This is a genomic window from Moritella sp. F3 (assembly GCF_015082335.1).
In the GTDB taxonomy this organism is placed as follows: domain Bacteria; phylum Pseudomonadota; class Gammaproteobacteria; order Enterobacterales; family Moritellaceae; genus Moritella.
Genome location: NZ_BLRL01000001.1, coordinates 346,029 through 403,699 on the forward strand (window position 1 = coordinate 346,029; position 57,671 = coordinate 403,699).

46 protein-coding genes (2 of these 46 cut by a window edge) are annotated in these 57,671 nt (G+C 40.5%); 15 read left to right on the top strand and 31 right to left on the bottom strand.

Going from position 1 to position 57,671, the window contains the following annotated elements; all coding sequences use genetic code 11:
- On the bottom strand, nucleotides 1-925 hold the 5' portion of the coding sequence (gene chrA / locus JFU56_RS01540; RefSeq protein ID WP_198435524.1) for a chromate efflux transporter. It extends 227 nt beyond the left edge of the window; the window shows 925 of its 1,152 coding nt (coding positions 1-925); its start codon is at nucleotides 923-925; its stop codon lies beyond the left edge, outside the window.
- A gap of 436 nt (nucleotides 926-1,361) precedes the next feature.
- On the opposite strand from chrA, the gene JFU56_RS01545 reads away from it, so the two are divergent.
- A complete protein-coding gene (locus tag JFU56_RS01545) occupies nucleotides 1,362-3,860 on the top strand; it encodes a VolA/Pla-1 family phospholipase (RefSeq protein ID WP_198435525.1) in 2,499 nt (832 codons plus the stop codon).
- 84 nt (nucleotides 3,861-3,944) lie between these two features.
- Here the strand turns inward: JFU56_RS01545 and JFU56_RS01550 are convergent, their stop codons facing one another.
- The gene (locus JFU56_RS01550; protein ID WP_242065794.1) at nucleotides 3,945-4,442 is read right to left on the bottom strand and encodes an AAA family ATPase; all 498 of its coding nucleotides are present in this window, start codon (nucleotides 4,440-4,442) and stop codon (nucleotides 3,945-3,947) included.
- 243 nt (nucleotides 4,443-4,685) lie between these two features.
- On the opposite strand from JFU56_RS01550, the gene JFU56_RS01555 reads away from it, so the two are divergent.
- Nucleotides 4,686-5,585 carry a hypothetical protein gene (locus JFU56_RS01555; RefSeq protein WP_198435526.1) on the top strand — a complete coding sequence of 300 codons (900 nt, stop codon included), beginning with the start codon at nucleotides 4,686-4,688 and terminating at the stop codon, nucleotides 5,583-5,585.
- A 74-nt stretch (nucleotides 5,586-5,659) separates the two neighbouring features.
- Here the strand turns inward: JFU56_RS01555 and JFU56_RS01560 are convergent, their stop codons facing one another.
- From JFU56_RS01560 to JFU56_RS01585, 6 genes are all read right to left on the bottom strand, one after another.
- Nucleotides 5,660-6,541 (bottom strand): RNA polymerase sigma factor RpoD/SigA, encoded by an 882-nt coding sequence (locus tag JFU56_RS01560; RefSeq protein ID WP_198435527.1) that lies wholly within the window; start codon nucleotides 6,539-6,541, stop codon nucleotides 5,660-5,662.
- A gap of 298 nt (nucleotides 6,542-6,839) precedes the next feature.
- On the bottom strand, nucleotides 6,840-8,054 hold the full coding sequence (locus JFU56_RS01565) for an NnrS family protein (RefSeq protein ID WP_198435528.1): 1,215 nt from the start codon (nucleotides 8,052-8,054) through the stop codon (nucleotides 6,840-6,842).
- A 150-nt stretch (nucleotides 8,055-8,204) separates the two neighbouring features.
- Nucleotides 8,205-8,441: a FeoC-like transcriptional regulator gene (locus JFU56_RS01570; RefSeq protein ID WP_198435529.1), complete on the bottom strand. Its 237-nt coding sequence runs from the start codon at nucleotides 8,439-8,441 to the stop codon at nucleotides 8,205-8,207.
- Entirely contained in the window at nucleotides 8,404-10,716 is a 2,313-nt protein-coding gene (gene feoB, locus JFU56_RS01575; protein ID WP_198435530.1) for a Fe(2+) transporter permease subunit FeoB, read from the bottom strand. Before feoB ends, JFU56_RS01570 begins: the two co-directional genes overlap by 38 nt.
- Nucleotides 10,716-10,943, bottom strand: a complete 228-nt coding sequence (locus tag JFU56_RS01580; protein ID WP_198435531.1) for a FeoA family protein — start codon at nucleotides 10,941-10,943, stop codon at nucleotides 10,716-10,718. Before JFU56_RS01580 ends, feoB begins: the two co-directional genes overlap by 1 nt.
- A gap of 319 nt (nucleotides 10,944-11,262) precedes the next feature.
- Complete coding sequence (locus JFU56_RS01585) at nucleotides 11,263-13,095, bottom strand: ABC transporter ATP-binding protein (protein ID WP_198435532.1); 1,833 nt, start codon at nucleotides 13,093-13,095, stop codon at nucleotides 11,263-11,265.
- 299 nt (nucleotides 13,096-13,394) lie between these two features.
- Between JFU56_RS01585 and JFU56_RS01590 the strand changes: the two genes are divergently transcribed.
- A complete protein-coding gene (locus JFU56_RS01590) occupies nucleotides 13,395-14,639 on the top strand; it encodes an aromatic amino acid transport family protein (RefSeq protein ID WP_198435533.1) in 1,245 nt (414 codons plus the stop codon).
- Between the two features lie 121 nt (nucleotides 14,640-14,760).
- Here JFU56_RS01590 and JFU56_RS01595 read toward each other — a convergent pair whose 3' ends face one another.
- Genes JFU56_RS01595 through JFU56_RS01605 form a run of 3 tightly spaced genes read right to left on the bottom strand, consistent with a single transcriptional unit; the run spans nucleotide 14,761 to nucleotide 17,885 of the window.
- The gene (locus JFU56_RS01595; RefSeq protein ID WP_198435534.1) at nucleotides 14,761-15,081 is read right to left on the bottom strand and encodes a YdbL family protein; all 321 of its coding nucleotides are present in this window, start codon (nucleotides 15,079-15,081) and stop codon (nucleotides 14,761-14,763) included.
- 17 nt (nucleotides 15,082-15,098) lie between these two features.
- The gene (locus JFU56_RS01600; RefSeq protein ID WP_017219822.1) at nucleotides 15,099-15,281 is read right to left on the bottom strand and encodes a YnbE family lipoprotein; all 183 of its coding nucleotides are present in this window, start codon (nucleotides 15,279-15,281) and stop codon (nucleotides 15,099-15,101) included.
- 9 nt (nucleotides 15,282-15,290) lie between these two features.
- Nucleotides 15,291-17,885 (bottom strand): YdbH domain-containing protein, encoded by a 2,595-nt coding sequence (locus JFU56_RS01605; RefSeq protein WP_198435535.1) that lies wholly within the window; start codon nucleotides 17,883-17,885, stop codon nucleotides 15,291-15,293.
- Nucleotides 17,886-18,133: 248 nt separating this feature from the next.
- Between JFU56_RS01605 and JFU56_RS23175 the strand changes: the two genes are divergently transcribed.
- Nucleotides 18,134-18,640, top strand: coding sequence for a type II secretion system protein (locus JFU56_RS23175; protein WP_198435536.1), 507 nt, complete (start codon nucleotides 18,134-18,136; stop codon nucleotides 18,638-18,640).
- Nucleotides 18,641-18,675: 35 nt separating this feature from the next.
- Nucleotides 18,676-18,927, top strand: coding sequence for a hypothetical protein (locus JFU56_RS01615; RefSeq protein WP_019441056.1), 252 nt, complete (start codon nucleotides 18,676-18,678; stop codon nucleotides 18,925-18,927).
- A gap of 23 nt (nucleotides 18,928-18,950) precedes the next feature.
- Here the strand turns inward: JFU56_RS01615 and JFU56_RS01620 are convergent, their stop codons facing one another.
- Nucleotides 18,951-19,478 (bottom strand): M48 family metallopeptidase, encoded by a 528-nt coding sequence (locus tag JFU56_RS01620; RefSeq protein WP_198435537.1) that lies wholly within the window; start codon nucleotides 19,476-19,478, stop codon nucleotides 18,951-18,953.
- A gap of 159 nt (nucleotides 19,479-19,637) precedes the next feature.
- On the opposite strand from JFU56_RS01620, the gene JFU56_RS01625 reads away from it, so the two are divergent.
- Nucleotides 19,638-19,982 carry a YajD family HNH nuclease gene (locus JFU56_RS01625; RefSeq protein ID WP_019441058.1) on the top strand — a complete coding sequence of 115 codons (345 nt, stop codon included), beginning with the start codon at nucleotides 19,638-19,640 and terminating at the stop codon, nucleotides 19,980-19,982.
- A 132-nt stretch (nucleotides 19,983-20,114) separates the two neighbouring features.
- On the opposite strand, the gene JFU56_RS01630 is transcribed toward JFU56_RS01625, so the two are convergent.
- Nucleotides 20,115-21,434, bottom strand: a complete 1,320-nt coding sequence (locus JFU56_RS01630; protein WP_198435538.1) for a BamA/TamA family outer membrane protein — start codon at nucleotides 21,432-21,434, stop codon at nucleotides 20,115-20,117.
- A gap of 296 nt (nucleotides 21,435-21,730) precedes the next feature.
- Between JFU56_RS01630 and JFU56_RS01635 the strand changes: the two genes are divergently transcribed.
- The gene (locus JFU56_RS01635; RefSeq protein ID WP_198435539.1) at nucleotides 21,731-22,555 is read left to right on the top strand and encodes a DUF547 domain-containing protein; all 825 of its coding nucleotides are present in this window, start codon (nucleotides 21,731-21,733) and stop codon (nucleotides 22,553-22,555) included.
- Nucleotides 22,556-22,597: 42 nt separating this feature from the next.
- Here JFU56_RS01635 and JFU56_RS01640 read toward each other — a convergent pair whose 3' ends face one another.
- The 3 genes from JFU56_RS01640 to hisA all read right to left on the bottom strand — a co-directional run bounded on the left by JFU56_RS01640 (nucleotide 22,598) and on the right by hisA (nucleotide 25,472).
- The gene (locus tag JFU56_RS01640) at nucleotides 22,598-23,140 is read right to left on the bottom strand and encodes a type II secretion system protein (RefSeq protein ID WP_198435835.1); all 543 of its coding nucleotides are present in this window, start codon (nucleotides 23,138-23,140) and stop codon (nucleotides 22,598-22,600) included.
- A gap of 77 nt (nucleotides 23,141-23,217) precedes the next feature.
- On the bottom strand, nucleotides 23,218-24,483 hold the full coding sequence (locus JFU56_RS01645; RefSeq protein WP_198435540.1) for a DUF3391 domain-containing protein: 1,266 nt from the start codon (nucleotides 24,481-24,483) through the stop codon (nucleotides 23,218-23,220).
- Between the two features lie 230 nt (nucleotides 24,484-24,713).
- Nucleotides 24,714-25,472, bottom strand: a complete 759-nt coding sequence (hisA, locus tag JFU56_RS01650) for a phosphoribosylformimino-5-aminoimidazole carboxamide ribotide isomerase (RefSeq protein ID WP_198435541.1) — start codon at nucleotides 25,470-25,472, stop codon at nucleotides 24,714-24,716.
- A 372-nt stretch (nucleotides 25,473-25,844) separates the two neighbouring features.
- Between hisA and JFU56_RS01655 the strand changes: the two genes are divergently transcribed.
- Together JFU56_RS01655 and JFU56_RS23180 are read left to right on the top strand one after the other, a co-directional pair.
- Nucleotides 25,845-28,760, top strand: a complete 2,916-nt coding sequence (locus JFU56_RS01655) for an HD domain-containing phosphohydrolase (RefSeq protein ID WP_198435542.1) — start codon at nucleotides 25,845-25,847, stop codon at nucleotides 28,758-28,760.
- Between the two features lie 121 nt (nucleotides 28,761-28,881).
- Nucleotides 28,882-29,388: a prepilin-type N-terminal cleavage/methylation domain-containing protein gene (locus JFU56_RS23180; RefSeq protein WP_198435543.1), complete on the top strand. Its 507-nt coding sequence runs from the start codon at nucleotides 28,882-28,884 to the stop codon at nucleotides 29,386-29,388.
- Between the two features lie 419 nt (nucleotides 29,389-29,807).
- Here JFU56_RS23180 and JFU56_RS01665 read toward each other — a convergent pair whose 3' ends face one another.
- From JFU56_RS01665 to JFU56_RS01685, 5 genes are read right to left on the bottom strand one after another with little or no spacing between them, the layout of a single operon-like run.
- Nucleotides 29,808-33,389 carry a methylmalonyl-CoA mutase family protein gene (locus JFU56_RS01665; RefSeq protein WP_198435544.1) on the bottom strand — a complete coding sequence of 1,194 codons (3,582 nt, stop codon included), beginning with the start codon at nucleotides 33,387-33,389 and terminating at the stop codon, nucleotides 29,808-29,810.
- 57 nt (nucleotides 33,390-33,446) lie between these two features.
- The gene (locus tag JFU56_RS01670; protein WP_198435545.1) at nucleotides 33,447-34,622 is read right to left on the bottom strand and encodes a dihydrolipoamide acetyltransferase family protein; all 1,176 of its coding nucleotides are present in this window, start codon (nucleotides 34,620-34,622) and stop codon (nucleotides 33,447-33,449) included.
- Nucleotides 34,622-35,599, bottom strand: coding sequence for an alpha-ketoacid dehydrogenase subunit beta (locus JFU56_RS01675; RefSeq protein WP_198435546.1), 978 nt, complete (start codon nucleotides 35,597-35,599; stop codon nucleotides 34,622-34,624). Before JFU56_RS01675 ends, JFU56_RS01670 begins: the two co-directional genes overlap by 1 nt.
- Nucleotides 35,596-36,702 (bottom strand): pyruvate dehydrogenase (acetyl-transferring) E1 component subunit alpha, encoded by a 1,107-nt coding sequence (gene pdhA, locus JFU56_RS01680; protein WP_198435547.1) that lies wholly within the window; start codon nucleotides 36,700-36,702, stop codon nucleotides 35,596-35,598. The genes JFU56_RS01675 and pdhA overlap by 4 nt, the downstream gene beginning before the upstream one ends.
- Complete coding sequence (locus JFU56_RS01685) at nucleotides 36,689-37,804, bottom strand: amino acid dehydrogenase (protein WP_198435548.1); 1,116 nt, start codon at nucleotides 37,802-37,804, stop codon at nucleotides 36,689-36,691. The genes pdhA and JFU56_RS01685 overlap by 14 nt, the downstream gene beginning before the upstream one ends.
- Before the next feature lie 610 nt (nucleotides 37,805-38,414).
- Here JFU56_RS01685 and JFU56_RS01690 point away from each other — a divergent pair.
- Nucleotides 38,415-39,749: a sodium-dependent transporter gene (locus JFU56_RS01690; protein WP_198435549.1), complete on the top strand. Its 1,335-nt coding sequence runs from the start codon at nucleotides 38,415-38,417 to the stop codon at nucleotides 39,747-39,749.
- A 145-nt stretch (nucleotides 39,750-39,894) separates the two neighbouring features.
- On the opposite strand, the gene JFU56_RS01695 is transcribed toward JFU56_RS01690, so the two are convergent.
- The 9 genes from JFU56_RS01695 to JFU56_RS01735 all read right to left on the bottom strand — a co-directional run bounded on the left by JFU56_RS01695 (nucleotide 39,895) and on the right by JFU56_RS01735 (nucleotide 48,999).
- Nucleotides 39,895-40,284 carry a CBS domain-containing protein gene (locus tag JFU56_RS01695; protein WP_198435550.1) on the bottom strand — a complete coding sequence of 130 codons (390 nt, stop codon included), beginning with the start codon at nucleotides 40,282-40,284 and terminating at the stop codon, nucleotides 39,895-39,897.
- A complete protein-coding gene (locus tag JFU56_RS01700; protein ID WP_198435551.1) occupies nucleotides 40,281-40,631 on the bottom strand; it encodes a P-II family nitrogen regulator in 351 nt (116 codons plus the stop codon). The genes JFU56_RS01695 and JFU56_RS01700 overlap by 4 nt, the downstream gene beginning before the upstream one ends.
- Before the next feature lie 86 nt (nucleotides 40,632-40,717).
- The gene (locus JFU56_RS01705) at nucleotides 40,718-41,527 is read right to left on the bottom strand and encodes a DUF1538 domain-containing protein (RefSeq protein WP_198435552.1); all 810 of its coding nucleotides are present in this window, start codon (nucleotides 41,525-41,527) and stop codon (nucleotides 40,718-40,720) included.
- Nucleotides 41,524-42,264 carry a DUF1538 domain-containing protein gene (locus JFU56_RS01710; protein ID WP_198435553.1) on the bottom strand — a complete coding sequence of 247 codons (741 nt, stop codon included), beginning with the start codon at nucleotides 42,262-42,264 and terminating at the stop codon, nucleotides 41,524-41,526. Before JFU56_RS01710 ends, JFU56_RS01705 begins: the two co-directional genes overlap by 4 nt.
- 214 nt (nucleotides 42,265-42,478) lie before the next feature.
- The gene (locus tag JFU56_RS01715; RefSeq protein ID WP_198435554.1) at nucleotides 42,479-44,131 is read right to left on the bottom strand and encodes an AMP-binding protein; all 1,653 of its coding nucleotides are present in this window, start codon (nucleotides 44,129-44,131) and stop codon (nucleotides 42,479-42,481) included.
- A gap of 30 nt (nucleotides 44,132-44,161) precedes the next feature.
- On the bottom strand, nucleotides 44,162-45,148 hold the full coding sequence (locus tag JFU56_RS01720) for an acyltransferase (protein WP_198435555.1): 987 nt from the start codon (nucleotides 45,146-45,148) through the stop codon (nucleotides 44,162-44,164).
- A 319-nt stretch (nucleotides 45,149-45,467) separates the two neighbouring features.
- Nucleotides 45,468-47,711, bottom strand: coding sequence for a TonB-dependent receptor domain-containing protein (locus JFU56_RS01725; protein ID WP_198435556.1), 2,244 nt, complete (start codon nucleotides 47,709-47,711; stop codon nucleotides 45,468-45,470).
- A gap of 245 nt (nucleotides 47,712-47,956) precedes the next feature.
- On the bottom strand, nucleotides 47,957-48,478 hold the full coding sequence (locus JFU56_RS01730; protein ID WP_198435557.1) for a hypothetical protein: 522 nt from the start codon (nucleotides 48,476-48,478) through the stop codon (nucleotides 47,957-47,959).
- A gap of 101 nt (nucleotides 48,479-48,579) precedes the next feature.
- Entirely contained in the window at nucleotides 48,580-48,999 is a 420-nt protein-coding gene (locus tag JFU56_RS01735; RefSeq protein WP_198435558.1) for a DUF3568 family protein, read from the bottom strand.
- Nucleotides 49,000-49,235: 236 nt separating this feature from the next.
- Here JFU56_RS01735 and JFU56_RS01740 point away from each other — a divergent pair, with 236 nt between their 5' ends.
- Nucleotides 49,236-50,153: a bile acid:sodium symporter family protein gene (locus JFU56_RS01740; protein WP_198435559.1), complete on the top strand. Its 918-nt coding sequence runs from the start codon at nucleotides 49,236-49,238 to the stop codon at nucleotides 50,151-50,153.
- A 131-nt stretch (nucleotides 50,154-50,284) separates the two neighbouring features.
- Here JFU56_RS01740 and JFU56_RS01745 read toward each other — a convergent pair whose 3' ends face one another.
- A complete protein-coding gene (locus tag JFU56_RS01745) occupies nucleotides 50,285-51,493 on the bottom strand; it encodes a NupC/NupG family nucleoside CNT transporter (RefSeq protein ID WP_198435560.1) in 1,209 nt (402 codons plus the stop codon).
- Between the two features lie 641 nt (nucleotides 51,494-52,134).
- Between JFU56_RS01745 and JFU56_RS01750 the strand changes: the two genes are divergently transcribed.
- The 4 genes from JFU56_RS01750 to JFU56_RS01765 form a co-directional block, all read left to right on the top strand.
- Nucleotides 52,135-53,307, top strand: a complete 1,173-nt coding sequence (locus JFU56_RS01750) for an isovaleryl-CoA dehydrogenase (protein WP_198435561.1) — start codon at nucleotides 52,135-52,137, stop codon at nucleotides 53,305-53,307.
- A 5-nt stretch (nucleotides 53,308-53,312) separates the two neighbouring features.
- On the top strand, nucleotides 53,313-54,920 hold the full coding sequence (locus tag JFU56_RS01755) for a carboxyl transferase domain-containing protein (protein ID WP_198435562.1): 1,608 nt from the start codon (nucleotides 53,313-53,315) through the stop codon (nucleotides 54,918-54,920).
- A 105-nt stretch (nucleotides 54,921-55,025) separates the two neighbouring features.
- Nucleotides 55,026-55,841 (top strand): enoyl-CoA hydratase-related protein, encoded by an 816-nt coding sequence (locus JFU56_RS01760; protein ID WP_198435563.1) that lies wholly within the window; start codon nucleotides 55,026-55,028, stop codon nucleotides 55,839-55,841.
- Between the two features lie 24 nt (nucleotides 55,842-55,865).
- On the top strand, nucleotides 55,866-57,671 hold the 5' portion of the coding sequence (locus JFU56_RS01765) for an acetyl/propionyl/methylcrotonyl-CoA carboxylase subunit alpha (protein WP_198435564.1). The gene runs 318 nt beyond the window's last position; only the first 1,806 of its 2,124 coding nucleotides appear in the window; its start codon is at nucleotides 55,866-55,868; the stop codon falls past the right edge of the window.

A 57,671-nucleotide genomic window follows, 5' to 3' on the forward strand; every position in this document is an offset into this window, starting at 1 on the left:
ACTCCCAAGCACCATGGAAACCTAATACCAGTAAGAAACCAGGCAAAAAGATAGCAACTGTGGCAATTAGCGCACCCATTAATGGTGAATTAACTAATAAATCAGCACCTAAGAATGCAGACAATGAGAACATTGGACCTGGAACAGCCTGCGCCGCAGCATAACCCATTAAGAAACGGTCAGTATCAATCGCGTCACCTAAAGCTTGTTGCAACATAGGTAATACCACATGACCACCACCAAACACTAAGCTGCCCGACTGGAAGAAGTCAGCAAAGATAGTTAACCATGCAGGTGAATTAGTTAATAGCGGTAGACCAGCAAACAATACGGCGAAAATAGCGAGCGGTAAGTAATTAACGCCACCTTTGACAGCCGCAACAGAAGTTGTTTCAGCTGGTTTTTTAAGTTGCATACCCACAATTGCCGCAGCAATCAACACCAGCATTTGTGTTAATAAACTAGGCACAAGTAATAGAACAGCGGCAGTTACAACACAAATTGTGACTGTCGTACGTTCTTTACAAAAACCTTTGTACATATTCAGCGTTGCATCTGCAACGACCACAACCGCTAACAATTTCAGTCCATGGGTAATACTCACTAACCATGCTGCATCTTGTGTTGCGTCTGTTGTTGCTAAGATATAGAGCAATAATACCGAAGGGAATGTGAACGCAATAAAGGCAGTGAAACCACCGATAACACCCGCACGACGTAAACCGATTGCAAAACCGATCTGACTTGAACCTGGACCAGGTAAAAATTGGCTTAACGAAATTAATCTTGCATAGCTTTCGCTATCTATCCACTTTAGTTTTTGAACGAATGTTTTCTCGAAATAACCAATATGTGCAGCTGGGCCACCAAAACTGATCCACCCCAATGTAAAAAACTGCCAAAATACTTCAAATACTTGCTTCATTACTTTGCCTTTCCTAGCTGTTATGCGATACCAATTTCGCGCCCTTATTGTATTTCAGTTTTATGACAGTTATATGACAAAATCGAGATAATTAACGTTATATCAAGCGTCTGACATCGATAAATATACCACCACGGTTACGATTCATACCAACTCACTTTATACATCAACGTTCACTCTCAAAAATAAGATTATCACAGTATAAAACAGAACCGAACATCACATAAATTTTAATCCCAAGCCTTTATATGACAAAGTGTTATGAATTGTAAATAAATGAAAACATCCTTTCAATTCATAATCATATAGAAGAGCATACCACCAAGGTGGTAGCACCTAAGCAGTCGATTGTTTACTTACTATTACAAATAAAAAAATATAACACTTCGTTAACGCTGAAGAGTTAATTTTCTACATTCAAAAATCGGGATTATAAATGACAAATAAAACAATGCTGGCGATTACGATAGCAAGCGTACTTGGATTAACAGCCTGCGGAAATGATAAAACAGATCTAAGCAATAATACCGATAGCATCATTAAAGATTCCCTTAATCGTCAATCAAGTATCGCGTTTGATTTAATCTCTGCGGAAAAAACGGTATCAACACCCACTTATTTATTCATGGATAGCTCAGATGGCACGCTAAATATGCCTCTCAGTATTGGCGATGATCCCGCCGACCACAGTGATCCAGCGGTAGCGATGAGCAACACAGATGGTTGGAGCCCAACGCAGCCTTTCATCATTCAACTTAGTCTACCGACAGACATTACCCTCACAACAGATACAACGTTATTAGAGTCAGCCATTAAAATTGCCAAGGTTAAAGTATCAAGCGCGAAAATATTTACTATCCAAGACCCATCTGTAGATATATTAACGGCGGGTGTCGATTATGAGGTGATTTCAAACGGTACATCATTAACCGTATTACCGCTTAACGGTAGCCTAGAACACGGCAGTGACTATATCTATGCGATCACAGATACACTCGTCGATAGCACTGGTGATAAACTCGGCATGTCAAAGAGCTATGCGTCATTGAAAAATACTCAAATAGCTCAAGTTGGCACCGCTTTAGAAGTGCCACAAAAAATAGTTTGGCAAGCTGAAACCTTACTGGATTTTTACGGCATAGCCGATTATGAAAACATTATTTACTCAAGTTGGTTTACGACCTCTTCTGCTGGTGAAACGCTTTATTTTACAAAGTTGGCGACAGCCTTAACCCTAGAATCAATAAATAAACAAGGATCTGCAAATAAAATATGGCCTTTAGAAGAAGATTCACTTCTACCTAACACCGCGAATCCAAACAATATAGATCTGACAGGTTTATACAATCCAATGATAACTGCGTTAACGCCAGAGTCGATTGCATCTATGATGTTAAAGTCAACGGGGGTTAATATTATAGATTCAAACACTGAGGCCCAATTAAATAACCAAATTACAATTCACACAGGCTCGATTAAACTACCTTCTTTTCTTGAACGTGAGCTCGTCGATGATAAATGGAAAACAACACCCTGGCAAAGTGCGACGCCAAGCCTTGCTATTATTTCAGGTGTATTAGATTCAGGATCTGAGGCAGAAAAATTAGAGCTCGGTAGACAGCTAGATGTAGCAGGAGTTGACCTTGAAAATATGTCGGATCATGCCGAACAGCTAAAACTTGTTGGCAAATCATTCATGCTTAATGGAAAACAACTTGATAGCGAACGTTTAATCACTAAATACAGTCCATTGCCACAAGTGAAAGACGTTGAAGACGTTAATTTCTTATTAATTACCCCCACATTAGATAAATATGGAAACCCTGTTACAGCTGAAAATAAATTGCCAGTGGTTATCTATCAACACGGTATTACTTCTATTAAAGAGAATATCTTAGCCTCTGCCGACGCACTAACGAAGGGCTATGCAATACTGGCCATTGACTTACCACTGCATGGCGAGCGTGCGCTTGATGATGAAATTGTAACAACTCCTGCAACTGCAGATGTATTCTTGAACTTTGAATATCTCTCTGTTGGTCGCGATAACATGCGCCAAGCCGTAGCTGACCTACTCGGTTTACGTGCAGGTATAGCGATGATAGGTTCAGCGCAAGAGAGCAACTCATCAAACATAGAAAACACTGCATTTGACCTTCTTGATACAAAACATGTCAGTTTCTTCGGACATTCACTTGGCGCCATAACAGGCATTAGCTTGCAAGCAACAATTGATCGCCCTATCTTAGGCAATAATATGCGAGGTAATGATAGCTTCGCCATTGATAAAGCAGTATTTGCCAACCCTGGCGGTAGCATTCCATACTTGCTGCTCAATTCCGCAGTCTTTGGGGGGACGCTTAAACATAGCTTAATGATGGGAGCAAGTACTGATTACCAAGCCTTTGCACGTAGGTCATGTCGTATTATCGAAATGGGCTGTTTTAACAAATTCTACAAGAAGGCGGCAGATACGCCAGGAGCTCAAGCTACAATCGACAAGACATTCAAAAGCTTTGCAATTGCAGCTCAAACAGTGCTTGAAACAGTTGATCCATTTGCGCTGGCACGAAATATCGATGCGTTGACACCAATTTACCTCGCTCAAGTTAAAGGTGATATGGTCATCCCCAATATTGTAACGACTAACACAGGGGAAAGCACAGACAATAAAAATGCAGCGCCTTTCTCACCTATTGCAGGTACAACGCCACTAATCAAGCAACTGGGGCTAGATAATATTAGCATCGATAATACTACAATCAAAAAAGTGGCGTTAGTTAACATCGGCGAGCATAGCTCGGCAATTGCCTATAACAAGACGACACTAGGTGCAGATCAAATTGCTACAGATGAATTACAAAGCCAGATATCAAGCTTCTTAGCTGGTGACGGTACAATGGTGACAATTGAAAATAATACCCTACTTGATTAATCAAATAATCAAATGAGTACGTTCTCATAGCAAACCAGGATTTAATAATAAGCCTTGGTTTGTTATGACTCCTATTTAAAGCCCTTAGCTTGGAATATAGCGCCTTTCATCTGGGTGAGGTTCATAACTCAGCGCCATTCTCGCAACAATATCGGTAGGCACATTATGCGTGCTAGTGAATTCTCCACGGCAATGAATGATATACGGGGTGACGTCATAATTCAGTGCAATGTCTAACAGCGCTTTTAATTCCCACATACGAATACTGGTATTACTAACAATCACAGATTTTCCTTGGCCTAACGCCTCTTTTATATTGCGCTGACAAGACTCATGCGCATTTTTTATTTTACGCGCATCATAACAATACTCGCCCTGGCTATTAATGAAGTAATGGTCAGCCTCGCAGTGCACGGCATCAGGAATAGATTGCATATAGTGTTGCGCCAGAGTCGATTTACCCGACCCGGGAATACCGCGGATAATAAGCAAGCAAGGAAAAGTAGAAATTAGTGGTAATGATGTGGGCATAAAGGCTTGATAACAACATAAAGGAATTAATTGACTAGTATAAAGCATCATTTTATCCCTGCACAAGATCTGTAAATAAGGTCCTGTAAATAATTTTGATTAATGAAGTCCTTCATCAAACTTTAGAATGAGAACTGTCTTATAAACGTCCATAATTTAGTGATAAAGCCACACTTTTATATTTAATTTTTTTTAAAATGCACCGAACTATTTCAATCCTTTGATATCCAATACATAATCAGTTCCGTAATAATTATTTATTAACCACATCTATTCCAACAAATAAGTGACACCATGAACATTAAATTAATATCAGGCGTAATAATCGCCGGTCTTGCAGCTAGCTATGTTGGCGGTAAGTTTTACATGACAGACCAAATAGCAACTCAAATTGATGCCAAGATCATCGAAATGCAGCCAATGATTGATGTTAAGTATGGCGATTTAAGTGTTGAACCTATCACGCAAAAGATTCAATTACATGATGTGGTACTCAGCCCTGCTGATGGCAGTGAAAGTCCAATCAAGATTAACGAAATCACAGTGAATAACTTTGATACTTCATCAGACTTCCCTGCTGCGTTAGATCTTGCCTTAAACGGAATTTCAATCAGCATTGATGACATTGAACCAGAAACAGCTATGCAGCTACAAGAGCTTGGCTACAAAGATAATATGCTCATCAGCCTAGCGACTAAATATACTTACGTGGATAACGTAATGGATTGGCAGTTTAAGCTCAGCGCAGAAGATATGGGGAAAATCGATTACTCATTAAATATTGCTAATTTCGAGTTTGACCCAAAACAACCAATAACGCTGTTATTCTCTTATCCGAACTATCAGTTAAATTCAGCTGAATTTACTTATACAGATAAGTCGTTTATTGAACGCCTCATTAAACAAGAAGCACAAACAACAGGCACAAGTGTAGAAGAGCTGAAACAACGTATAACGGATAAAATAAATGCAATATTAGCAGCCGATCTTGCCAAAGGTAATAATGAATTAAGTGAAGCTGAACTAAGCGTTACAAAAAATGCGGCAGAATCGTTCATTAAATTTATTAACGACCCGAAAAGTATCACTGTTTCTATTAATCCAGTGCAAGCAGTAACATTGGGCGAGATAACACAGACTCAAAATGATCCACCTAAGTTAATAGCTTTACTTAACATGGCATTTAAAGCTTAAACTGATGTCTTAATCGTATAAATAATCAGTCATGTTAGCGAGTAGCATACTTAACTAACATGACTGTGTTTAACTTAAACACTCGTCGTACAGATAGAATCCGCTTCAAAATCAAAATCTTCTTTTACCAAATCATTCGCACATAACTGCTCTCGCACCTGGCTCAAACCATTACGAATAATCTGTCTGACTCGTTCACGCGAAATATCCATCAACTTAGCTATCGCTTCTAAGCTCATTGGATCTTGGCCTTTAAAACCAAAGCGCAAGCGAATAATATTCTGACTACGAACAGGTAAGTATTCTAATAACGCATCCATGTATTCGTAATAATCACATTTTTCATAGCGGATATCCGGCTGACAATTTGCTTCAGCGGCGACTAAATCTTTTAAGCTCGCAAGTAAATTATCACCACTGATGATCTCTTTATCCAATGAACCTTCATTGAAGTAATGGCCTAAGATATTCAACACTTTCCGCGGTGAAATCTTTAACTCTTGCGAGATCTTGGTGATCCCCTCATTTGTATCGAGATCAAGTCCAAGTTCAGAAGAGGCTTTGAGGATCTGTTTATAAACACGGGTAACATGAATCGGGATCCGGATCGTACGAGAATGGTTCATGATGTACTGCTCGATGTTATTCCTTATCCACCAAACCGCATAGGTTGAAAATCGACAGCCCCTCTCAGGATCAAATTTATCAACTGCATGCATTAACCCTGTATTACCCTCTTGAATAATTTCGTCCCAATCAAGCGAGTAATTTTGATATTTCTTTGCCACCATAAGCACCAATCTAAGGTTAGATTGGATCATCATATCTCGTGCAGCCTTATCTCCATTTGCTGCAGCAATCGCTGTGTCATATTCTTCTTGTTTAGACAGTAACTGACTAAACCGCTGTAGTTCATCAAAATACACGTCAAGTGCGCTGCTGGTTATGTTGCTCATTAATCGTCCCTGTTTATGATATAACATCATAGTAACACGGTATGTGACAGCTTGTTTTGTTTTATTGTAGTGATTATCACTAATTAAAAAATCACAACGAAACAAAACGTTAATCAAAAATGGGCTGGATAAGTTCAGGGGAATGAAATGTGACAGAGATCTCAGGGTGACCATAATAAGGAAGAGCAGCTAGCGCGCCTACTAGCCTGACCTTGTAGCTATTTTGACGACAAAACCGTGAATAACAAGTGACATATACAGCCACTTGTTATTCGTTTATTTAAACGTTTAATCAGTACTAGCCTGGACGACCATCCACTCTTGGTTTGAACAACATTGGCGCATAATGATAAACGAACAAGCCAAACGCGATTAACCAGAATGTAATGCTCACGTTAATAAAAGTAATATAATACTGCATCCAGAAAATCGGGCCAATTACTCGAATTGTTGCGGCAATAAATATACTCAAGAACCCCCCGAACATCGCTTTAGGCTGTTGTAGCATACGGCCAGTATGACCCAATGATACGCGAGATATCATGGCTAAAATTAATCCCCCCATACCGCCAACCGTAATTAGATGCCATAAATGACTCACAAAAGGGACTTGAATAAAGTAACTCATACCGACGGTAAATAATCCTGCCCAGATAAAGAACAGCGAACCATGTATTGACCATAACAGTGGTACACCAAACGTGATCCACGGTTTCCAACGACACCAGCGAATAGCTTGGCTTACACCAGAGAGCAGAAACAGAGTACCAAATACAGCGGCAGGCACAGTAAATAACGGCTGGAGTAATAGCAAGGCCGTAATGATCGCGAGGCTACCCGTTGCTAATTTTTCTAACCAAGGTAATGGTAATACCTTTGTCGTTTTAGTGCCGTTCGCCGTAAACATAGGCACAACACGACCCGCCATTACCGACATTAATACTGCCATCAAGGTAACAGACGCATAAGCCGCTTGGTTAACTGTCATGTTTGCTAAACCTAATTTAGCTAAATGCATTTCAAGGTTCGCAACTGTAAATAGCACTAATATCGGTACAAAAAACAAATTACGGTACTGTTTAATTTTCAGTAATGGTTTAGCCAAGATATAAGCGACAGCTGGTAAAAAGCTCAAATCAATCAGGATAATGACATAGTCATTTAATAGCGTAGGCAACCACATTGGTAACAACAGCGCGGCACGTCCCGCGAGCCAGAGCATGAATAATCCAAGTAAAGGTAACCCAGAAATACCACGCATCCCCGTCCAGTTTTGGATCGCGGTTAACAGAAAACCAGCAACAATAGCGCAGCCAAAACCGAATAGCATTTCATGTATATGCCACCATAGTCCGCCACCATAAGGTTGAAAGCTGATATGACCGGATAACATTGCGCCCCAGAGTAATAAAGCGATGACACTAAACAAAGCGCCAGCTAAGAAGAATGGGCGGAAGCCAAGACGTAACACAGGGAGGATTTTTTGTTCCTCAGCTAAGTCAGTAATTTGCATGGGTTTGACCTTTAAAATAAGAATTAGCTACAGTATATGAGTAAAAATAAGGGCTGTAATTGACAAAAGGCAAATACCCCACTTAATTAGTCAGGTATTTGCCTTTTTATTGATGCGATGGCTTTATTCGTTATTGGCTAGTTAACACATTTAATTGATAACCTTAATTGACAGTTCGCTTTCTGCATTCCAACGATAGCAAACATCACTCTTTAATTGTCCAAGTCGCGGACGTTCACTAATCGTTGTTGATATTTTTCCTTTCGCTATCCACAACGCTAACATCGCATCGATACCATCTTCGCTAATTGCAAATTTTTTAGCCAATTCAGCGCGACTGGTTTTGCCGTTAACAACAAGATGATCTTTCAGGCGCGTTAAAATCATATTGGCCCTTCTCCTCTTGTAGCTTTACTTTATTACCTTGTTTCTTCAATAGTGCAACAACGATCACCATAAGCACACTGAATAACCCTATCCAACCCATGCTTGATGCAGGGTGTGCTGCAAACTCAACAATTTGATAATACATAGCCGCTACAAAGTAGCCTAAGAACATCGTCCAACCAGCAATGAATACAGCAAATGGTCGACCGAATTCACGTACATACGCGCCCATCGCCGCAGCACAAGGCGTATATAGTAGAATAAACAATAAGAATGCAAAGGCTGCTGCGTCAGATCCGAAGCTGTCTTTTAAGTTACCAAAAATAGTCAAGTCGACTTCTTGATCCTCGGCAACAGCGCTCATATCCGTCAAATCACCAACATCAACACCCAGAGGATCTGAATAACTTAACTCCGAAAGATTGGCAGGAATAGATAATACCGCTTCTTTTAAACTCGCTAACAAATCAAATTCGGCATCATCACCTTCCGCACTTGAATACAAGCTATTCAAGGTACCAATCACCGCTTCCTTAGCAAAAATACCCGTGATAATACCCACGGTCGCTTGCCAGTTATCAGCTTGAATACCAATCGGGGCAAGTAAAGGGGTTGCCACTTGTGCAACTTGCGACAGTACCGAACTTTCAGTCTCTTCGTTACCAAAGCTACCGTCTGTACCCAATGAATTAAAGAAGCTTAAAAATGCCACCACTAAGACAATCGTTTTACCGGCACCAAAGACAAAACGTTTTAGTTTTTGCCAAGTAATAATCAGCATATTCTGCATCGTTGGTAATTCGTAATCAGGCATTTCCATGATAAAGCTATCACTGCGACCTGGGTAAAGGCTCCAGCGTAATAATAGCCCCGTGAATACCGCCACTAAAATACCAATAATGTATAAAGCAAAAACAATATTCTGACCATGTTCAGGGAAGAATGCCGCAGAGAATAATGCATAAACAGGTAAACGAGCACCACATGACATAAACGGTGCCATTGCAGCTGATAATCGACGTTCACGTTCATGCTCTAACGTACGCGTCGCCATAATAGCGGGCACATTACAGCCAAAGCCCAATACTAAAGGTACGAATGCTTTACCTGGCAAGCCAATTTTTTGCATTACTTTATCTAGTACAAAAGCCGCTCGCGCCATATAACCAGAGCTTTCCAGTAATGACAGAAACAGATACAAGCAACCAATCACCGGAATGAAGGTCGCAACCGTTTGTATACCACCACCAATACCATTGGCAATAATCGTGACCAGCCAGACTGGTAATACCCCATCGAGCAGATAATGACCACCATCAACTAACACACTGCCAAAGCTGATATCAAAGAAATCAATGAATGCGCCACCAATGTTTATCGAGAACATAAACATTAAATACATCACTGCAAAGAAGAACGGAATGCCGATGTATTTATTCAAGACTACCTGGTCAACTTTATCGCTGAATGAACGGCTTAACTTACCTTCCTGACGACGTACTTTATTACACAGCTGATGTAAAAATGTATAACGTACATTGGCAATATGGAAATCAGTTTCGACTGACTCAGCAACTTTATGCTTAACCTCTGATACCTGAATAAGGATATCTAGGTTTAGTAAGTCATTCACCAAACTGTCATTTTCTAATGCACGAACAGCCAGTGCGCGAGGCGCTACATTATGCTCATAAAAATGAATATCTAATTCGCTGATAGCCGCTTCTATTTCGGTTCCGTAATTCATCGCTAACGGAGTCGTCTTGACACCTTTTTGCACTAACGAATGTAAGTTTTGTTTAAATTCACTGACTTCGTTTTTAGCATTAGCAGACAGTGCTAATACCGGGCAACCAAGCGCCTTTTCTAATTTTTTAATATCTAATACTTGGCGTTGGCGCGCTAACACATCCATCTTGTTTAATACCACAACCATGGGGCGGCCTAACTCACGGAGTTGTAGCGTCATGTATAAACTGCGTTCTAAACAAGAAGCATCGACCACGTTAATGATCAGGTCAGCATCATGATTTAATGCCGCTTTCGAGGCAATCATTTCATCAACGCTGTTCACTTCATTGCTGCTGTCCAACGCATAGATACCGGGTAAATCAGTTAATAAGAAGTCATCACCCGCATGGCCATAACGACCTGTTTTTTTATCGACAGTCACACCAGCCCAGTTACCAACGCGTTGGTTAGCACCGGTTAAGGCATTAAATAAAGTCGTTTTACCACTATTTGGGTTACCAATGGTTAGGATTTGATACAACATTACACGGCCTCAACTTCAATTTGTTGCGCAAGTTGCTTACGAATAGCAACAGAAACACCACGCACAGATATTTGCAAAGGATCACCCATAGGTGCACGACGCATTAATGTTACTTCAGTCTGTGGTAATACACCCATCACCATTAATTTTTTGCGCGTGTCAGCGGGTAAAGCTGACATGTCGGTAATTTTGGCAACGGCACCATCGTTCAATAATGCTAACTTCATATCTGACCCAATCCTAATGATAACTATTATTATTAATATTCTACGCAGGCAGTATAAATAACTATTGATATGAATCAATACGCTATAAATAAAATCGCCAAAAACGCAATAAATTAACTATAAAGTAGTATTTTTATATAACAAGAGGATTTATCAATAAGAGAGGTATAACAAAAGGATATATGCAGCCCACCACTATGATGATTTTGTGAGCTACATATTTTAAGGCTAACAGTTATAAAGTGATTTTATAACTGTTACAGGCATTGCTATAAATTATTATACATAGCGATGCATTACTGTAATAAACTATAAATAACTAGGCGTTCTCACCTATAAAGCCACCGGTTTGGTGCGCCCAAAGTTGCGCATAAATACCCTTTTTCGCCAATAGTTCTTGATGTGAGCCCTGCTCTATCACGCGCCCTTCATCTAAAATAATCAAGCGATCCATCGCAGCAATGGTTGATAAACGATGCGCAATAGCAATCACGGTCTTACCGTCCATCAATTCATTAAGGCTATCTTGAATTGCTGATTCCACTTCAGAGTCTAACGCCGAGGTCGCTTCATCTAATACCAGAATTGGTGCATCTTTTAGCAACACGCGAGAAATAGCGATACGCTGACGCTGGCCACCAGAGAGTTTAACGCCACGCTCACCCACTTGTGCATCATAACCCTTGTTACCAAAGGTATCCGTCAACGTACTAATAAATTCATGCGCGCAAGCTTGTTTTGTCGCTTTCAATAATTGCGCTTCACTCGCGTCTGGGTCACCATACATAATATTATCGCGAATAGTACGATGTAATAACGATGTATCTTGGGTCACCATCCCGATTTGACCACGCAGGCTATCTTGCTGCACAGTACTGATATTTTGGCCATCAATTTTAATGGCACCCGATTCAACATCATGAAAACGCATTAGCAAGTTAACTAATGTCGACTTCCCAGCACCAGACCGCCCGACTAGACCGACTTTTTCACCGGCTTTTATCGTTAGATTTAAGTTATCAATAACACCAGCTGATTCACCGTAGTGGAAACTAATATTATCAAATTCGATTTCACCTGCAGAAACTGTTAATGGTTTCGCATTCGGCTTATCTTCAATCTCAATTGGTTTAGCCAAGGTATTCATGCCGTCAATCACAGTACCCATGTTTTCAAACAGGCCACCGATTTCCCACATGATCCATTTCGACATACTGTTTAGGCGCAGCGCTAAGCTGATCGCAACGGCAATAATACCAACACTTAAACTTGCATCTAACCACAACATGATCGAGATCGCAGCGACACCGAACAACAGCAAGTAATTCAATAGCTCTACGCAGAAAGTAAAACCCGTTACTAGGCGCATTTGTTTATGCACAGTCACCAAGAATTCGTCCATGCCTTCTTCGGCATATACCATTTCGCGGGAATTATGCGAGAACAATTTAACCGTCGTAATGTTGGTATAACTATCAACTAATCGGCCTGTCATCATAGAACGTGCATTCGCTTGTTCTGTCGAAATTTTCTTTAGCTTAGGTACAAAGTACAATTGAATCGCAATAAAGCCAACAAACCACGCCAGCATTGGTAGCATAAGGCGCATGTCAGCTTGGCCAATCATGACTAACATCGCGATGAAGTACACCGAGATATAGACCAGTACATCTAACAGTTTCATCACTGTTTCACGTACTGATAAGGCTGTTTGCATTACCTTAGTCGCAATACGACCAGCAAAGTCACTTTGGAAAAAAGACACACTTTGGCGTAATAAATAACGGTGCGCTAACCAGCGAATAGACATAGGATAATTACCCAGTAGTGTCTGGTGCATAATGAGCGAATGTAGTAACACCAGTAATGGCATTCCCACTAATATCAGTGCACTTAAACCAATTAAATTGGTGCTTTCTTCATTAAGAAAGTTTTGTGGTTCATGGTTTGATAACCAATCGACAAGCTGACCCATAAAGCCAAATAGCGACACTTCTAATATCGCAATCATCGCGCTTAATACAGCCATCGCTAATAAAGGCGACTCAAAACCACGCGTATAGTAACGGCAAAAAGCCACGAGATCTGTCGGCGGCTGTTCGGGTTGGTGTTTCGGGAATGCCGAAGACATTTTTTCAAAAAACTTAAACATAGAGGATTATTATCTGAGCAATTTAAAGACCGCACCATGGTACTACGGAATTGAGAAAGTGCGTAGTCTACATAGCTAGATTAGCAAGCCTAAGGCAGTGGTTTATCTTAAATTAAATCTAAAACAAAGCATGTAAATAATTATTTACACTTTAATTTACACTTTTTACACCAAAAACGTTTCACAAAGCCCTATAAAATAAGTAAACTCGCTCAATCTTAGCTATTTATCTATGCTCAAGGTATTTATCGTAAATATAAGTTTACACTATTTAATGATTATCCGTAATGGAACGTTTTATGACTTCGAATAAGATAGTAGGCAGTACCCTTATTGTTTCTGGCACCGCGCTTGGTGGTGGTATGTTAGCATTACCTCTTGCATCGGCTGGTTTAGGTTTTTATCCTGCAGCATTGTTGATCTTCGTTAACTGGGCTTTAATGACCTATACGGCTTTGTTGATGTTAGAAATTCATCAGCACGCTGAACAAGATGCAACACTTAACTCCCTAGCAAAAAACTTATTGGGTAAACCAGGTCAATATCTAGCGACCTTTGCTTCTTTCTTCTTATTCTATGCGCTTTGCGCAGCATACATCGCGGGTGGTGGCTCACAGCTGACTAACAAGATAAATGATTTCATGAGTTTAGAGTTAACGCCTCAGTTTGGCGCTATACTGCTAACTATCATAGTGGCGACAGTCGTGTCTATCGGAACACATTCAGTGGATCTGGTAAATCGCGTATTATTTAGTGTGAAAATCATTGTTTTAGCCTTAACGCTAAGCCTGTTATTTCCACACGTTGAAGCAATCAACCTATTAGAAATGCCTGTACAGCAAGGTTTACTATTGTCTGCGTTACCGGTGATCTTTACTTCGTTTGGTTTTCACGGCAGCATCCCCTCTATCGTCCGTTATGTTGGTGTTGATATTAAAACGCTGAAGAAAGTGATGATCTGTGGCGCATCTGCACCGTTAGTTATCTACCTTTTATGGCAAGCTGCGACTCAAGGTGTGTTGAGTCAGACAGATTTACTGGCTAATAACTCTTTAACGAGCTTCATTACATCACTGAGTTCTGTATTACAACAACCACAAGTCAGCCAATCTGTGTCTGTATTTGCAGATCTAGCATTAGCAACGTCGTTCTTAGGGGTGAGTTTAGGTTTGTTTGATTTGTTATCAGGCATGATGAAACGCGCTAATAGCACCCTTAACAGCAATGAAAGCAGCTCTACTATGAGCACTGATAGCAACTCACACCGAATGAAAACGGCACTTGTGACCTTCTTACCACCATTAGCTTTTGCCCTGTTTTACCCACAAGGTTTCATTACAGCTTTAGGTTATGCTGCAATTGCATTGGTGATATTAGCAATCTTCTTACCTGTTGCTATGGTAACAAAACAGCGTAAAGCACAAGCAAGCGGCTACCGTGTTGTCGGTGGAAATGTAACGCTAGTACTTGCTAGCTTGATGGGTTGTTTAATCATCGCGTCACAATTTTTACAAATGGCGGATGTGATCCCAGCGGTTGGTTAGAGCACTTAACAAAAACAGTGAATTGGCCATATAAATAAGCCCCGCTATCAATACATGATAGTGGGGCTTATTATTTAGTGCTGATTGTTATTTCAGAGAATTACTTTCGTTAATCTTTTAACTATTTCTTTTTCCACTGACCTGGAGCAGATTCAATAAACTGGCCTTTCTCTGTCATCGACATGGCTTTTTTCGCTGCACGGGCAGAGATAGCGTTCACGGTCACATTATGCTTAGTTGCTAACTCTTGATATTTAGCTTTACGTTTCTCATTTACTTCTTTGATTAACGCGTTTACTTCACCACTTGGCTTTACTGCTCCGAGGTAGCCATTAACTTGTTCGCCAACTAACCCAGCTTGTTTTGCGGATTGTAAATCAATTGCTTGTACCGAAAAAGACATCGCAAATAAAATAATTAAGGTTGAAAAAATTCTTTTCATTGTAAACTCCATTTTGGCTAGAATAACTCGTCATCGCTAAATACATCATCTAGCTCTTTATCAACTTTTACTTTGATTTCATGATCAATTTTTACATTTAAATTGATCACAATCGGTTTATCGGGAACGGCAAGCTGTACTGTTGGCGTACAACCAGCAATAAGTACAAGTAAACTTGCACTAAATAACAGTGCTTTCATATTATATCCTTATGGGTTATTCATTTTATCCAGTGCATCATACATCGAATCATTAATTCTTAAACTACGAAAAAGCTGTAATATATTTTCTTCATGAGAATAATTAAATTCAATCGGACGCTCAACACTTGGGTTACGCCCTTTAATATTAATTACTAACTTAGTATCTCCGCTTGGTTTAAAGTTCACATCACTGTGTAAGCGTTCGTAATGCAGATTTTCTAATAATTCTAACGCATAGCGTAATTGCGGTTGAGTAAGCTTTAGCTGATCGATAGTCACATTATCTTTAATTTGAATAATACCGCCCTGACCTTGCCCTTCGATTATGCCATCGGTTATCGATACCGCAGCTCCTTGCAGGACAAACGGTAAATCCGCCTTTAATAATCCAGTCACTTTCACGCCTGGAACTTGATATAATTCAATAGCCTCTGGTAAAGATAGGTTGCGAACCCGTATCTGACCAACAATATAATCAAAATCAGTAATTAACAATGGTAAAACGGAGACCTGACCTGAGAAAATCTCAGCAGTGGCATTATCAACCGCCACTTGCAACTGTCCATCTACTAGCGACACCAAGCCTGATACCGCTATATTATCAACCACTGGCCCCATATTTACGGCTGCTACATTACTATCAATTATGCACTTAGCCATTAATGAGGCCGCAATATCAGCATCCTTGCTATCCATGTTACAGCGCCAACTGGTTTTCAATTCTGAGGCGGTAATATCCTTAAAATGTGCACTGTCTGCCGTTAATTCACCGCTAAAATTTGCCGTCAAGTAAGGCTCTTTTGCATTTAAGTTCAACCTGTAGTCAAGCTTATTAGTGACGAGCGCAATGAAGTCTAATCCTTTCGGTAAAGGATATACATCGGTAATTAACGATGGGATATTTTGTACTGGTAGCTGCCATTGACCTTCCGCTTTAATTGGCTCGAGACCTAATAAACTCAAGGTATTTTGACTTTTTAGCACTGCATCATCGAGTTGCCAATCTGAGTTCAACACAAGCGTCTTGCTATTAAAGTCGACTTTATGCACGGCCGTTAGCGTCTTTATCTTATAGGTTTGTTGATATTGGTTATCCAGCAAGCTTGTTTCGAAAATGCTAGTAAAGGGTAACACCTTATTATTATTGATATTAATCTTTGTAGGTGTCCGTAATTCAACCGAAATATTGTCACTCGATATGTCGGTATAGTTAAACTGTTGCGCTGTTATCCTTGCTCGCTTAACAAGTAACTCAATCGGTAATGCCTTACTTGTCAGGTTTATTTTTGCATGCCCTTGCACTGCGACTTGTATCGGCATCGGCGCAAGTCCATCAACTACATTAATATATCGACTGTTACCATCAACAGTCATATCCCAGGCACTTTGCAAAAATTGCGGCGTCAGTAGTAGCTTATTCACTTGCAGCGCTAATTTATTTCCCGACATAGATATGGCAGTCGCGAGCTGTTGCGCAGTGACCTGCCAGTTTTTTATGTCGCGTTCTTGCATGTCTGATAATATGCTTAATTGTAAAGCTAACGGTAATTTCGGCGTGATAGTGACAGGCGTTAGTTTACTTTTTAGAAAAGGTTTTGTTTGTAGAGAGGCTTCTGTTTGCTGAAAAGGTTGGCATACGGTGTTTGTCATATTAACCAATGAGCCAAATAAAGCGCAGTTATCTGCAGACACTGTAATAGGATCTATATTAACCAAGTTTAAATCGACTGTATCTGCCAGCCAAGTATTATCCGCTAGTGTTAGTTCGGTGGTTAAGGTTAGGTTTACATTGGTGATTAAGGCTTGCTGCGCTTTCTTTAGCTCCCCATCATTAAGCCAAACAGATACCGCGACACGGTCTATCTTTTCAGGATTAAACGTCAGGTCGAGCTTGAGCGAACCAGATGGTAAGCCGGTAAACCCGGGAAATAGCAGACTTATTATTGGTTTCGTTTGCGCTAAGTCTGCAAGTAATGTACCGCGAACTTGTTTATTACGCCCTTTGCTAGTATTTGCATTACTGTCTTCGTTAATAGCATTATAATTAAATTTTGCCGTGAGTAATTGCTGCTCTTGTAGCCAAACAGAAAAACCAAACTCAGGCTGCGCGTCGTTATAACGATAGACAATATTTTTAACATCAAGGGTATTTAAGTTTAGGCTTGCCCAAGAATGTAATTTTCCCGTAGCAAAATCAGGTAAATTGTCACCTCGAACTGTAATATTGGTAATGTGCAGTTCGGGGACCCAACGAGGCAACGTAGGCATGAGCAGTGCTGTCGTTGTAGTGCTTGATTCAGCGTCAGTGGCTTGCACTTGAGTCGCTTGCTGAAACTGCAAATAATCTATGCTTAAATCTAGGTTAGCCAATGTGATGCTTTCAATAAACCAGGGCTGCTGTAAATCAAACTGCATCATTAAGCCGGTTAACTGCTCGACTTTAACACCGTAGTTGTTAGCAAAATGATTGCTCACTTTAATAATAATGTTTTCACGATAGCTAAAGGCAATGGCGACACTTAACATCATCAATATCGAGAAACCTAAGATCCAACGACTTAGATGAAATGATGCTTTTTTTACTTGCTGCTGTGTCGACATTAAAAAAATAATCCTTATAAATATAACTGTCTATCTAATTTAGTATCCTGAACTACAAGTGTAATCAAATCAAGTTGCTCATTCTGCCAACACAACTGTAAAAACGAAAGTATAATAATAATAGATATATCTATATAAACATACTTATTGATTTGCATTTAGCACCTTATTAATTAAACACAAGCCTTTAACACTATGTCTCATTTAGGTAATATCGCGCCACCCACATACAACCCTAAAGTGTTAGCATGAAGCATCGCGGTTTTACTCTCATCGAATTAGTCATTGTTATCATTGTACTAGGCATATTAGCAGCAACAGCAGTTCCTAAATTTATTAACTTACAAAACGATGCTGAAAAAGCGACATTAAGGGGACTTTCAGCTGGATTTAAAGGAGGGATTTCTATTATTTCTTCTAAACATAGACTTGAAGGTGAACCGGCGGTTATGACTGTAGGTGGTAATTTATTGTCTTTTCAATCTCATGCAACTCCAGATATTATAAATAATCCAGTTGCACACTTTGACGGTGTCTGTGTTTTGATTTGGGACTCTGCCGTAGACGGCATTTTAGCATCTACAAGTGATAGTAATGACAAAGTGCTCACGGCATTAGACTACAATGGTAATTTAGCCACTGTACGCTGCAATTATGCCTATAAAGATGTTGGCTCTATTTTATACAGTCAAGAAACTAACTCTATTTGCGTCCAATATACTGGAGATCCTGAGCCAGAAGCGTGTAAACTATAAATCAACTTCAATTCAGCTTTGATACAATGACTTAAATGGCAAAACCAAATAAGAAAGGCCCAACACAAACCGTTGAGATATTTTGCAGTAAATGTAAAGCACTGCTGTTTAAGTATCGTAAAGGTGGGAAAGGTAGTCTCGTGAAGTGTTTTAAAGAGCGTATCGTCACCGACTATTGCGAAACGCCCTGCACTTGCCCTAAGTGCGAGCAAGTGTTTGCCAGAGATACCTTGGTACGAGGCACCCCAGCCTACAAAATGGTGGGTGGTAAAGTAACAATGAAATAATAACTGAGTAGGCAAAGTTCTGCTTAGTTATAAATCTCACCGCGAAATTCCACTTGCGTTAAATACAAACGCATTTCGAACTCGAGCTGATGATAATCAGGTAACATGTGCTGACAAAGCTTATAGAAGGCTTTGTCGTGGTTTTTCTCTTTCACGTGTGCCAGCTCATGTACTGTGATCATTTGCAGAAATGCTTCAGGGCAACGTCTAAACATATCACTAATACGGATCTCGTTTTTACTCTTTAATTTATTACCCTGCACACGTGAGACAAACGTATGTAAACCCAGCGCATTATTCACCACATGAATTTTAGGATCATAAATGATCTTACTGATCGGTGATGATTTCTTTAAATAATTGTTCTTCAAATCCATCACAAACTCACGCAATTTCTTATCATTGGTTATATCGTGGGTTTGCGGATATTTAGTTAATAAGAACTTACCGAGTGTATCTTGTTCTAACATCTGTTTTACTTGGCTTTTAACTTGATCTGAATAAGCCGTTAGGTATTTAAGTGCAGTTGAATCTATTTTTGAAGTGGACATAAGTAACTAGATGCTGGTAATTTGAATAACGCCTATTTTACCTTATCCTCTGCTAATCTGATAGTCTATTACAGGCTTAAATGACAAGGTTAAATAAGCAGTTGATCAGCGTTCGATATACTTTTACAATAACCTTTTTATAATTATGGATGCACAGTTATGTCATCAGATACTTTAGGTACCAGCGCAGTTTACAAGCGTATGGAACAAGGCTATCGCGAGAAAGCCCTTAAGTTATTCCCATGGATATGTGGCCGTTGTACACGCGAATTTGTTTATTCTAACTTAAGAGAGCTAACGGTTCACCACATGGACCATGATCACAGTAACAACCCGAATGACGGTAGCAACTGGGAATTACTCTGCTTATATTGCCATGACAACGAGCATTCAAAATATACTGAGCACGATCAGTATGCGACAGAAGTTGAAGCTGGCGATAACAACCAAGAGTCAGCGACATACAACCCTTTCGCAGATTTAAAGTCGATGTTCAAAAAGTAACATTACTTTAAATAGTAAATGCTGATGATAACTTGTATATCGTAGATACTAAAAAGCCGTAATTACACTACCTCAAACGGGGTCATAATTACGGCTTTTCTATATCATCACAAGTCTATAAAGACGGCACCACTAGAATGGCTGGTTAACCATAAACCACATTTGTGCTTCTTCTTCACTTTTCGCATAATCAATACGCACGACAACGCCTTCAACGTTAAAGCGTAAGCCTAAGCCAGCCGTCCATTTAAGATCATCATGTAACTCAGCCATATCAAAACTATCAGCTACCTGGCCAGTTTCAACAAATGCACTCCACTGCCACCACGGGAAGCTATAAAACGGTAAGTTATGCAGCGGTTGCCAATGTGGCTTTACGCGGTATTCAGCGCTATATGCGACAGCACTTCGACTGTAGAACTGACCTGATGAATAACCACGTAAGCGGTTGAATCCGCCAAGCTTAATACCGGCGAAAGAAGGTGGACGGTGCATATCTCCGGTCCCACTACCACTTTCCCAAGTAGGGGTGTCAGCAAGATAATAATTAAACGCTAAGACTTGCTCTTTAAACAGCACATTTTCATCAAGCGGCACGAAAGCACTTTGCTCAATTTCCCATGTGGTCCAGCTATTACGCTCGTCATCACCAAAGTCACGGCGCACTGTGAATCGAGTTTGACTACCCGACTCCGTATCACCAACACTGTCGCGATTATCCCAATTAAACTGTAACTCTAAGCCTTGCGCAGCATCAGGTAGATGATCATAATTAGTCACATCACGCTTCTGCTGAAATGGCGTTATGTTAATACTGGTAACGCCAGATTCGAGCGGGTTAAACGTTATATCACCACGCTCCTGCCTTAAACTACGAGCACCGCCATTAGCCCCTAAACCCCAAGGTAATACATATTTAGCATTAACTCGTAACGATGATTCAGTTCCTTCGGCAATGATCTTATTCGTTGCAAGCGGATCGTTTGGCGTTCTTGCAGCAGGAACATAATAAATACCATTACTCAAGTAGCTACTGTAATATTCAGCTGAAAACAACCACTGCTTTAAACCTGGTAAGGCATAATTATTAAGTCCGACAAAACCAATATAACTGTCGTTTTCACTGTATAAACCTAGACCAAATATCGATGCTTGCGGTTGCCCTGCATGCTTAATAATACCGGACACACCAACTGCAGTACCCAATTGTTCTGTTGATATAATAAAAGGCACACCAGCGACTTCAGTATCAAAGTGAGGCATAGCTGTTACTTGCTCTGCATTTGAACTGACAGTAGCATCACTACTTTCAGTACTGTTTCCCGCACTATTTTCCACACTGCTTTCGCTAGTATTCTCAATGTTATTTTTTGTAGTTTCTTCGGCATTCACCGACGTCGGCACCAGTAATGCGCTACATAACAGTGAGGCACAGATATTCTTATAAGACACTAATACTCCAAAGGGATCGTAAATAAAGGCAGTGATCAAGATAGCTCAGGAAGATAGCCCAAAATTATCTATTTGTACACGGTAGTAAGCCACTAAACAGCTACTTCAATCTAATTAATTATTAAACATAATCAATTACAACAAACTCTGATTATTTTATCCTCTTATGTAAATAACTGTATCCTTCACACTATTAATCTATGATTAAGGATAATAATTTAAACTCGTGTTATAGAATAAATACGAGAGTAAATTGAAATGTTCCAGTGATTTTAGATAGAAATACAAGGTTAATAATGAAAACAGTATTTTTAAGTTTATTCATTATACTCACGAGTAGTTTTTACTCGACGGTGAGTATTGCGAAGCCATTATCCTATTGGGATAAAAGTGTTCCCTCAATGGAGCAAGATATTGATCATAGCCAGTGGCAGCAAATTCTAAATCGCTACTTAATCGTTGGTAAGGACGAGACTGCTATTAACTTGTTCAATTACCAAAGTGTCACTAGCGCAGATAAAGTCATCCTTAAACAATACCTTACTCAATTGCAAAGTATCAACCCGTTGTTGCATACCAAATCTCAGCAGCAAGCTTATTGGATCAATTTATATAACGCGCTAACCGTACAGTTGATACTCGATAACTATCCAGTCAAATCGATTACTAAACTCGGTGAACGTTTCTTTTCTTTTGGTCCCTGGGATGACGATGCGGCAAAAGTTAATGGCAAGACTTTAACGCTAAATGATATAGAGCATGAAATACTGCGTCCAATCTGGCAAGACCCACGTATTCATTATGCAGTTAATTGTGCAAGTTATGGCTGTCCTAACTTATCAGCAACAGCCTTTACATCCCAAAATGTAGAGCAACAGTTAACAGCAGGCGCTTATGCTTATATCAATCACCCACGAGGCGTCACAGTTAAAGGCAGTGATTTGGAAGTATCAAGTATCTATGAGTGGTATGCGGAGGACTTTGGCGATAATGAAAAAGCGTTGGTTAAGCATTTACAGCGCTATGCAAATCCAACATTAAAGCAAGCTTTGCTGATGTTTCAACAAAGCCCTGGAGATATAGATTATGAGTATGATTGGCGCTTAAATAAAGCTGAGTGATAAACTTTTAATGAAAAGGATTCATCGTGATGAATCCTGCCGCTATGAAGTATGAGTTGTCACGCGGCCGGTATTAGAATCATAACGGATATATAATTCAAGATTACTTGTTCTTTTATATAAACACACTCCAGCAGGTTCGAGTGCATCAACCATAGGCCCATAAAAAGCAGTGAAATCATCACCATACCCTGTGTCTAGATCTAATGTATTACTACCCGTATTCAAGATCGTATTCCACAATGAGGCACAATCAGCAACATTCCTCGTTTCAATTGTAGTCTCAGAACCAACAAAGCTCTGTGCAGGCCAGCCATCTTCAGTAAAGTCAATTTGCCCTGCAGTCCCCACCCCATAAAGTTGAACATCATTGTTTAACTCTACGACAGTTGAAGAACCCATGATAATCCATTTACTGTGCGCTAGATTAACCGCACTTTGCAATGCTCCACCAGTACCCTCGACAACGGCAATATCGGCGTCATCGGCGAGGTTTAAAAATTTAGGTAATGCGGTTGCAGATAAAACCCCAAGTACAATAATCACAATAACTAATTCAATTAGGGTAAAACCACGTTGATGCATTTTCAAAATTTAAACCTTTCTAACAACTAAACAGCTGCACATTATAGTGCAATAGCTCTAACTTTATAAGTGTTATCTTATCTTTCGCTTTTCGAACTTTCAAAATAATAACTAATACGGCTTCTCGGATTAAGATATTCAAAAATTGCTTCTGGTAATTTATCTGGCTTAATCACAGCAGTAATAGATAATTTACGCTCTTCCAAGTCAATAATCGGCGCTTCAGCTCGGGGGACTTCTGCATCATAAATTAGAATATTAGGATATAGTAATCGATCAGAATTCACTGATATAACCATGCCTATTTGATCATTAGATAAACGAACAACACTCCCTGGAGGATAGATACCGAGTACTTTAACTAATAGTTTTAAATCACTATTGTTATATTTATTTACGTTATTTTTATATAACCAAGATAGTGCGTTAGACGGCACCCTCGCCTTACTGATATCTGCCGGATGACAAAGGGTATCATATTTATTAACCACACTAACAAGTTGCGCAAATGCGTCAATATCATCCCCCGCTAAACCTTTAGGGTAACCGCTACCATCTAATAGTTCATGGTGTTGGGCAATAATGGCTTTCGCTGAATCGGGGAAAGTATCCACTAAATTAACAATATCAAGCCCATACTTAGGGTGTAGGTTCAGAAAATTCTGCTCAGCACTAGTAAGTGGTGTCTTTTTACGTAAAATTTGCGGTGGTATTTTCAACTTACCCATGTCATGAAACAGTGCACCCATACCAATATTTTTTATGACACTAGCATCTAAATTTTTCATTCTAGCCAGTAACATAGCGAGCACGGATACATTTAATGAATGGTAGTAAATGTTTTCATTTTCTTTAGCTTCACTCATCAAATGCAAAACAATATGCTCTTCTTTTAATAACGAATCAACCATATTGCCAATAAGTTGCTCTGCATCCTCAATAGCATTCAATGGTCGACTTGATAGCTTAGTCATCAAAGAGCGAACTTGAGTCATTGCCGATTGAAAGTTTTTTTCAGTTTTGGTTATGCGTCGTCGATGGCTCTTTAATTTTTCAATACCTTGCTGTTTTCTCTCCCATAACTCACGTCTGATTTTCTCAAGATCGATTGTAGGATCAAGCTCGGGTTTAGAGCCTAACTTCTGAACCGGTAACAAGCCATTATCACTGCGTTTTGGATAAACAGTCACGTGTGAAATACCAAGCTTGCGTATAAGCAAGATTTGTTCTTTCGAATCAACTTTAAAATTATTGAACATGAAAGGATGATCACACCAACCCAATGGTAACTTTACGTAATTACCGACTTGGATACGATCAACTGAAACTTTAATACCACTCATAATAAACCATAGACCATTACAGAATGGCCATTTTAGTGGAACAACCTAATATTTTAAAGATGTTTTTATTGGATGGGAACGATAATAATATTTATCATTGATTTTAATCATGCATTACACCGGAATAGTACATGATTAATTGCTGACAGATAGAGGGAAATATAGAGATATAAATAGGTTAGCAGGCGTTATCTAGCAAAGAGACAACTTACCTGCTGTTCGGATAAATACTAATGTGCTAGATTCCAATCAATGCATTGCTGTAGCGTTATTCCACTACCACCAAATATATCCAACGCACTGCCAATCGTTAAATCAACCTTACCACTTGATAACCGATCAACTAAGACCAAATCCTCGATACTGCGCGCGCCACCAGCATAGGTCACAGGTATTGTTGCACATTGACCTAATAAACCAACAAGTTCTTGATCGATACCATTTTGCAGCCCTTCAACGTCAGCAGCATGAATCAGAAATTCAGCACAATGCTCAGAAAGCTGATGTAATGTATCGGCGTTGACAACGGTATCCGTCACGGTTTGCCAACGATTAGTCGCAATGTTCCAACCTTGTGCCGTTTTTCTGCAACTCAGATCTAAAATCAAATGCTCTTTACCGACAGCCGCTTTCAACTGCGCTAATTTATCCCAGCTAAATTCATTACCATCAAACAAGTATGACGTCACAATGACATGGGAAGCCCCAGCCTCTATATATTTAGCTGCATTGGTTAAGTTAACACCACCACCAAACTGCAAACCACCAGGCCATGCTTGTAATGCGTTTAATACTTCAGATTCATTATTTGGGCCTAGCGCAATGACATGACCACCACGTAAGTCGTGTTGACGGTAAATATCGGCGTAATAAGCCGCATCATATTGGCTAATAAAATTAGTTGCAGCACCTTGTTCATTCAAGCTACCACCAACAATTTGCTTTACTTTTCCCTGGTGTAAATCAATACAAGGACGAAACTGAGTCAAAACAACACTCCTCTGTTAAAGACAAAACGATCAATTCCTGATCATTGAACACGCTAAGTATAAAAATATAACTGACAGTATAACCACAATATAAACGTAATGCGGTGATTTTCAGCATTTTAAATAGTTAATGGTACTGTCATAAAGAATTGTTAAATTAGAGTTAAAAATCGAATCAAAACACTTACATTATATGATACCCTCCCATTGGTAACCCATAAGAGTTAGTTGTGACACATAGTTGTGAAAATAGTGTAAAAAGCACTGCTGATTCAGTGACATATTGCACTAGCCTAGCGACATAAAATTCTAGCCTAATGGCTTACAACGTTATTTACCCAAAATATATGTACTACATACTCGGAGCTAGATTTGCAAAAGATTAAATTATCACTGACTAATTATACTGCCATTGCCTTCTCAGTATTTCTATTTATCACGATCAGTATATTAATTTCAATCAGTTATAATCGTATGTCAGAGATGGCTCAAAACTCTGTATCACAACAGTTCCAACGTTATGTCGACGATATCTACACTTCAGTGAGTTATAAATATAGACCCATCACTCAACTTTTTGGTTACCTGAGTACTAGCGCTGATTGGGATCACGAGCAAGCCGCTGATATCAGCTTAATCAAAGCAATAGACCTGACTCGATATCTCGCCAAAGATACCTTAACGAATTCCATTTACATGGGTTTCCCAAATGGCGATCTGTTAGGTGCTCATAAACTCAGTTCTAAAACTAAACAGTACTATTATGATGCACCTGAACACGCTAAATTTGTCATCGAAACACTAACCTATAAGCAAGTAAATTCAAATGAACTGACTCGCGTTTATCTCAGCAACAGTTTTGACATCATTGATACAACAGTAACTAAAAACGATACATTAAATATATCTGAACGGGCTTGGTACAAAATTGGCAAACAGAGTCCAAATCTCGTGCCAACACCAGTATACAAAGATTTAAGAACCAATGAAGATTCGTTGACCTTGGTACAAAGGCACAAGTTTTCCGATGTTGTTATCGCCACCGACCTGAATATTAGAACCATCGTCGATAGTCTAAAAGCCTCTGATTTAAGTGATGATGCTATACGTGTATTATTTGGTGACAAAGGCCAATTTGTTGTTTATCACAATAGCGATAGCCGTTTTTCAAATTTCAATGACACAACGGATGATGTGGGTCTCAATGACTTATTGCAAAGAGATAAAATTAAATCCATCATTAAAAATAATCTGAATAAAAAGAAGCTTTTCACCTTTCATTTCAAAGGTAAAGAATGGCTCGCACAAAGTCATACAATCAATTTTATGCAGAACAACAATGCACGTCTTCTCATTGCAGTGCCTAAAGATAGTATATTAGGCCCATCAAAAAAAATGCTCCATGAAACGATGTTAATACTCGTTTCAGTCGGTTTGTTATTCATTCCATTAAGCTGGTTATTCAGTCGCGTATTAACACGACCTCTACGTACACTCTCAGTGCAAATTAAACAAGTTACTGCGCTGGATGTATCTGAAACAACAACAAAAATATCTCATATTGAAGAAATCGCTGAACTGCAACTCTCTACAGCTAAAATGAGAAAAACACTAGATGATTTTTTACGCTTACTTACTATGCTTTCAAATGAACAAGATATTCATAGCCTATTAGAAAAAACCTGTGATAAGGCCAGCGTAATGCTCGATGCTGATAGTGCTTTTGTATATTTAAAATCTGAAGAGGATGGCAACATTTTAGAGCCCTTTATTTTACATACTCAAGATGCCAAAATTAATGCAGATATAACACAGTGCCCTCGCCTCTCGACACAGTGGCCGTATGAAAAATTAAGAAACAATGTCAATGTGAAGGACATTCAATTTAATCTTATCCATCCAATGCTTAAAACTGCGTTAATTAAAGCAGGAATACACCCAGAAAACAGTAATGTTTATACGTTAACCATTCCTTTGGTCGATCGCAGCGGCAGTATTCTCGGTCTCATTGGTTTTAGTTACGATCAATGCCTTGATGGAGAAGAACTAACGCATGTCATGGGCGTGGCAAAAGCATTATCTGATTTTGTTTCACTCTCTTTTGAAGGCCAGGACTTAATAGCCAAACAAAAAGACTTACTCAATTCATTTATCAAATTAATTGCTGGCGCGATTGATACGAAATCACCTTACACAGGCGCTCACTGCCAGCGTGTACCAGAACTTGCAAGTATGCTCGCAGCCGAGGCATCTAAATCAACACAAAGGCAGTTCAGTAAATTCAATTTGGACTCAGAAGGCTGGGAGCAGCTCAATATCGCGGCATGGTTACATGACTGCGGTAAGGTAACGACACCTGAGTATATAATAGATAAAGCAACAAAGTTAGAGACTATTTATAATCGTATTCATGAAGTTAGAATGCGTTTTGAAGTACTTATCCGCGATGCTCAGATTCAAGCATTGACGGCTATATCACAAGGTGAATGCGCAAAACAAACCAACAATATCCTGGCTGGAAATATAGCTCAAATTGAAGATGACTTTGCATTCATCGCTAAGTGTAATCTCGGTGAAAATAAGATTGATGACGATGCGGTAGCCAGAATTGAATCAATCTCTCAGCAGACTTGGTTACGCTTCCTTGACGACGAACTTGGGCTTTCTCCCGCTGAACGATCACAAAAAAATAGAATAGCATCTATCACACTCCCTACCATGGAACCCGTGTTGTCAGATCGCGCTGAACACATGATTTCACATATAGATAACTCATTGGAATTAGAAGCTCACTTACGCTTTAACATGAAACGTCCGCTACAACGTAATAACCTGGGCGAACTGCATAACCTCATGATCCAACGTGGCACCATTAATGCTGAAGAACGCTACGTCATTAACCACCACGTAATCCAAACAATCACAATGCTGGAGCAACTGCCGTTACCACCCCATCTAAGCCGAGTACCAGAGATCGCAGGTGGTCATCACGAACAATTAAATGGTCGCGGTTATCCACGAGGTTATAAAGAAGATGAAATATCACTTGAAGCACGTATATTAGCTATTTCAGATGTATTTGAGGCATTAACAGCCAGCGATAGACCTTATAAAACAGCTAAATCACTGAGCCAAAGTATTAAAATATTAAGCTTTATGAGTAAAGACAGACATATAGACAGCGATTTATTTAAACTATTTTTGAGTTCCGGAATTTATCTTGATTATGCACACAAATATCTTAAACCAGAGCAAATTGATCATGTTGATATTTCAGAATATTTATAGCTTAAGTAAATTATAATATAGCGAATGCAATATAGTGTAAACAACCTAGTCATTTAGTAGTACTAGCTGTGATAATCGCGCAAACAAACATATAGACGCGATAAATAGCTAGGATATAACAATGAAAAAAAATGGGTTTACCTTAATTGAATTGGTGATCGTCATCATTATTCTAGGCGTTTTAGCTGCGACAGCAGTACCAAAGTTCATTAATTTACAAAGCGATGCACGTATAGCTACGCTAGAAGGCGTTGAGGGGGCAATATTATCAGCAAATAATATTGTTTATAGCAAAGCAGTTATACAAGGTATTGAAAATACCAAAGGCGCAATCTCAACAGGTAGCAGTGCATTAGCAAGGTCAGTCACGTCGACTTCTGAAAACAGTATCGATACGTTTAATGGTAACATTGTCATGACACCGGATAACTTAAGAAAAGCCATGACAACATCACTTCACATTGTTGAAGCACTTGATGGTGAAGAGCCAAACGCAGATACAACTGTTTATCTTTCTATTGATATGACGACAAGTGACGATATTCTAGAAAGTGAATGCTTTGTTGGCGTCGCAAATGACGGCGAAGACGGAAGCCTTTACTTTGTTGGGGATAAATCAAACTGTTAATTCTAGATACTAAATGAGGTTTTTTCTATACGCTAGAAACTAAAACGCCATCTACAGAGAGATGGCGTTAAATTTTGAATTCCTAGATATTAGTAACCTAAGTGTCTTGGGTAAGTGAATTTTGTGTTATATAAATCACCGAAAACAGGAGTTGCAGGTACTGAATTTTTCATAGGTCTCACCTTCTAAATCATTAATCAAAAATTGAACCTCGTGGCTCAGTTGATCTCGGTTCCTTGGAGGCGGTTTAACGGACTCATCCTTTGAGCATTTTTCTATCTTCTTTTTCAGAAGATGTGACCAATGTAACATAAATAATTCATTACGCAAGCTTTCATTTGAAACCAATCACATAATCAAACAAATAAACTAGACTTTTAGCGACCTAATTGTGTTTCCTTTCAGTCTGAAACAACAATCTACATATTTCTACGATATTTACCTCCAGTCAAATACAACACATCAGTTAACTGAGATAAACTCGCATAAGGCACCGCATTCATCAGCACAGCAAAGCTATTATCACCAGCCAATAATCCCGTCCTCATCGTATCCAATAACAACGCAGCCTGCAGTTTATGCTGTAACTTAAATTGTAATACACTGTCTATTTGTTGCTGCTTCTTAGTTTCACTACAACGCACTAATTCTTTATCATTTAATGGTGTCGTTTCATGCTGTTCTGGATCTCTGGACATGCAATTAACCCCCACCATATCAAGTTCGGCAGTGCCTTTTAACTTCTCGTAATACATGCTTTGCTGTTGTATTTGGGTGCGTTGATAACCAGTTTCAATTGCGCCAAGCACCCCACCACGACGGGCTAAGCGATTAAATTCGCCATAGACGGATTCTTCAACAAGATCGGTTAACTGCTCGATAATATAACTACCTTGCAAAGGATTTTGATTTTTATTTAAGCCAAACTCACGATTAATAATGGATTGAATCGACAGCGCACGATAGACGGAGTTTTCCGTCGGTGTCGTGATCGTTTCATCATATGCATTTGTATGTAAGCTATTGCAGTTATCACACAACGCATACATAGCTTGTAGACTCGTGCGTATATCATTCAAATCAATTTCTTGTGATTGCAGGCTGCGACCAGATGTTTGGATGTGATACTTTAATTTTTGGCTACGCTCATTGGCCTTATAGACTGATTTTAATGTTCTTGACCATATCCGTCGTGCAACGCGTCCTATCACGGCATATTCAGGATCCATACCATTACTAAAGAAAAAACTAAGTCGTGGTGCAACATCGTCAATATCCAAACCTTGCGCTAAATAATACTCTAATAACGTAAAACCATTCGCCAATGTAAAGGCCAGCTGCGTGATGGGGTTCGCCCCCGCTTCACCAATGTGATAGCCACTCACTGACACTGGGTAAAACTTCTCAATCGCGTTTTCACTAAAGTAACCTTGCATATCAGCCATTAACTTTAGTGAGAAATCGAGTGAGAAAATACACTCATTTTGCGCGATCTCTTCTTTTAAAATATCAGCTTGCAGTGTGCCTCTGACTTTTTGATAAGTCGCGCTTTTCAATAACATGTATTCCGTTTCTAAGCCAAGTAATTCACTCATTAACACCTGACCAGAAATGCCGAGTAATTTAAGCCCTAGACCTTCATGCCCTTGCGGCAACTCACCGCGATACACAGGCCGTTGTTTTGCCGTCATGCCTGTAGAAGTTAAATAGCGAGTTATGTGTTTGTTAGCTTTTGACCATAATTTCATTTTAGTTAAATAGAGTTCAACTTGTTGATCTATCGCGGTGTGTAAAAACCACGCCATCAGGACGGGTGCAGGGCCGTTAATCGTCATAGATACCGACGTGCCAACATCACAGAGGTCGATGCCAGAATACAGTATTTTCATATCATCGAGCGTCGCTATGGATACCCCAGACATACCAATACACGCAAACACATCTGGACTTAAAGCAGGATCGTGACCGTAAAGGGTATTAGGATCGAACGCCGTTGATAAGCGAATCGATTTTTGCCCTTTAATCAAATAATGAAAACGCTTATTGGTATCTTCAGCTAAGCCTTCTCCGGCAAACATCCGTGTAGGGTCTTCATCATTATGCCTTTTGGGGAAAACGCCCGCGGTATAAGGAAACTGCCCAGGGCAATTTTCATTCAGTAAAAACGCCGTTATATTATCCCAATGTCGCTCACTTGGTTTCACCACATGGGGGATAACAGTGCCGCTTAAACTCACAAAGTGATCTTTATGTTCACCATACGTTTGATGAGAATCGATGGTATCAACACCCTCTTCAATTCGTTTTAATGCCAACTCATCTTCGTCTCTGAACCAAGCCAATAACGCATGTCTAAGTGGCACTGACAGCTTAGCTAAAAGCTTGTTATAACGTGCTCGTAACGGTGGTAAGATCATTTTTAGCGAAGCATCTGTGACTAGAAAACTGTGCTCATCAGATTCATTGGCTATATCAGCCTGTGGGTAGCGCCCTAGTTTAGTCGGTAAACAAGGATCGCCGAGATCAGCTAACACTTGATAACAACTATGCAGTTCCCGTACTTGTGCTATTTGCTGCGCATTCGTATCGCTTAATTCTGCGTAATGATTATAGATACGCGTTAAATAATCCGGATGTTGTAAATTTAACTGACTTGCGGATAGCGTCCAATCATAACGGGGATAATGCGTGAGTACTTGTTGATATATTTTTTCAATATCAGGCTGTGTGGCAAAAGGTAACTGAGTGCCATATTTGGCCTTGAATTCGGTCATCAAAAATGCGATAAATCGATTAAAACCATGATCGTCATAGTGACTTGCGACCATCGGAAATACAGGCAGGCCATGACTCGCAGCATGCTTTACTTGCTGATTAAAGCGCCACTGTTGTTGTACGTCATTAAACGCATCTTCACTGCCTTGTTGATCTGCTTTATTCAGCACCACAGCATCGGCATATTGTAACATTTCAATTTTTTCTAGCTGACTACTCGCACCATAATCCTTGGTCATGAGATAAAGACTAAAATCAACCAGATCAACTATCGCGCTATCGCTTTGACCAATACCCGCAGTCTCAACTAACACCAGATCAAAGCCCTGGCTAATCAATATCGGCACACAAGTTTGTAACGATTGGCTGACCGACACATTAGCTTGTCGTGTGGCCATCGACCGCATAAATAACCGTTCGTGCGGTAAAGTGTTTATGCGAATCCGATCGCCGAGCAAAGCCCCCCCCGTTTTTTGTGCACTGGGATCCACGGCTAAATAGGCAATCTTAATATCAGGATAAAGCTGTAATAATGCCGCTAATAGTTCATCAATAAAGGTGCTTTTACCCGCTCCGCCTGTACCAGTAATCCCCATTACCACGCTTTTATTTACACCTTCAGGAGCTGGCAACAATACAGGTACAGCACTTGCTTTACTGCTATTAGCTTTACCACTATCATTAGCAATACTATTTATCGCTAATCTGTCTTGCTCAATAGCAGTGATTAACTGTCCTAAATACAAATCCGTTACAGGTTTTCGTGTTAATTTTTTAAGCTTAAATTTTGCGGTTGTTTTAGGTTTAACCGCGATTAAACGGCTTAATAAATCACTTATCATCTCATCTAAACTCAATACATCATCACTGGTATAAACGCGTGTAATGCCTTGCTCTTCTAATCTTCTCGCTTCAGCAGCAGAAATCGTCGCACCACCGCCCACGAATATTGCTGGTTTAGCGCCGACGTCGGCCAGACTAGATAATAAATAACCGAAATAAGCGTTATGCCCACCTTGATAGGAACTCATCGCAATGGCATCAACATCTTCTTGTAAGGCTGCAGTCACCACATCATGCACAGAGCGGTTAATGCCTAAGTGGATAACTTCAACGCCTCGCGCTTGTAATAACCGTCGTACAATATTAATTGCCGCGTCATGACCGTCAAATAGACACGTCGCAGTTAAAATGCGCAAAGGGAACTTGGTTGAAGTCATTTTCATCGTTCTTCACTCCGTATTTTTTATAAAACATTCTTGCTAACAATCATTTCTATTACGTTAATCTTCCAGAGCCAGATCAGCCATTAATACCGCGAGGAATCGAGCCGCTTCTCCCCCTGTTATCGACCGATGATCAAACGTTAAAGACAGTGGTAGGAAAGTACGTTCAACAATACCGGATTGATCGTCACCTTTTTTAGCCAAGAGTAGTTGTTGAAATAAACGCCCCGTCCCCAATATTGCGACAGTAGGTGGCATTACAATCGGATTGGCATATTTACCCACCATACTGCCAAAGTTAGACAAGGTAATGGTACTGCCACGCAGATCATCTGCAGCAATTTTACGCTGTGTAACTAACTCTTTAATCGTGTTAATTTTGTCCCGCATCGCCTCGGCACTGTAATTTTGTGCATCACGGATAACGGGAACAAATAAGCCATCCTTAGTATCAACAGCTAACCCTAGATGCATAGGGTTAATAATACGACGACCGATGGCATGGCTGTCATACCACGCATTTAGCGTGGGTTCGGCTTCACAAGCCAGCGCCATTGCTCGTATCATTCGAACCGTTATATCACCATGAGCAAACCAAGGTGTAATATCTGCATCATCATGTAGCGTAACAGGCACCACTTCGGCATGTGCTTGTGCCATGGCTTTTGCCATACTGCGACGCACGCCTTTTAATGGTACCAACTCACCAACATCAGCAAAAATTTTAACGACACGCTCCACATCAGCAGCTGTAACCGTGCTGTGTGGGCCCGAAGGCGTAACTATCGCTAAATCGATATTATATCTATGTGCGAGCGCACGAACTGCTGGCGTGGCTTTAACACCAATACTGCTACCCGATACCGATTGAGCTGTTTCTTTTAATTTAACTTCAGATGTGTGCAGTTCACCCACAACAGAGTTTGACGTTTTAGTCGGCTCCGCGGCTTGCTCTGAACCAGTGCTCGTAGCTATATCATCGCGGTCTGAAACCCCTGCTTCTTCAGAAAACTCAACAAGCGGATCGCCGGTATGAATAATATCGCCAACGTCGCCGTACAATTTCACCACTGTCGCATTCTCTGGACAGGGTATTTCGACAATCGCTTTAGCCGTTTCCATCGATACCATTAACTGGTCAGCAGTCACCATATCACCAGGTTTAACGAACCATTCAACAATCTCGGCTTCGGGTAAACCTTCCCCTAAATCAGGTAATTTGAATATATGCATTAGAACTCCATGACATTATTAACGGCGGTAACAATTCGCTCCACACTGGGCATATAGTATTTTTCCATTTTAGCCAGCGGCATGATGGTGTCGTAACCGCTTACCCGCATGACAGGGGCTAGCAACGTCATCAACCCTTCTTCCGCAATAATGGCGGCAATTTCAGAGGCTACACCACCGCTTCGCGGCGCTTCTGACACAATGACACAGCGACCGGTTTTAGCTATCGAGCTTAATATCGTGGTTTTATCAATTGGTTTGATACAAGCAAGGTCGATCACTTCAGCAGATATATTTCGTTCGGCTAATTGCTCTGCCGCTTGTAAGGTTTCATATAACATTGCCCCCCAACTGACTAGCGTTACATCTGTCCCCTCACGTAAGGTAAAGCAAACATCTAGCGGTAAAGCTTGGCCATTATTGTCAACCGATTCAGTCTGTAAACGATAAATTCGTTTCGGTTCTAAAAACACCACAGGATCAGGATCTCGGATAGCAGCAAGTAGCAAACCATAAGCACGACCAGGAGAAGAAGGAATAACAACACGTATACCAGGAATATGAGCAAAAATAGCTTCGGTACTTTCGCTATGGTGCTCCGGTGCATGTATACCACCACCATACGGTGCTCTAAGCACCATAGGACAGGTCAATCGACCACGAGTACGATTACGCATCCGCCCAGCGTGGCATAAGAACTGATCGAAAGCAGCATAGATAAAACCCATAAATTGAATTTCTAGCACTGGTTTCATACCTTGAGCTGCTAACCCAATCGCCATGCCGCTAATCAGTGATTCAGCTAATGGGGTATCAATAACGCGATCACGACCAAACTCAGCCTGCAAGCCTTCCGTCGCGCGAAAAACACCGCCATTAGCACCGACATCTTCGCCCAGCACGATAACGTCTTTATCTTCAGTCATTGCATCAAACAAAGCATGATTGACGCCATCAATAAGTGTCATGTCCTTCATTTTTCACCTTCCTGTAATAACGTATTTCGCACTTGATCTAACTGATCCAAATAATGGTCAGGTAAGGTTTCATACAAATACTCAAACATAGCCGTTGGTGATGCAGGGGGAATAGCAAGATAACGTGCTACCGCAGCATCAATTTCATCGCTACACGCTTCTTCGATCTGCTCGATACCTGCGTTATCAATGATCATTTCATCCAAGAGCAAACTGCGCAGTCGTGCCATAGGCTCTTTCTGCCAAGCCTCCCCAACATTGTCCACATCGCGATAACGGGATGCGTCATCGGCAGTGGTATGGTCGGATAAACGATAAGATATGGTTTCAATAAGATGAGGTCCTTTCCCGTCTCTTGCTCGGTCGATAGCGGCTTTTATTTTGAGGTAACATGCGATCACGTCATTACCGTCGACTTGCTCGCAACTCACACCACCAGCAATGGCTTTTTGCGCTAAGGTTTCACAGCTTGATTGTTCATCTCGTGGTAAAGAGATAGCCCACTGATTATTGTTAATGATGAATACCAATGGCAGATCCCATACGCCTGCCGCATTGACGGATTCATAAAAGTCACCTTTTGATGTTGCCCCATCACCACATACCACCACTGCAACACGCGGTTCCCTGCGTAACTTCATGGCATAACTGATACCGACAGCATGACAACACTGACTCGCAATCGGAATAGTGCAAGGCATGTCTTCTCGTGGTCCTTGAAAATCCATTCCGCGTTCATCACCACCCCAATACATCAAGATCTCTTCAGGTTTGACTCCGCGAATAAGCACTGCAGCCGTTTCTCGATAAGCCTGAATAAACACATCTTCTTCACGCATTGCTTTACCAATCGCAGCCCCAACCGCCTCTTGACCAAGGCAAGAGGCATAAGTGCCAAGGCGACCAGTACGTTGCAGCGCAATAGCTTTGCAATCAAAAGTGCGGGTAAATAACATCCAGCGATAAAATTCAACCAACAATTCGCTGCTCACGCCCGCAACAGAAAAGTACTCTAAGGACTCCGATAATCGCCCTGTTTCATCCAGATATTGGGTGTAGCCAACGCGGAAGGTATTCTCAGCCTGCTGTTTATTTTTGCTCATGGTCATCTCCGGAAAGTGGTCCCATCAATATCTGTTCAGCCAAACTATTCGCGACATCAACTGTTGAACGGTTTTGTTGCTCTGCTTGCCTGAATATGGCCAATAATGTGTCATATAATGCTGCCAGCTTATGTTGTACAACATCTGGTTTGTTCAAATAGGATATTTGTAATATGCCACCTGAATTTATTACATAATCAGGTGCGTAAAGAATATTTCTTTCCGCTAACCTTGCTGTCAGAGTAAGATTCTGAAGTTGGTTATTAGCAGAGCCAGCAATGATAGACGTATTTAGCCGTTCGATAGTATTAGGATTTATCACCTGACCTAGGGCACATGGCGAAAAGACATCACAATCGACAGCATAAAGATCATCACCAGTGACAATATCTGCATCAAACTCATCAACAAGCCGTTGCGTTGCTTGGATATTTGGATCTGCAGCCGTTAGCTTAGCGCCGTCATGATGCAGTAACTTAGCTAACGCATACCCCACGTTACCGACCCCTTGGATCGCAATATGTAAACCAGTAAGTGAGTCACGTTGCAGCTTAAATTTAACCGCGGCTTTAATGCCGTAATAGACCCCCTTCGCTGTATGCGGAGATGGATCACCCGAGGCCAACCCTGCGGTCGTGGTACACATAACATGGTCAGTTTGACTGGCTATCACATCCATATCCGCAATCGTCGTACCACTATCCATCGCGGTGATATAGCGTCCATTGAGGCTCTCGACAAACCGGCCAAACGAGGCAAACAGCGCCTTACGATCTGTTAAGTGCTTAGGCTTTAAGATAACGGCTTTACCGCCGCCAAAGGGTAATTTATTAATGGCTGTTTTATAACTCATCCCGGCCGCTAAACAGCAGGCATCCGTAATCGCAGCATGTGTCGAAGGGTAATCAATTATTCGACAACCACCAATAGCAGGACCTAACTTGGTACTGTGAATTGCGATAATTGCTTGTAATTGCGTTTCTGGGTCTCGCCAAAAGTGCACATCGCTGAATGGATATTGCTCAGCCATGTCAAATAGATCTATCGACTCTCTCGGTATTTTCGATTCTTTCGACACTTCCGATTCTATGTAGCTTGCCATGAACGGTTCTCCAACCTTAGGTTGTGAATACCCTGAAGATGCACAGTTAATTACATTTTAAGTCGTTGGGTATACAGGAGGTTACTCTATGAATAACTATAGACACGATACACAACAGTGCCCATGACCAGACAGGCGATATTGACTAATCGAGATAGAATCGAAAGATCATAAAGGCAGAATAGTGAGAAATCGAGACTGATATTCAACAAACTAAGGACAAGGTTTTATTGCCGCCAGATAAATTGATACAGCAGAAGGGCTAGAGCCATGGAATGCAAGCTTTACAGTGGTTAAATATACAACAGCAAGAGTTTAAAATCGAAAAAATAGTATCAATAATGATAGTGATACATTCTGACAATTATAATTTAGAGGATATTTTACGCCATTAGTATCAACATTGTTTGAATAATGCACTAACTACAAATTCAAAAGTAAAATATACGCCCTCCGGGCTTTTAATAATACGATAAAACTGTTCTACTTGTCATCAATCTAATCAAAATCTAATTTCAACTGAGTGTACACATAAGTTTACACGCTTATATCGGTATATGCTCAGTAAAATTATTCACTAACTCGACAAGATATACGTTGGAATAAAATAATGGCAACAGGTTCAAGAGCACAGTTTTCGTCTAAATTCGGCTTCATCATGGCTGCAGCAGGTTCTGCAGTTGGTGTAGGTAATATTTGGGGCTTCCCAACACAGGCAGCAAGTAATGGCGGCGCAGTCTTTTTACTTGTTTATCTATTAATGGTATTTGTTTTAGCATATCCATTATTAGTTGCTGAGTTAACGATTGGTCGTCATGGTCAAGCAAACCCGATCAAATCAATCCAGTCAATCTGGCCAAAACAAAAAATGGCGGCGGCGGGCTTAGGTATCGCAGGCATGGTTGCAGTATCGTTAATCTTAAGTTTCTACGGTATTGTTGCGGGTTGGTTGCTAGGTTCATTATTTGCCCCTATCTTCTCATTACTTGGCCTTGAAAGCGCTGCGACCTGGATTGAATCATTCAGCACTGAACGTAACCTAGTGATGATGATATTGTTTATGTTCATTACTATACGCGTAGTGAGAAGTGGTGTTACCGATGGTATCGAACGTTGGTCATCTCGCTTAATGCCGATGTTATTCGTATTATTTGGTCTAATGACTGCTTACATCTTAACGCAAGATGGCGCAAGCGAAGGCCTGGCTATGTACCTTATTCCTGATTTCTCACATTTAAGTTCAGACTTAGTGATCAGCGCGATGGGTCAAGCATTCTTCTCATTGTCTTTGGGTGTATGCACAATGATGGTTTACGGTTCATACCTAAGCAAGAATACCAACATTCCAAAAACAGCAGCACAAGTTGCCTTGATTGATACGGGTGTTGCATTCGCTGCGGGTCTATTGATTCTGCCGGCAATGTTCGTTGCTCAAAATAACGGTGTTGAAATATACGATGCTTCAGGCGCATTATTAAGCTCTGATACATTAGTATTTACGGTATTGCCTGCAATGTTCGATACTATGGGTAGCACTGGTATTATCATCAGCATCTTATTCTTCATACTTATGGTTATTGCGGCGTTAACCTCATCGATCTCGATGTTAGAAGTACCAGTATCATGTGCAATGGAAGAGTTAAACAAAGAACGTAATACTGTTGTTTGGTGGATTGGCGGTATCATTACGTTAGTATCAGCAATCATCGTATTTAACTTCGGCGATTTATTTGGCTTAGTAATTACAGCAACGACTGTTTATGCACAACCTATCTTAGCGTTAATCTTTGCATTACTTGTCGGTTGGGTGTGGCGTCGTGATCAACTGCTAACTGAAATCAAACAAGGTAACCCAGAACTTGAACAAGGTTTATTCTGGAAGATCTGGCCTTGGTATGTACGCGTTGTATGCCCTGCACTAATCATTTTAGTATTAGCGTCATAATCTAGCGTTAAGCTGGTATTACAAAAAGTATTAAAGAGAGCATTATAAAAAAGGCAGCTACTGGATACATTCCAACTAGCTGCCTTTTTATTATCTACACTCTTTCTTAGCTACAATCTATGTTTTTATCTACCGTTCATGCCTGTTATAGCTCGTGTAAAATCAATTCCTTATAACCTACTAATCCCAGGATTTCTTCATTTTCAATCACAGGTGTATGTGAAAAGCTAAAGCGTTCAAACAAACGTGCACAGTAACGAATGTCCATTTCTGGCGGTACCGAGACAATTGGCTTGGCCATGATTTCATAAATGTTAACGCGATCGGGTGAACGGTCTTTCGCCAATACTTGTTTAGCGATATCTGACAGTACCAAAATACCATATGCGTCATGCTGGTCACGCTTGTTAACAATAATAACCTTAGTATCATGTTCTTTCATTGCTGTAATAGCTTCACGAACCGTTTGCATTCCGTCCATGCAAATATAGTTTTGTGTCATTACCGCATTAGCTTTAATTACTACTTTACTCACAGTTCGTTCTCCACAGCTTTCGTTAATTGACTAATTTGATGATTAACACCAACAGCATCTTCTACATCGATTTGTACTGCAATACCTGAACCCGGCTTTTCATCAAACTGACCGACTTTGTTAATTTCTTCTAAAATATGTCGGCTTAAATGCTCTTCGACAATAAAAAGTAAAACATCACGCTGAGTTTCTAGCGTTAATCCAAAAAAGGTTTTCGATTGCTTAAGGCCTTCACCTCTGGCGTTGTTAATAATAGTGGCACCTGTCGCCCCCGCACTGCGCGCTGCATCCATGATACCGTCAGTAATGCCAGCCTCTACAAAGGCAACGATTAATTTAAAATGCATTTAATTCTCCAACAATTCAAAAATTTTACTGTGATTTTTTATTACGATTACGCTCGTTACAGCTATAACTCGTCACTGCTTACCAGTTAATCTGTTGCCACGTTTTTATCTCGCGTACTGATCCACTGCGATATTTGTGCGTATGCCATCACCGACATGATCGGGAATAAACTCGCAAAGGCAATAAGACCAAAGCCATCAATAATAGGATTACGACCAGGTACAGTTTCAGCTAATCCAAGTCCCAACGCCGCAACTAAAGGAACGGTCACAGTCGAGGTTGTTACACCGCCAGAATCATAGGCCAATGGGATTATCAATTTAGGTGCCACTAGGGTTTGTAATACGACCACCACATAGCCAGCCATGATGTACCAATGGATAGGGTCGCCGACAACAATACGATAGCAACCCAGTGAGATACCAATTGCAACACCAAGCGCCACAGAGAGACGTAAACCCCACACACCGATAGCGCCGCCCGATACCTCATTGGCTTTAATCGCGACCGCAATTAACGACGGTTCAGCGATAGTGGTCGCGAAACCAATTAAGAAAGCGAAAAGGTAAACCCAATAATAATCAGTCCAAACCAGCTCTCGCACTGTTTCTGTAACGATTTCAACATTATTCACTCCCGCTATAAACGCGGGATCCGTCAACTGCTGCGCCATTAGCCGGCCCAGTGGAAATAACGCCCACTCTAAGCCAATTAAAAACAGCGACAAGCCTAAAAGCACCCATAAGAAACCCATTAGCACTTTGCCCAAATTCGGCAGCGGTTTACGAATAACAGCAAATTGAAAACCAAATAATATAGCCGCAATGGGCAACACATCATGAAATGTGGCCGCAATCGTCGACCCTATTTGATTTAACATATCAATAAAGGTCATAGCATCACCATTCCATAAGCCATTACAAAAATCATCGGGTTAAGCGACGCTAACGCGATCAGACCAAAACCGTCAATCATCGGGTTTCTGCCTTTAATAGATGAAGCAAGACCAACACCCAGTGCAGTGACCAGCGGTACTGTAATCGTCGACGTGGTTACACCGCCCGAATCATACGCAATACCGATAATCTCAGGTGGCGCAAACATCGTCATGATCACCACCAGTACATACCCGCCAATAATGAACCACTGTAACGGCCAGCCTTTGATAATACGCAATACACCAAGCGCAATTGCAATACCGACACTCAGCGCAACACTCATTCTTAAGCCTTGTGCATAGTCATCCATCGCAATTTGCGTTGTACCAATAAGATCACCACTAGCAGCAACTCGTGCGGCCTCGGCGGCAACAGCAATGAGTGCGGGTTCGGCTACCGTGGTACCAAAACCCAAGCAAAAAGCAAAAGTTAATAGCCAGCCAACGCTACCTTTACGCGCAAACGCATGCGCCATTGATTCGCCAATAGGAAATAAGCCTTGTTCCAGGCCATGAATAAAGAAGGTTAGTCCTAGCAGTACAAACAGCACGCCAATAAGCAGCTGACTGACATTCGGTAATGGTTGTTGAATAACCACTAACTGAAAGAATAAGATGACAATAATAATGGGAGCAAGATCCCTGATACTTCCCAACATGAATTTAACTAGGGTTTTAAACGTGTTAACCAACATAGCCTCCTTGATTAGATTAATCACGCGGATACTAACGTACTGGAAAACTAAAAAATTGATCTAAATCAATGGAATTAGAGCTAACCCCATAGAGGTGCATTTAACAACAGTTAAACCTTGACTTAACTCACATGCAACAACAATGATAGATAAAGAAGCATTAATATTTATTTATGTAATCATAAAATTTGCTATTTACATAACATTAAACCGCCTATCCACTAAACCGTACGCTTGTATAAATTTGCTCTAGCTCTGCAACACTACATCGCTGCCAATGCTCAGGTAATTCGTTTCTTAAACAATGCTCTAGTTCAATAGATAAATAGACAAAAGATAATGAGTCAGCGTTTAAACTATGGAAATTTTCGTCGGGAGATAGTTCAGTTAAATTTAATGCTTCAATAAATAAGTGGCTAATACTCTCCCATTCTTTCTCATTTAACTCTAAAATATTTGAAATAGAACATAAGGTACGCTTAAAAAAACCAACGGTAGGCTTTTTATCGGCATGATTTGCAATCGTCATAAAATCATATTTCCCATTAGAGAGTAATGGAATATCATCAAATAGAGTGATGATGAATTTATCACGTGGTAATGAATAATAGCAGCTTAATCGTGTCAGTAACTGAGTTTTATCGACATCACCATGGCCTGATTCCAAGGCAATAACAATCGCCTTATCATTACCCGTCACTGCACTTTGCGGATAATCGGTTTTAACGAAGCTTTGCACATCATCGAGATTAATTCGTAATCCAAATAGTTTTACAAATCGTTTAGTACGGCCGACTAAATAAAAAAGATCATGATACGTTCTACAAGCAATATCACCTGTAAATAACACATCAGGTGTCTCATCGTCAGCTAAACCTGCGACTGAGTTGGCATAGCCCATCATCACGTTATTACCACGGTAAACAAGCTCACCTGATTTATCTAGCGCTTTAATCTCGTTACCTTCTCCATCAACAATATAGAGTTCGCCCTGCGGAATAGCGCGGCCGATGGAATTTGGAAAATCGACAGTCAGATGTGGTGGCAAGTAAGAGATCCTCGGCGAGGCTTCAGTCTGCCCATACATGACAAAAAAATCGACCCCATTAGCTTGCGCTTGTAATGCATATTCTTTGACTAAAAAACCTTCTAGCTTACCGCCTGCTTGCGTGACATAGCGTAAAGTAGGGTATGTTTTAAAATCAAAATTGGTCTTTAACAAAGCTTCAAAAGTATAAGGTACACCTGCAAAACTGGTCGCAGAATATGTCTCTAAGTCATGCCAAAACCCTGTATCTAATACGCAGTGAGCGGTAAAAACGGTACATGCGCCAGCTTGTAAGTGAGATTGTAAAATAGATAAACCATACGCATAATGTAATTTTAGATGAGCTAGAGCAATATCATTTTCAGTCAAATTTAAGTACTCGACTATCGACTCCGTATTTGACTGGATATTAGTAGCACTTAGCTTGACGAATTTTGGGGTTCCCGTTGTGCCAGATGTCGACAGCAACAGAGTTAAATTTGAATGTAACTGATAATTGCACTGTGAGTGCTGCTGAATTTCCCCAAGCCCATTTATAAGCAGATTAGGGTTATAACTATTAATAAGTTCAATCGATTTATCACTACTAAAGTTATCCATAAGGTAAACAACTTTATTACTTTTCAAGCAAGCTAAATAGCTAACCACCGACAAGATCGTATTTTTTGATTCAATAAATACTAATTCTTTGTTATTTCCGAGTTGCAGGGATAGTACATTAGCTTGATGCTCAAGTTCCGTGTAGGTTATGCGCTCACCACTGACTGCATCAATGACTGCAATATTATCTTGAAATCGGTCTAAGTCATTAAAGAACATACACACCGCCTACTTCTAAAAATAATTAGGTCATAATCCGATAAACAATTTAGATCTCTGTTTTAAAATCATCTTAATGATCACAAATGAAGATAACGACAGAAAAAGTGTCATTGCAAAACTTACTGATGCAGCAAATAACCCCGTCACTTCAACACTAAGGTATTGGTTATATACTATCCGGATGGTCGATATAAAATAGCCGTGCACAAAATATAAATAAAAACTTAAACGCGCGAACATATTGAGACATTTATTTTTCTTAGATAAATAGCGTTTTGTAAATGCTATCAAGATCACCGACAACGCCATTTTCCACAATAAATCGACTGATGTATTAAATGCGCCATCCCATGATAATGAAAGATAAATAATGATATAACCGACTAATATTATGCCACTATACTTTGTTAGCATTTCATAAATATTCGGTCGCTGCCAAAGTAACATACCCAATAAGTAGGTTGGTAAAAAATACACCGTCCAAATTACGTTATTCACACTAAAATCAGGGCGTCCAAACCACAATGCAGGTATTAACGACAGTATAAAAAAAATACCTAATAACTGCTTATTTTTAATATATAGAAAGCTAGGGCTGAAAATATAAAGTGGAATGATCATGGGAATAAACCACAGTGTGACGAGATGTGCCCCTGACAGCATAAAATACAGATATTGATATACTGGACCTAAACTATGTAACCAATTAATATCAAGCCAAAAATGGGTGTTTTTAAGCCCTGACATATAAATAACAATAGCTGGAATGGAAACGAAAAAATAAGGGATAATAACAATTTTAAATTTATGTTTTAAGTAATCAACATAATTAAAATTGGTCGATAACGATGAAAATAGATAACCTGCCACAACTACAAATAATATAGTGGTATTATCAAGTAATAATTCAAGAGCATACAACACCGGTGAGCCATCATTATTAATCGTGCCAATCGCATGAATTAACATAATTAATAGAATTGCAATCCCTCTAAAATTATTTATAAATTGCATCGTATCCCTACCTTCAACTTGTACCGCGACAACCAGTTTCCACTCATTTATCACTATAGAAGTATGGTAGAAATAACTTCAATTTCATGGCGCAGTTAGGTAAAAAGTAAGAGAATATAATACCTTACTTTATGGAATATAATTATATGCCAATATCTATAAAATGGCCAAAACCCAGACAAAAGAAAAGGTTAAAAACCACCTAGCAGCAATAATAAATGAAAGTAATTATATTCACTTATTATTGCATAAGAAAGTATCAGGTGATTTACAACACTGCGTTATTTACCGTCATTATATCAATGATATTTAAACCTGATTAAAACGTATAAGCGACATTCGCACGGACCTCCCGACCCGCTGCCGCAACACCATTAGATAGATAAGGTTCGTAATAGCGATCGGTCAAGTTCTTAAGCGTTAATCTCATTGTTAACTGCTCTTTATCTTTCAACGGTTGCCATTTCACATAAATATCTTGCAATGTATACGACTCACTTGCAGTGTTAACAACATAACTCGTTGTTGGCACATCATCTTGTGCATCATACCAACGTAAGTCCCAACCGGTTGTTAACCCTCTAATCCATTCATAACCTAGTCCAACATTAATATTCAATGGTGGTATACCCGGTACATGATCATCAGGACCAGTGGCATCTTTCCATGAACCATTATGTTTACCTTGGATACTCACCAATGATGAATTAGCATAAAAACCATTAAGGCGATATTGCCCCATCAGCTCAAAGCCGTAGGTTTTAAAACCATCGAGGTTTACACGCCAACCTTGCTGAGTACCATCCACCCTTTTGGCTTTCATACGCTGACCAATATCATTTTCGACCTCATTATAAAAGCCTGTTATTTGACCTGCGAATTGATCGTTATGCGTAAAAACACCCACTGTATGATTGGTTAAACTTGTGCTAAACGCATGTACACGCTCGGCATCAAGGTCACGACTCGTCGCTTTGGCGCCACCCGCTTTAGCATATTGAACGGAGTAAATATCATCAATGGTTGGCGCTTGGAACGCATAGGCATACGCCACGTTCAAACTTGTGTTATCGGTAACATAATAATCTAACTCAATTCGAGGACTCCAGCCATCGTGCGACACCGCACTATAATCATGCCCTACCGTAGGATCATTGTAGTCACTGGCTAAATTTCCTTTACCTTCGCTACGCACATAGTCATAACGAATTGAGGGGCTGATTAATAAATCATCGGTAATTTGATAACCGTCAGCGATATAAAATGAGTAAGTTGACTGAGTACCAGACGGCTCATAATAAGGCGTGTAAATACCAAAATTTTTCGATGCTTTCGTTGCATAAGTGCGGTTGCTTACCAGTGAATCACGATCTTGGTATTGATACTGTAAGCCTGCCGTGATCGTATGATCACCTAATTGCGCAGTATTATTCAAATCAGCAAAATGACGCTCATATTCAAGGTCTGAAGCATGCCCGTATGAACCAGGGTTTACATACATGTAGCTTTTATTTTTGCTACCGTCAGGATTGTACTTATTCCAGGTAAAATCGGGGCGTTCCCAGTGACGTTTATTTTCCGAAACTGACAAGGTTAAATCAACATCAACAAGCGCACTAATTGGGTTATAGCGATAATTTGCCGTGGTGACATTATTGGAATATTTGTTATAAACCGTATAAGCCAGCTGCGCCCTTTCTACCGAGCCGTATTTATCGATATGGCGTTGTTTTATTTCAGGCATAGTTCCACGGCGTGTTGCCCATGGTTTACGCCCTTCATCAAAAAATTCGCTGTGACTGAATGCAACACGATGTGCACCAACCTCATAACTCATTTTAGCTAACCAGTTTTTTTGCTCTGAACCCGAAAATTTTACCGTATTGCCATTACCGTCGGTCATATCTTCGGTATTTCTCGTAATACCATTAACCAAGTATTGAAAACCGCCTGTTTTACCGTAAGCAGTCACATTGTAACGCTGATTATTATCACCGCTGTTAAAACCTGCTTGTACACGAACACCGAAGCTTTCACCTTCACGCAACAGATCTTCAGCATTTTTCGTTTTAACGCGGATCGTACCACCAGTGCCACCGTTACCGGTTTTATAATCATGTGCACCTTTGGTCACTTCAACTTCGCCAATCATACTCGGATCAAAGAAGAAGCTACCATAACGGTATTGCTGAAAGCCAATGGGCGCACCGTCAACATAGAAGGCCAGATCTTCAGTTGCAGAAAAGCCACGAATATTAATACGTTCACCACCCTGGCGCGCACCGCCATCAATGGTAACACCTGGAATAGTATCGAGTATTTCGGCTACATTATTGGCTTGTTGCTCTTCAATTTGTTCTCTGGTAATTAACGATTTACCCGGTTGGTCTACCGTAATAGCACGTTCAGAGTCATTCGCGACAATCGTTGTCACATTTTGCTCTGATTGCGCTGCAGCTGAAACATTTAAGCTAGAAATAACCGCCAGTGCGACGGCATTAAATTTAAATAAGTTATTAAGTGTAAATGTAGTATTAAGTTTGAATGTTGTGTTAATGCGCATTTCATTTGTCTATAAGGTTTGTAAAGGCACATTCTAGACAAAATGAAACTCAAATGATAATTATTATCATTTGAGTTTTGTAAGCATTTGTAAGATTCCAGTTCGTTGGTTCAACAATGACGGTAATGATGGTATTAAATATCAACATTAAGATTGTGAGTAGTGGTTAACACTAAGCATACATAACTCGTTTTATGTTATTGACTACTCATAACTTGTTAATTAATGGTTTAGTTATTCATTTATCAGCAGTTTATTGATGCGTAATAAATGTCTGACTGCTTCACTTTCTTAAATTCAAACTCTGCAGCGCCTTGTTTATCAACATAATTGAAACGCATCGTATCAATCTCATCAACAGGTATATTAAATTCAACCTGATACCAAATCGATTCTTTATCCCCTTCGTCAGTCGCTCTACGATGCTGTAAAGACACAGCCATCGGCAGTAACACATCTGCACCGTCATTAACTGACATATTAACATTGTCAGGAGTGAGCTCATGCCCAAAGTCTGCTGTTTGTAAATAAACGGTCGCGCTTAATAATACGCCTTCTTCCCAATGTGGAAAGATTGAGATATCAGTATCAGCAAGCGTTTTAGTAAGGCCGTCATATTTAGCTTTGTGATAACCACAGCTTTGACTTTTAGCCAGTTCACTGTCGTTATTCGCATTCATCGGTTTGAAATAAGTGCGGGTTGTCGGAAAAACAGCGCAAGCGCTCAACGTAGTTATCATTAATAATACACAACACAATCTTTTCATTTCAACTCTCAATATCCCATATAAATGCGCATTATGAACACTGGAGTTGAATTTTTCTATATGTATCTTTATTAAAACTTATTGTTTACTTAATTACTTCGTTATTCACTTAATTGGCATTCAACATTCAGCTCTTTGCAGATCCTAAATACACCATCAAGAACGCGGCTGCTGGCATTATTTTCGTCTCCGCTACTGTCAGCACTAATCGTTAATTGAGAAAGGCCACGGCTCACTTTCGCGATCTTAATCGAAGCAGCGGTATCAGCCTGATTAATATCTAACAACATAGCAGCATCATCTTGCTTTACTATATCGACGTTTTCATTACTGTTTACAACTTTAAGCGCTGTCTGGTAGACATTACTCGCAGGTGCTTTTATATCGACTGTTGCCACTTCATGACTTTGACTTTTGTAGTACATCACAGCACCGACGGTTGCAGCACCAAGACCTGCACAACCAGATAACAATGCCGTAGAGAATGCAGTAAATAATAAAATAATGAGATTTTTCTTCATAGTAAAGACCTTGTAATATTTTAAGTATGCTCAAACCTATAAACAATTATATATTATTATTCTGATAAAATATGACACATACGAATTAACTTTACTTTTCAATAACAACTTGAATACAATCCGCCCTGTAAATATCAAGGAAATACTTAACTAATCATTAATATACAATAATTTATAGAACATTAACGAAGTATTTTATTATCTAATTTTTCTATTTTAAAGGGATTAAAATCAAGATGGATATTCCGACTATTAACCTACTTAATTTAACGCTAGGCGGGTTCAATGTCTCTGATATTGCAACAGGCGCATTAATTCTCATGATGACAACAATGGGGTTAACACTCAAACTAAGTGACTTCTCGCGTATTATGACGCAACCACTGCCCGTCATCACTGGACTATTGATTCAATTACTTGCTTTACCTGCTATCGCATTTTTACTTATTGCAATTTATGACCCTGCGTTCCCCATTGCGATTGGCATGATCATTTTGGCTTGCTGCCCGAGTGCCGCCACTTCTAATTTTTTCACCCACATCGCTAAAGGTGATGTGGCACTATCGGTGACGATGACAGCAATAAGCGGTATTATTGTCGTGTTTACCACACCGCTATTTATTAACTTAGGCTTTATGAATTTAACCGGTGAAGGTCAAACGATTTACTTACCTCTACTGCCATCAATGCTTCAAATTTTAAAACTGATCATCTTACCTGTTGCCGTTGGCATGACTCTTCGCCATTTTGCATCGTCGCTGGCACAAAAAATCGAGCCATACGCGACTAAATTGTCCTTTGCGTCCATCTTATTAGTGATGTGTATCTTGTTCGCCGAAGTTTACCCAAGCTTAGACATCATTATTGAGTTGGCTTTAGCCCCCGTGCTGACACTGAATATTGTCATGATGGCGCTTGGTGTGACTATTGCAAAAGTACTCAAACTCAATACTCAACAAGCTCGCTCTATTTGTGTTGAAATTGGTATTCAGAATTATGTACTCGCCGTGGTCATTGCTATTACGATACTAAAACAACCTGAATTTGCGATCGCAGCGATTGTTTATTTATTCACTATGTACGTATGCGTATTTGCCTTTATTGCGTATTGCCGCTTCCAGGATATGACGATGAATAAAACAGTGCGTAATTAGCTCTATTGTTCATAAACAGTAAGTAATTTTGTTTTTCATAAACCGTCAATAGCAAAAAGGCCCACTTCAACAGTTCGTTAAAGTGGGCCTTTCATTTTATTACTCAGCTTACTGCGTTATTTTAAAAACCATTATAGGCTAATGAAAATACCCGCTAATGCCGCACTCATTAAGTTAGCAAGCGTTGCCGCTAATACAGCTTTAAAGCCTAAGCTTGCAACATCTGAACGACGTTCTGGCGCCATTACACCGATAGAACCAATTTGAATTGCGATAGAGCCAATGTTAGCAAAACCACACAATGCAAACGTGATAATAACTTGGCTATGCTCAGAGATAGTTTCTTTAACTGCAGCAAAGTCCATGAAAGCAACAAATTCATTCAAAATCATTTTTTGACCAATGAACGAACCAGCAATCAGCATTTCATGTTCAGGTACACCAATCATGTACGCTAGTGGTGAGAAGATATAACCCAGTACACTTTGCAGTGTTAAGTTTTCAATACTTATCCAGTTACCGACCATTTCCAAACCAGCGTTAGCCATGGCAATCACACTCACAAATGCAATTAACATAGTACCGATAGCAACAGCGACTTTCATACCATTCATCGCACCAGCAGCGAGTGCATCAATTGCATTACTGTGTTCACTTTTTGCCATTTCGATATTAGTATCTTCAGTCACCGTTTCTTGTTCTGGCACTAATAATTTTGCCATCAACAAACTACCCGGAGCAGCCATGAAACTTGCTGCAATAAGGTATTTAAGCTCTACGCCTAAGCCTGCATAACCGCCTAGAACACTACCAGCAACCGATGCCATGCCACCTGTCATTACTGCGAACAATTCTGAACGTGTCATTTTTGGTAAGAAAGGTTTAACTAATAATGGCGATTCACCTTGCGATAGGAAAATGTTACCAGTTGCCGCTAATGATTCAACACGACTTGTACCAAGAAACTTCTGGATACCGCCGCCAATCACTTTAATCACCCACTGCATTACACCGATGTAATAAAGTAGTGAAATAAGCGCACTAATAAAGATAACTAACGGTAATACGCGGATCGCGAAGATAAAACCTTCTGTCGCTAAATCACCAAATAAGAATTGAATACCCACATCGGCAAAACCTAGAATGCTCGCAACACCACTACTCATCGCGCCTAGCATGCTTTGGCCAAGTGAAGAGTAAAGTACAATCGCAGCAAAACCAGCTTGCAAGAATAGTGCACCACCGACGGTACGCCAATTGATTGCTTTACGGTTTTCTGACAGTGCGCATGCACATAAAATAAGTACTAAAATACCAACTAAACTAATTAACAACTGCATTATTTCATCCTGTTCTTAAAAATCGATGTATAAAAATGAAGGTGTGATACCAATTGGAATAAAATTTAGATGGCAGTAAACGCAGGAGAAATTAACACCCAGCGGGATTAATTTAGACCTGATTAGTGATCAGTATTTTATTGCAATGGGTATTACGTGCATTGGTATATAAGGTGAGGAAAAACAGCATTTTTAGAAAAAATAATCTAGTCAGTCCGCCCAATAACAACATACGAGTCACCTTGATAGCAAGCTACAGTCACGCTGGTCCAAATCCTTGGGTCGTTCACATTTCCTTGGTGACGGCTTGTAACTAAGGTGGCTAAACTCGATGGTTCTGGCCGGAACGGAATTATATAGAGATCTACATCACATTAATAACTTTATTTATCATTTTATTGTTAAAGTTAAAACAATGGTTATAAATTAAACTTTATCGATAATTTTTCAACTAATACCAATATTCACAGCTAACACGATAACGCCAGCGTCTTATCACCAATCAAATTGGCAACCCAGTCGTTAACTACCATACTCAAATTAATGCATAGCCAAATGAATGAAAGACAAGCTTAATTCACTAATTAAGTCATGATCTGAGTTACAGCAATCCACCTCACTTTCCGAATAAAGGAACGAAGATGCCAAACGCCTACTCGTCACTTAACTTCGCCCTCGGTGAAACTATCGATCTGTTACGCGATAGCGTTGCCGCGTTTGCCAATGATGAAATTGCACCACGCGCAGCGCAAATCGACCAAGACAATTTATTTCCTGCAGATATGTGGCGCAAGTTTGGTGACATGGGACTACTTGGTATCACTATCGGTGAGGAGTATGGCGGCGTTGAGATGAACTACCTTGCGCATGTGATTGCCATGCAAGAGATAAGTCGCGCTTCAGCGTCGGTTGGGTTGAGCTACGGTGCCCATTCGAATCTGTGTGTGAATCAAATTTTTCGCCATGGGAACGCTCAACAAAAATCCACATACCTGCCCAAACTGATTAGTGGCGAACATGTCGGGGCATTAGCAATGACAGAACCCAATGCTGGATCTGACGTGGTGTCAATGAAACTCAGTGCCGTGCTAGACGGCGATGATTATGTGCTTAATGGCAACAAAATGTGGATCACTAATGGACCGGAGGCCAATACCTACATTGTCTATGCCAAAACAGCCCCTGATTTGAATAGCCATGGTATTACCGCTTTTATCGTTGAACGCGGTTTTACTGGATTTAGCCAAGCGCAAAAACTCGATAAATTGGGCATGCGTGGTTCCAATACCTGTGAACTTGTATTCCAACACTGCCGAGTACCCAAAGACAATATCCTTGGCCAGCTCAACCAAGGTGTGCAAGTACTGATGAGTGGTCTTGATTATGAACGTCTTGTATTAACGGGCGGTCCATTAGGCATTATGGATGCGTGTATGGATCTGGTTGTCCCCTACATCCACCAGCGTCAACAATTCGGAAAATCCATTGGTGAGTTTCAACTCGTACAAGCTAAAATAGCGGATATGTATAGCCAGATGAATGCCGCAAAATGCTATACCTACGCGGTTGCGCGTGCTTGTGATAACGGTGAAGCAAGCCGTAAAGATTGTGCGGGAGTGATCTTATATTGCGCTGAATTAGCCACCAAAATGGCACTTGATACCATCCAATTATTAGGCGGTAATGGCTACAGTAATGAGTATCCTGCAGGCCGCTTATTACGTGATGCCAAGCTTTATGAAATTGGCGCTGGTACATCAGAAATGCGCAGAATGCTTATTGGTCGTGAACTGTTTAACGAATCAAAAGGATAGCGTTTATGGCTAAAATCGGAACTTCGATAAACACCAAGCAACCTCTGTTTATGGCAAAGCAACAGGCCATGCTCACGCTTGTTCAACAACTCGAACGCAATGTGGCACAAGTCAAAAAAGGCGGTGGGGAAATAGCCCAACAGCGTCACTTATCCCGTGGAAAAATGCTCGCTCGTGAGCGTATTGATGCATTATTAGATACAGGTTCACCATTACTCGAACTCGGGCAATTTGCCGCTTGGCAGTATTATGACGATGATGTGCCCGCTGCGGGTGTCGTTGCTGGTATTGGCCGAGTAAATGGTATCGAATGCATGATTATCGCCAACGATGCCACCGTTAAAGGCGGGACTTATTATCCACTCACAGTTAAAAAGCACTTACGCGCGCAAGAAATAGCTGAGCGTTGCTGCCTGCCCTGTATCTATTTAGTTGATTCTGGCGGTGCGTTTTTACCCCGCCAAGATGAAGTGTTTCCCGACCGCGACCACTTTGGCCGCATCTTCTTTAATCAAGCGAATATGTCCGCCAAAGGTATTCCACAAATAGCCTCCGTAATGGGCTTATGTACAGCTGGAGGGGCCTATGTACCAGCAATGGCTGATGAATCTATTATTGTAAAACAGCAAGGTACTATCTTCCTAGCTGGCCCTCCGTTAGTGAAAGCGGCCACGGGTGAAGAGGTCACAGCGGAAGAACTCGGTGGCGCAGATGTGCACTGTAAAATATCAGGTGTTGCCGATCATTATGCCGAAGATGACGCCCACGCATTACAACTCGTACGTCAAGCTATCGGCAATATCAATCATGTGAAGCAAGCTCATTTAACCGTTAATCCCAGCGTCCCACCACGCTTTGATAGCTTAGAGCTATACGGTATTGTCGGCACTGACTTAAAAAAACAATTTGATGTAAAAGAAGTCATTGCGCGCATAGTCGACAACTCTGAATTAGATGAATTTAAGCAATATTATGGATCTACATTAGTTTGTGGATTTGCGCGTATTCATGGCTACCCTGTCGGTATTATTGCTAATAATGGCGTGTTATTTTCCGAATCAGCACAAAAAGGCGCGCACTTTATACAGCTGTGTTGTAAACGTAAGATCCCGTTAGTCTTCCTGCAAAATATCACTGGTTTTATGGTCGGTAAGAAATATGAAGCCGAAGGCATTGCGAAACACGGTGCGAAAATGGTGGCGGCGGTGTCTTGCGCACAGGTACCTAAATTTACGGTCATTATTGGCGGTAGTTACGGCGCAGGTAATTATGGTATGTGCGGCCGTGCTTACGACCCCACGCTGTTGTGGATATGGCCAAATGCTAGGATCTCGGTCATGGGAGGAGAACAAGCCGCGAGCGTGCTTAGCCAAGTCAAAAAAGACGGTTTAGCCCGTAACAATAAAACCATGACCTATGCAGAAGAAGCCGAGTTTAAAGCTCCGATCATTAAGCAGTATGAAACTCAAGGCGATCCTTATTATGCTAGTGCGCGTTTATGGGATGACGGTATTATCGATCCGCTTCAGACCAGACAAATATTAGGATTAGCAATATCTGCGGCATTAAATGCACCGATTGCCGATACCCAGTTTGGCATTTTCAGAATGTAGCTGAAAGCAAAGTAGCTGAGTGCACATAACTGAATAAAAAAGAAATTAATAAAGAATCACTTAATAAAATGTCACTTATTTAAACCACACCGTTAGGATCCATGAATGACAAAACAATCCGAACAGTTAAACATCATCAATGCAGAACATTTCCACACGACGATTGATGATCGCGGTATCGCCACTATCACCCTGACTCGCCCCAAGGTACGTAATGCTTTTAATGCAGAAACGATTCATCATCTGCTAACCACATTGGCCGTATTAAAACATGATCCGGCTGTACATATCTTACTGTTAAGAGCCCAAGGGCAGCACTTCTCTGCTGGTGCCGATATAAACTGGATGAAAGATGTCGCCAAATTAGGTTACCAAGAAAACCTTGCTGACGCGGCTCAATTAGCCAAATTGATGGACAAATTAAATCAATTTCCTAAACCAACACTAGCCCTACTACAAGGTGCTTGTTTTGGTGGGGCTGTTGGTCTAGTAGCATGCTGTGATATTGCGCTGGCGACATCAACAACATCCTTTTGCTTAAGTGAAGTGAAAATAGGCCTTATACCAGCAGTAATAAGCCCTTATGTCGTCACTGCCATGGGAGTAAGACAGGCTCGTCGCTATTGCCTGACAGGTGAACTCTTTAGCGCAGCTCAAGCTTTAGAGTATGGCTTACTCCACCAGATTGGGGATGATTTAGATTCACTCGCAGCGCCCTTTATCGATAACCTACTTAACAACAGCCCAGCGGCAATGCAAGCAGTAAAATCCCTCATTCATGATATTAACAACCACGCCATCAACGACACATTAATTGCAGATACCAGTCAACGTATCGCCGCAATTAGGGTAACGAGCGAAGCGCAAGAAGGGCTAGATGCATTTCTAAATAAACGCCAACCCCACTGGGCTAAGGGCTAAGGAATAAAAATAAGGAATAAGGCTATGTCGCACCAGGTTTCATCGCTATCATCTTTCAATAAGGCACATTTCAATAAAATACTGATCGCTAATCGCGGCGAAATTGCCTGTCGTATTATCGTGACAGCGCAGCGTCTTGGCATAAAGTGTGTTGCTATTTATTCAGCTGTAGATACCAACGCGCGCCATGTAAAAATGGCGGACGAAGCCTTTTATCTTGGGCCTGCCTCAGCGACAGAATCTTACCTTAATAGCCAACGCATACTCGACATAGCGCAACAAGCCAATGTCCAAGCTATCCACCCCGGTTATGGTTTTTTATCCGAAAATGCAGATTTTGCCCAAGCCTGTACACAACAAGGATTAATCTTCATCGGCCCAAGCGTTGAGGCAATTACCAGCATGGGCAGTAAGAGCGCAGCAAAATCCATAATGGCCGCCGCTAATGTACCACTTGTGCCTGGCTATCATGGTGACGCGCAAGATGAATCCACATTAGAACAACAATCACAACAAGTCGGCTACCCCCAACTGCTCAAAGCGGTATATGGTGGCGGCGGTAAAGGCATGCGTATTGTCTATAATGCTGAAGAGTTTAGCCAAGCACTCGCCGCGACCAAGCGTGAAGCCATGGCGAGTTTTGGTAATGACGATATGCTGATAGAACGCTACTTAACTAAAACTCGTCATGTTGAAATTCAAATATTTAGCGATAATCACGATAACTGTATTTACTTATCGCAGCGGGATTGTTCGATTCAACGTCGTCATCAAAAAGTACTCGAAGAGGCTCCAGCTCCAGCACTACCGCAGGCAATTCAAGTCGCGATGGGAGAAACAGCAGTCGCAGCGGCTAAAGCCATTCATTATCAAGGCGCGGGCACGGTCGAGTTCTTGTATGATGAACAAGGTCAATTCTATTTCATGGAGATGAACACCCGCCTGCAAGTAGAACATCCCGTCACAGAAATGGTCACGGGATTAGATTTGGTCGAATGGCAGTTATATATTGCCAATGGAGCGCCCTTACCGCTAACTCAAACACAAGTTAAAGTCACTGGCCATGCTATCGAAGTGCGTATCTACGCCGAGGACACCGACAAAGACTTTATCCCCGCTAGTGGTCACATTGCTTTTTTAAATCAACCTATCGAATCCAAACATGTGCGTATTGATACTGGCGTTATTGAGGGCGATGAAATCAGCCCCTATTACGATCCTATGATTGCTAAGATAATTGTTTGGGATCATACTCGCGACTTGGCGATCACACGATTAAAAACCGCGTTGTCTAATTATAAGATCGCGGGTATTAAAACCAACATTGGCTTTCTCACACAGTTGTCACATGTGCCTGCGCTGCAAAAGGCCAACCTTAATACGGATTTTCTACAGACCCATGCAGCGCTATTATCAGTAGTACCAGACAATATTAATTATGCGTTGCTCTTAGCAGCCCTGGCCTTACAACTTCAAGCTAAACAGCCTAATGCACTTAATCACACATTGAATAGCGACATCGAAGCTCATCACTCTCCCTGGGCACAAACAACAGGCTGGCGTTTAAATCAACCAGCGACCAACACGGTGAAATTAGCGACAGCGAATAACTCTCAAGCACAAGAGCAGCACCAATACAGCCTAGATGTGACAACGCTCACTCAAGGTTATCAAATTAAGCTGCATAGCCATGCTAATGAACAGCAAGAGTATCAAGTTCACGGCGAACTCTTGGGCCATGAACTCGGCGCATTTATTGATGGCCATAGAGTAAAGGCAACCGTGGTGATATCCGCATTGCAGGTTACCGTGTTTTATGCCGGAAAGACT

Bases quoted from the DNA above. Each gene is read 5' to 3' on its own strand.
- JFU56_RS01545 (WP_198435525.1), top strand. From the start codon at position 1,362: ATGACAAATAAAACAATGCTGGCGATTACGATAGCAAGCGTACTTGGA.
- JFU56_RS01550 (WP_242065794.1), bottom strand. From the start codon at position 4,442: ATGATGCTTTATACTAGTCAATTAATTCCTTTATGTTGTTATCAAGCC.
- JFU56_RS01555 (WP_198435526.1), top strand. From the start codon at position 4,686: ATGAACATTAAATTAATATCAGGCGTAATAATCGCCGGTCTTGCAGCT.
- JFU56_RS01560 (WP_198435527.1), bottom strand. From the start codon at position 6,541: ATGAGCAACATAACCAGCAGCGCACTTGACGTGTATTTTGATGAACTA.
- JFU56_RS01565 (WP_198435528.1), bottom strand. From the start codon at position 8,054: ATGCAAATTACTGACTTAGCTGAGGAACAAAAAATCCTCCCTGTGTTA.
- JFU56_RS01570 (WP_198435529.1), bottom strand. From the start codon at position 8,441: ATGATTTTAACGCGCCTGAAAGATCATCTTGTTGTTAACGGCAAAACC.
- feoB (WP_198435530.1), bottom strand. From the start codon at position 10,716: ATGTTGTATCAAATCCTAACCATTGGTAACCCAAATAGTGGTAAAACG.
- JFU56_RS01580 (WP_198435531.1), bottom strand. From the start codon at position 10,943: ATGAAGTTAGCATTATTGAACGATGGTGCCGTTGCCAAAATTACCGAC.
- JFU56_RS01585 (WP_198435532.1), bottom strand. From the start codon at position 13,095: ATGTTTAAGTTTTTTGAAAAAATGTCTTCGGCATTCCCGAAACACCAA.
- JFU56_RS01590 (WP_198435533.1), top strand. From the start codon at position 13,395: ATGACTTCGAATAAGATAGTAGGCAGTACCCTTATTGTTTCTGGCACC.
- JFU56_RS01595 (WP_198435534.1), bottom strand. From the start codon at position 15,081: ATGAAAAGAATTTTTTCAACCTTAATTATTTTATTTGCGATGTCTTTT.
- JFU56_RS01600 (WP_017219822.1), bottom strand. From the start codon at position 15,281: ATGAAAGCACTGTTATTTAGTGCAAGTTTACTTGTACTTATTGCTGGT.
- JFU56_RS01605 (WP_198435535.1), bottom strand. From the start codon at position 17,885: ATGTCGACACAGCAGCAAGTAAAAAAAGCATCATTTCATCTAAGTCGT.
- JFU56_RS23175 (WP_198435536.1), top strand. From the start codon at position 18,134: ATGAAGCATCGCGGTTTTACTCTCATCGAATTAGTCATTGTTATCATT.
- JFU56_RS01615 (WP_019441056.1), top strand. From the start codon at position 18,676: ATGGCAAAACCAAATAAGAAAGGCCCAACACAAACCGTTGAGATATTT.
- JFU56_RS01620 (WP_198435537.1), bottom strand. From the start codon at position 19,478: ATGTCCACTTCAAAAATAGATTCAACTGCACTTAAATACCTAACGGCT.
- JFU56_RS01625 (WP_019441058.1), top strand. From the start codon at position 19,638: ATGTCATCAGATACTTTAGGTACCAGCGCAGTTTACAAGCGTATGGAA.
- JFU56_RS01635 (WP_198435539.1), top strand. From the start codon at position 21,731: ATGAAAACAGTATTTTTAAGTTTATTCATTATACTCACGAGTAGTTTT.
- JFU56_RS01640 (WP_198435835.1), bottom strand. From the start codon at position 23,140: ATGCATCAACGTGGTTTTACCCTAATTGAATTAGTTATTGTGATTATT.
- JFU56_RS01645 (WP_198435540.1), bottom strand. From the start codon at position 24,483: ATGAGTGGTATTAAAGTTTCAGTTGATCGTATCCAAGTCGGTAATTAC.
- JFU56_RS23180 (WP_198435543.1), top strand. From the start codon at position 28,882: ATGAAAAAAAATGGGTTTACCTTAATTGAATTGGTGATCGTCATCATT.
- JFU56_RS01665 (WP_198435544.1), bottom strand. From the start codon at position 33,389: ATGAAAATGACTTCAACCAAGTTCCCTTTGCGCATTTTAACTGCGACG.
- JFU56_RS01670 (WP_198435545.1), bottom strand. From the start codon at position 34,622: ATGCATATATTCAAATTACCTGATTTAGGGGAAGGTTTACCCGAAGCC.
- JFU56_RS01675 (WP_198435546.1), bottom strand. From the start codon at position 35,599: ATGAAGGACATGACACTTATTGATGGCGTCAATCATGCTTTGTTTGAT.
- pdhA (WP_198435547.1), bottom strand. From the start codon at position 36,702: ATGAGCAAAAATAAACAGCAGGCTGAGAATACCTTCCGCGTTGGCTAC.
- JFU56_RS01685 (WP_198435548.1), bottom strand. From the start codon at position 37,804: ATGGCAAGCTACATAGAATCGGAAGTGTCGAAAGAATCGAAAATACCG.
- JFU56_RS01690 (WP_198435549.1), top strand. From the start codon at position 38,415: ATGGCAACAGGTTCAAGAGCACAGTTTTCGTCTAAATTCGGCTTCATC.
- JFU56_RS01700 (WP_198435551.1), bottom strand. From the start codon at position 40,631: ATGCATTTTAAATTAATCGTTGCCTTTGTAGAGGCTGGCATTACTGAC.
- JFU56_RS01705 (WP_198435552.1), bottom strand. From the start codon at position 41,527: ATGACCTTTATTGATATGTTAAATCAAATAGGGTCGACGATTGCGGCC.
- JFU56_RS01710 (WP_198435553.1), bottom strand. From the start codon at position 42,264: ATGTTGGTTAACACGTTTAAAACCCTAGTTAAATTCATGTTGGGAAGT.
- JFU56_RS01715 (WP_198435554.1), bottom strand. From the start codon at position 44,131: ATGTTCTTTAATGACTTAGACCGATTTCAAGATAATATTGCAGTCATT.
- JFU56_RS01720 (WP_198435555.1), bottom strand. From the start codon at position 45,148: ATGCAATTTATAAATAATTTTAGAGGGATTGCAATTCTATTAATTATG.
- JFU56_RS01725 (WP_198435556.1), bottom strand. From the start codon at position 47,711: ATGCGCATTAACACAACATTCAAACTTAATACTACATTTACACTTAAT.
- JFU56_RS01730 (WP_198435557.1), bottom strand. From the start codon at position 48,478: ATGAAAAGATTGTGTTGTGTATTATTAATGATAACTACGTTGAGCGCT.
- JFU56_RS01735 (WP_198435558.1), bottom strand. From the start codon at position 48,999: ATGAAGAAAAATCTCATTATTTTATTATTTACTGCATTCTCTACGGCA.
- JFU56_RS01740 (WP_198435559.1), top strand. From the start codon at position 49,236: ATGGATATTCCGACTATTAACCTACTTAATTTAACGCTAGGCGGGTTC.
- JFU56_RS01745 (WP_198435560.1), bottom strand. From the start codon at position 51,493: ATGCAGTTGTTAATTAGTTTAGTTGGTATTTTAGTACTTATTTTATGT.
- JFU56_RS01750 (WP_198435561.1), top strand. From the start codon at position 52,135: ATGCCAAACGCCTACTCGTCACTTAACTTCGCCCTCGGTGAAACTATC.
- JFU56_RS01755 (WP_198435562.1), top strand. From the start codon at position 53,313: ATGGCTAAAATCGGAACTTCGATAAACACCAAGCAACCTCTGTTTATG.
- JFU56_RS01760 (WP_198435563.1), top strand. From the start codon at position 55,026: ATGACAAAACAATCCGAACAGTTAAACATCATCAATGCAGAACATTTC.